The organism is Bradyrhizobium ganzhouense (assembly GCF_049949285.1).
Classification (GTDB): Bacteria; Pseudomonadota; Alphaproteobacteria; order Rhizobiales; family Xanthobacteraceae; genus Bradyrhizobium; species Bradyrhizobium ganzhouense.
In genome coordinates, this window is record NZ_CP181318.1 from 4,356,247 (window position 1) to 4,410,953 (window position 54,707).

Below are 54,707 nucleotides of genomic sequence, written 5' to 3' on the forward strand. Positions count from 1 at the left end.
CGCATGTAAATCTAGGCAGCCTATTCCCGGACCGCTAATGCGTTGTGTTCAAACCCGATATTCGAAAAACGCGTATTCACTTGCTTGATGAGTGCGCTTCCATTCGCAGCGCAATCGGCTAAAAGGTGACCGCCGCCGCGCGGGCACGCCGGCCGTATCTGTCGGATTTCAATGGAGATGATGGGAATGTCGAGCCGAGCGCTCAGCCTCGCCACGGTGCTGTTTTTCATTGGCTTCGGCGCCTCCGATGCCGTCCTGGCGCAGGCGACGAACCTCGAGGCCGGCAAGGCCCCATCCCAGCTTTTCGCGCAGACCTGCAACGCCTGCCACAAGAGCCCGCGAGGGCTGTTGAAGACCGTGTCGCCGGGCTCGCTGCCGGGCTTCCTGCGTCAGCACTACACCACCAGCCCGGACATGGCCGGCGTGCTGGCCTCCTATCTCGTCTCCAATGGCGCCACCGACGCGCGCTATCAGTCCAAGGATGGCGGCAAGGACGGCAAGGACAAGAGGGACGGTGCCAAGGAGAAGGACGCCAACACGAATCCTGGGCAGACGCCCGAGCATCAGGGCCGCCGCCCGCGCTCGCAGGAGGCCGCCAAGCCGGAGGGCGAGGGTGGCACTGCTAGCCCGGCACCTGAGGGCCGCCAGAAGCGCGCAGCCCGGCCGAGCGACGAGGGTGCCAAGGAAGGCGCAAAGGAAGGCGCAAAGCCCGAGGCCACCACCGAGCAACCGCCCGAGGGCCGCAAAGGCAGGCGCATGAGCAAGCGCGGCAAGCCGGGGACCGAAGACGCAGCCGCGCCGAAGGTTGAGCCCAAGGTCGATTCCAAAACTGAGCCCAAGAACGAGCCTAAGACTGAACCAAAGAGCGATAGCGCCAAGGTCGATTCCGACTCCAAGCCCGACAGCGCCAAGCCGGCCGAGAAGCCGGCGGAGGCCAAGCCGGAGAGTGCCAAGGTCGAGCCGCGCGCCAGCGAGACGCCGGCCCTGCGCCCCGATCCGGTGCCGCAGGTGACGCCGGCCCCGCCGGCGGCCGTAAAGCCCGCTGAACCGGCTGCGCCCAAGCCTGCGGAGGCGGCCGTGTCCAAACCGGCCGAGCCCGCGCCCAGCTCCGAACCGGCGGCCAAGCCGGCCGAGCCGGCACCATCAGCGCCCGCCGCGGCGTCGTCGCCTGTACCCGCCGAGTCCTCCGGTCCGCCGACGCCGCCGATCTCGCGCTAAGCCGATAATCCGTCGATCTGCGAAGGCCGCGCCCAGCGCGGCCTTCGTGTCGTCTTGACCATCTGTGGAGTAATACTCTAGAGTATCACTCTAGGAGGTGGCGATGTCATCCGGCGTTCGCGACGATCTATTGGCTGCGGGACTCGCGGTGTTCGACCGGTCGGGCTTCGAGGGCGCGACGGTCGCTGCGATCCGCGCCAAGGCCCGTGCCTCCAACGGCAGCTTCTTTCATATCTTCGGCTCCAAGAATGAGCTCGCTGGCGCGTTGTTCCTGGAGGTGCTGCGGCACTATCACGCCGCGATGCTCGCAGTGCTCGATCAGGTCGCTGACGCGGAGCAGGGCATCGATCGCCTGATCCGCGCCCATCTCGACTGGGTCGTGCTGAGCCGCCGCGAGGCGCGCTATCTCTTCGAGATATCGCGCAACGAGTGGGGCGAAGACATCCGCGACGCCCAGCGCGCGCAGAATGCGCGGCTCGCCGAAGGCATCGAGCGCTGGCGTGCGCCGCTGGTCGCAAGTGGCGAGCTTCTGCCGATGGCACCGGTGATGTTCGTCAGTCAGCTGATCGGCCCGGCACAGATCTTCTGCCGGGCCTTCCTCTCCGGGCGCGACCACGCCGATCCGCGCGGTGAAGCCGACACGCTGATCGCCTGCGCCATCCGTGCGCTGGTGCCATCGGGGCGCATCAACAACAGGGAAGGAGTGGCGACATGAGCGACGAAGCCGATCCCGAGTTTACTCCGATTGCCGAGCGCATCCACGCCAATGTCGGCCGGCAGGGCTTTATGAACCTGGTCGGTGCCGAGCTGTCGGAATTGTCGCGGGGCGCCTGTACGATTGCGGTCGAGCGCCGGCCGGAGCTGTTGCAGCAGCACGGCTTCTTCCACGGCGGCGTCACCGCCTTCCTGGTCGACAATGCCACGACCATTGCGGCGGCGACCTCGCGCGGCCAGCCGGCGCTGACGGCAGAATACAAGCTCAACCTGCTGTCGCCAGCGGTCGGCGACAAGCTGATCTGCCGGGCCAGGGTGATCAAGCCGGGCCGCCAGGTCTCGGTCGTCGCGGCCGACGTGTTCTGCCTGATCGACGGCGTCGAGAAGCACACGGCAACGGCGCTCGCCTCGATCGCCATGCTGAGCGAGGATGTTGCGCTCAAAACGAAAAGCCCGGCTGCCTGAGGCAGCCGGGCTTCGCAGCCTGCATAAAGGCTAGGCTTACTTCTCGGTCTCTTCCGCAGCCGGGGCCGGCTCGGCGTCGTCGTGCTGGGCTTCCGGATCGAAGAACTCGCCGGCGGCGGCAATCGCCTCGGCGGCCGCGTCGCGGTCCTCGTTGCGGGTGGAGATGTCCTCGCCGCGGTTGATGCGCTCGGCCTCGTCCTGGCTGCGCGCGACGGTGACGGTGACCTCGACCTCGACCTCGGGGTGAACCGCGACGGTGATCGAGTGCTTGCCGATGGTCTTGATCGGCGCGTCGAGCTGCACCTGCGGCCGGTCGAGCGAAACGCCATCGGCTTCGAACGCCGTGACGACGTCACGCACCGTGACCGAGCCGAACAGCTGGCCGGCTTCGGACGCCTGACGGATCACGATGATGTTCTTGCCCTGGATCTTCTCGGCGATCTTGGACGCCTCGCCCTTCGACGCGAGGTTGCGAGCTTCGAGATCGGCCTTCATGCCGTCGTACTTGGCACGGTTGTCGGCGGTGGCGCGCAGCGCCTTGCCGCGCTTGAGCAGGAAATTGCGGGCATAGCCGTCGCGAACCTTCACGACTTCGCCCATCTGGCCGAGCTTGCTCACGCGTTCCAGCAAAATGACTTCCATATTCGTTCTCCTTTGAAGTGCTCTGGGTTTTCAGTTTTCGGGTTGGACTTAAGTTGTCGGCAATGGCGGCGGTTGCCGGTTGCGCAGGAAGCGCTCGCGGAAGCCGAACACGGCGTCCGCAAGCCCAAGGGCGGTCAGCAGGATGAGGCTCACGCTGAACATGAAGACGATGGCGTAGGCGGCGGCGAGCCAGATTCCGCGATTGGCGAGGCCGCGCGTGACGGTGTGCAGAACAGCAAAGCCGACCAGCGCATAGGCCATCATCAGGACGGTCGTGACGACGACGGCGAGAATGCCGGTCATTCCACTGAAGAAGCTGAATGCGAGCGCGACGCAGAGTGCCACCAGCGTCATCGGCGGCAAGCTCGTGCCGCTGAGGTCGGGCCACGGCCGATGCAGCCGGCCTGAAACAGCCGCGACCTTGGCGGCAAGCCAGAGATTCAAGGTCAGCGTCGCCATCTGCGATGCGGCGACCAGAACCGGAATGACCGCGACCATCAGGCCGACGCGGGGATCACTCTCCGTAATGGTCGTCTCGCTCACCATTGAAAGAATCTTGGCGAAGCCGCGGCGCATCGCATCGCTGATGGCCGACGCATCGCTCCCCAGCGAATACAGCGATCCCGCGGTCAGGAGCGTTGCCAGCGCCGCAATCCAGAGCAGAATACGTCCAAGCGGATACCATTCGACCTGGGGCAAGGCCGCATCGGCACTCGCGATGCCGCCAGCCACGTGTCTTCCCAGCATGGCGAGATGGCCAAGCCACCAGGCCGGCAGCGCGAATGCGAGACCATAACCGAGAGCGAGGGATGGGCTGAGCGCGCCGGCAATGACGAGCGTCGCGACGAGGCCACCAAGTGCGCCGCAGAACGGTCCCCAGGCGATCGCGGCGAGCATGAGCGGCAGCGGAGCGAGGTAAACCAGGACAAGCGAAATCAGCGCGCCCGACATGATCGAGGCGAACATCAGGGCCGACGCAGCGCCGGCGATCAGGGCTATCAGTCCAAATACCATCATCAGCTGTCCCGCTCCCTTCGAGCGGTTAGAGGCGCTTTGCCCCAACCATCGGCGACCGGACGACCCGGAAGCCTTATGAGTTCAGAAAAGTCACGACCGGCGGCGTGAACGCCGCCGGTCGAATTCGTCTTAGCGAATGACGTAGGGTAGCAGGCCCAGGAACCGCGCGCGCTTGATGGCGCGGGCGAGCTCACGCTGCTTCTTCGCGGACACTGCGGTGATGCGGCTCGGCACGATCTTGCCGCGCTCGGAGACGTAACGCATCAGCAGCTTGGAGTCCTTGTAGTCGATCTTCGGCGCATTGGCTCCGGTGAACGGGCAGCTCTTGCGGCGACGGAAAAACGGGCGACGTGCACCAGCTTCAGCCATTGGTCTTACTCCCCATCCGTCGTGGTTTCAGCTTCGTCGCGCGGACGGCGCGGGCCGCGATCGCCGCGGAAGCCGCCACCATCACGATCGCCACCACGGAAACCGCCTTCGCGGTCGCCACGGAAGCCACCTTCACGTTCACCACGGAAGCCGCCGCCACGGTCGTCACGCTCGCGATCGCGGTCGGCCTTGCGCATCATCGCAGACGGACCTTCCTCGAGCTCCTCGACGCGAACGCTGAGATAGCGGATCACGTCCTCGCTGATGCGCTCCTGGCGCTCGATCTCGGCGATCGCCGCGGAGGGCGCGTCGATGTTGAGCAGCACGAAGTGCGCCTTGCGGTTCTTGTTCATGCGATAGGTGAGGGAGCGAACGCCCCAATTCTCGGTCTTGGTGACCTTGCCGCCGAGACCCTCGACGATTCCGGTCATCTGCGCAGTCAGCTCTTCGACCTGCTGCGTGCTCGCGTCTTGGCGCGCGAGAAAAACATGCTCATAGAGAGCCATTATCGTCCTTTCCTCGTGTTAGCGCATTGCCCGGCGTCAAGCCCTTAAGAGACCTTCGGAAAGGACTCTGGGATTAAGCTCAGAAGGCGGAAACACGGGACGACGGGCCGACTGGCCCTGCCACACCAAAATCACGAATGATTTGCTGAGACCGTCCGTTCAGCTCCCGGCCGGGGTCTGCGGATGCGCGCGTTATACGGATTTTGGCCGGCTTGGCAAGGTTTGCCGCCGTGTTTTCGGCCCGGACCGTCCCGGTGCGGGGCGGTGGCAACCGATCCCCCCATACCACATCCGGCTTGATCTGTTTGTTTGTATGCCATACAAATAAACCAGGGAGAGGATCCGATGGTGGAAAAGTCGGCCCAGGAGCCGTTTGAGGCGGCTGGCGACCCCAAACATGCCGCGCGGGCGACGCGCTCGGCCGGGCGCAAGATGCGGTCGCTGCTGCTGGATGCCGCCAGTCCGCTGTTTCGGGAGCGGGGGCTGTCGGGCACCGCAATCACCGATATCGCAGCCGCTGCGGACGCGTTTCCGAGCCAGATCACCTATTACTTCCGCACCAAGGAGGCGCTGTTCGTCGAATGCGCCTGCCGCGAGCTCCTGTATCTGGCGCGCGCGACCGAGCAGGCGGCGCTGAGGGCGCGCACACCGCGGGAATACACCCACGCGCTGGCCGAGACCGTGACGGCGAGCGATTCGATCGCCTTCTTCGCCGAGGCGTTGACGCTGACGCGGCGGCGGCAGGATCTGGCGCCGTTGGTCGAGCGCACCATCGAACGCCTGCACAGCGAAGGCGCACGCGCTTATGCAGGCCAAGTGGCCCGCCATGGCTGGCGCTCACTGCGCGCGCCCGACGAAAGCTCGCGACGCTTCTGGGCCGTCGCCATCGGCATCATTCTCGAGGGCTACGCCATGGGCCGCTCGCCCGAGGCACTCTGCGAAGAGATGCTGCGCGTGCTCGGCGAGCAGGCAAAATCCACAGCCGATGCTGCACGTCTGCGTCTTGTCGACGACCGCGACGCATCAACGAATTCGAATGAGGAGGGGTAGGTCATGACCGCGCTTCGCATGCGTGCCCGCGATTTCCTGACCGACGATCAATTGGCTGATGTGCGGCAGCGCGTGACCTGGAAGGGTGTCGCGATGATCGCCCACGCCTGGGCGCTGATCATTGGCGCGATCGCCATGGTCGCGTGGTGGCCCAATCCGATCACCTATGTTCTCGCCGTCGCCATCATCGGCTCGCGCCAGCTTGGGCTCGCGATCCTGATGCATGACGGCGCGCATGGTTGCCTGTCCGCCGACGAGAAAACCAATCTGGCCCTGAGCCAATGGCTCTGCGCCTATCCGCTCTTTGCGGAGACACGCAGCTATCGCCGCTATCACCTGCAGCATCATGCACGCACCCAGCAGGAGGATGACCCGGATCTCGTGCTGTCGGCGCCGTTTCCGATCACCAAGCTGAGCTATCGTCGCAAGTTCATTCGCGATATCACCGGACAGACCGGCTACCAGCAGCGCAAGGCGCAATTGCTCAACGCGCTCGGTCCGAAGGACTGGCCGTGGCGGCAGCGCGCCGCGCATTTCTGGGAGAAGCTCGGCCCGCAATGCCTCGTCAACGCCGCGATGTTCGCGGCGCTCACCGCGGCCGGCGTATGGTGGGCCTATCCGCTGCTATGGCTGGTGCCGCTATTGACCTGGATGATGGTCATCACCCGCATCCGCAACATCGCCGAGCATGCCGTCGTGCCCGACAGCAGCGATCCCTTGCGCAACACCCGCACCACGCATGCCAATATCCTCGAGCGCCTGTTCATCGCGCCGTACTACGTGAACTACCACCTCGAGCATCATCTGCTGTTCTACGTGCCCTGCTACAATCTGCCGAAGGTTCATCGTCTGTTGAGCGAGAGCCGGCATGCGGAGCGAATGGAGGTGCAGCCGGGTTACGCAGCCGTGCTGCGGCTTGCGACCGCGAAGCCTGATCGGGATGACCGTCCCGGCCAGCTGGTGAACAGCGCGCGCCGCGCGCAGGCAGGGGCGGCGGTCGATGCCAATCAGACCAACGGTGGATTTTAGGGGCCGCATCTCCAGTTGAACGCAGGCCGAAGTTCCTATCTCGGCTTGACATTCCAGCCCTGGACAGTGTCTACGGCCCCTTTCGGAGCATGGTCGGGAACCAAGGCTCGGGCCGGACGTCATCGGCTGCCGGGTTCTCGAAGCACGCGGTTCAAGCGATCCAGGGAGTGCCGATGACGGCAGCATTCACATTTCCGGGGCAGGGTTCCCAGGCGGTTGGTATGGGCAAGGCGTTGGCCGACGCCTTTCCGGTGGCGCGCGCCGTGTTCGACGAGGTCGATGCTGCGCTTGGGGAGAAGCTGACGGCCACGATCTGGGATGGCCCGGCCGAAACCCTTCAGCTCACCGAGAACGCCCAACCGGCCTTGATGGCGGTGTCTGTAGCCACTCTGCGCGTGCTGGAGGCTGAAGCCGGGTTTTCCGTGGGACGGGATGCGGCGTTCGTTGCCGGCCACTCGCTCGGCGAATATTCAGCGCTGGCCGCGGCCGGCAGTCTGACGATCTCGGACACTGCGCGCCTGCTTCGCACCCGCGGTCTCGCAATGCAAAAGGCTGTGCCGGTCGGTGCCGGCGCCATGGCCGCGCTGCTTGGCCTCGATTACGACGCGGCCATGGAGGTCGCCAAGGAGGCGGCTCAGGGCCAGGTCTGCCAGGCTGCAAATGACAATGGCGGTGGGCAGGTGGTCGTCTCCGGCGACAAGGCGGCGGTCGATCGCGCGGTCGAGATCGCCAAGACCAAGGGCGCCAAGCGCGCCATGCTGCTGCCGGTGTCCGCGCCATTCCATTGCAAGCTGATGCAGCCCGCCGCCGACGCGATGGCCGAGGCGCTGTCCAAGGTCACGATCAAGGCGCCGGCTGCGCCGCTGGTGTCGAACGTGCTGGCGAGCGCCATCACCGATCCCGACGAGATTCGCCGCCGCCTGGTCGAGCAGGTGACCGGCACTGTGCGCTGGCGCGAGTCGGTGGCCTATATGGCAGGGCAGGGCGTCACCCGTTTCTTCGAGATCGGCGCGGGCAAGGTGCTGACGGGCCTGGTCAAGCGCATCGCCGACGGCGCCATCGGCGTTGCCGTGGGCGGTCCGAACGACATTGCCGCCGCCAAGGATGCATTGGCCGCAGCGAAGCAGGGCTAGAGGAGTACTCGATGTTCGATCTGACTGGCAAAAAGGCGCTCGTCACCGGCGCGACGGGCGGCATCGGCGGCGCGATCGCGCAGGCCCTGCACGCACAGGGCGCCACCGTCGCCATTTCGGGAACGCGGAAGGAAGTGCTGGATGAGCTGGCCGGCAAGCTCGGCGAGCGTGCCCTCGTGCTGCCCTGCAATCTCTCCAAGGCCGACGAGGTCGAGGCGCTGGTCCCGGCCGCCGAAGCTGCGATGGGCCAGGTCGACATTCTCATCGCCAACGCCGGCATCACGCGTGACAATCTCTTTGTTCAGCTTCGTGATGAGGATTGGGACGAGGTCATCAACGTCAATCTGACCGCGACCTTCCGCTTGGCGCGTGCCGCCACCAAATTGATGATGCGCAAGCGCTTCGGCCGTATCATTGCGATCACCTCGGTGGTCGGCGTCACCGGCAATCCCGGGCAGGGCAATTACACTGCGTCGAAGGCCGGCCTGATCGGCATGATCAAGACGTTAGGTGCCGAATACGCCAAGCGCGGCGTGACGGCGAACTGCATCGCGCCCGGCTTCATCAAGACGCCGATGACGGATGCGCTCAACGACAAGCAGCGCGAGACGATTCTGACCAAGGTTCCGGCCAACCGCCTGGGGACGCCCGAGGACATTGCGGCTGCCGCGGTCTACCTGAGTTCGAACGAAGCGGCCTACGTCACCGGCCAGACCATCCATGTCAACGGCGGCATGGCCATGATCTGATACGTCGTTCCGCACTGCCCACATGGGCGGGGCAAGATGCGGCAAACGGCCGTTTCCGGAGCGAATTGAGGCTTATAGTCAAGGCAATTGAAGTATGATAACCGGACCTCCAACGGATGGGCAAAGAACGCCATTGCAGGTTTTTGAAACCCTGTATATTGGCGATGCGGAGCCTTGGCCGTCGTTCGCCGGGCCTCCATCGGTTAAGGTGGGGCCAAATCAAAGTTCGTAAGCGAAGGCAGTCAACGACCACGACGGCTCGTATCGTCCCGGGGGGTCGGGTCTACAGGGAACAACACGAGGTTATGCAATGAGTGACATTGGCGAGCGGGTTAAGAAGATCGTGGTCGAACACCTTGGTGTTGAACCCGAGAAGGTTGTCGACGCAGCGAGCTTCATCGATGACCTCGGCGCCGACAGTCTGGACACCGTCGAACTGGTGATGGCGTTCGAAGAAGAATTCGGGTGCGAGATTCCGGACGACGCCGCGGAAACGATTCTCACCGTCGGCGACGCTACGAAGTTTCTCGAGAAGAACGCGAAGAGCTAAGGCTCTTCATTTTCGCGGGGACAACATTGAAACCGGACGGGCCGCTTCCCAGCGGTCAGCCGGTTTCTTGTTATTGGCCGTGAATCTTTCGATGCGGAGTTTTCGGATATGAGGCGGGTTGTCGTCACTGGTCTCGGCATGGTGTCGCCACTCGGCTGTGGCGTCGAGCCGACCTGGAAACGCATCCTCAACGGCGAAAGCGGTGCGCGCAGGATCGAGAGCTTCGATGTCTCCGATCTGCAGACCAAATACGCCTGCACCGTCGTGCGCGGCGACGGCTCGAACGATACTTTCAATCCCGATATCTGGATGGAGCCGAAGGACCAGCGCAAGGTCGACGACTTCATCATCTTCGGCATGGCCGCGGCCGGCCAGGCGCTCGACGATGCCAACTGGCATCCTGAGACCGAAGAGGACAAATGCGCGACCGGCACCATGATCGGCTCGGGCATCGGCGGCCTGACCGGCATTGCCGACACCGCGATCCTGCTGAAGGAACGAGGCCCGCGCCGGGTGTCGCCGTTCTTCATTCCGGGCCGCCTGATCAATCTCGCTTCCGGCTACGTCTCGATCAAGCACGGGTTGAAGGGGCCGAACCATTCGGTGGTCACGGCCTGCTCGACCGGTGCACATGCCGTTGGCGATGCTGCCCGCCTGATCGCGCTCGGCGATGCCGACGTGATGGTCGCCGGTGGCGCCGAGTCGCCGATCAGCCGCATCGGCATTGCCGGATTCAACGCCGCGCGCGCGCTCTCGACCGGGTTCAACGAGACGCCGGAGAAGGCCTCGCGCCCCTACGACAAGGACCGCGACGGTTTCGTCATGGGGGAGGGCGCCGGCGTCCTCGTCCTGGAGGAGCTCGAGCACGCCCAGCGCCGCGGCGCCAGGATCTACGCCGAGGTGATCGGCTACGGTCTGTCGGGTGACGCCTATCACATTACGTCGCCGTCGCCCGATGGCGATGGCGGCTTCCGCAGCATGGCGGCCGCGCTCAAGCGCGCCGGCCTCACGGCATCCGACCTCGACTACATCAACGCACACGGCACCTCGACACCGCTCGGCGACGAGATCGAGCTCGGCGCGGTGGAGCGCCTGCTCGGCAATACCGCCTCCAAGGTTGCGATGTCCTCAACCAAATCGTCGACCGGCCATCTGCTCGGCGCGGCCGGCGCGATCGAGGCGATCTTCGCTATCCTCGCGATTCGCGATAATGTCGTTCCGCCGACCATCAATCTGGACAACCCGTCGGTGGAGACTGCGATCGATCTGGTGCCGCACAAGGCGAAGCAGCGCGAGGTGAATGTCGCGTTGTCGAATTCTTTTGGTTTCGGCGGTACCAATGCCTCGGTCATCTTCCGGCGCCTGACCCATTAGTTTGTGTTTGCGACGAATCCACCGTTTTGCCGTATTCGGCGATAGTCATGTCTGTGGGCGCGTGCATTTGGCTCGGCAAGCGATTGTCAGGCTGCGATTGAACCGGCAGGATTCAGGTTGCATCGATGAGTGAAAGGCCGCCCATTTCGCCCCGGAGTCCGCGGGCAGCGCTCGAGCCCGAGCAGGTCCCGCCGCCGCCGAAGCGTTCGGAGCGGGCTCGCAATCCCTTTGTCGTGGTCGGCAACGCCATCATCACCCTGCTGCTGATCGCCATGCTCGGCGCCGGCGGCGCATATTATTACGGCCGGCAGGTGCTCGAGGCGCCGGGGCCGCTGAAGGAAGACAAGATCGTCAACATCCCGCAGCGTGCGGGCAAGCGTGACATCGCCGACACCCTGAACAAGGAAAGCGTGACCGATGTCAATCCGTGGGTGTTCATCGCCGCGGTGGCTGCGCTGAAGGCGAGCTCGGACCTAAAGCCGGGGGAATATTCGTTCCAGAAGAATGCGTCCCTGCGCGATGTCATTGCCACCATCGTCGAGGGCAAGGTGGTGCAGCATTCCGTCACGATTCCGGAAGGCCTGACCTCCGAGCAGATCGTGGCGCGGTTGTCCGACAACGACATCTTCACCGGCAGCGTGCGCGAATTGCCACGCGAGGGCACGCTGCTGCCCGAGACCTACAAGTTCCCGCGCGGGACCCCGCGCGACCAGGTGATCCAGCGCATGCAGCAGGCGCACAAGCGCGTGCTCGCGGAGATCTGGGAGCGTCGCAGCCAGGACCTTCCGGTCAAGACTCCGGAGCAGCTGGTGACGCTCGCCTCGATCGTCGAGAAGGAGACCGGCAAGCCGGACGAGCGCAGCCGGGTCGCTGCCGTGTTCGTCAATCGGCTCAAGCAGAAGATCAAGCTGCAGTCCGACCCGACCATCATCTACGGCCTCGTCGGCGGCAAGGGCACGCTGGGACGTCCGATCAAGCGCAGCGAGATCACGCAGCCCTCGCCCTACAATACCTATGTGATCGAGGGCCTGCCGCCGGGCCCGATCGCCAACCCCGGCCGCGCCTCGCTGGAGGCGGCCGCCAACCCGGCCCGCACCCGCGACCTCTTCTTCGTCGCGGACGGCACCGGCGGGCACGCCTTCACCGAGACCTACGACGCGCACCAGAAGAACGTCGCCAAGCTGCGCGCGATGGAGAAGCAGATCCAGAACGACACGGTCGAGCCTGCCGACGACGCGCCGGCACCGGCCGCCGCGGCGCCTGCGGCTGCGGATACCGCGCCGACCGCGACCACGCCCAAGCCGACCCAGCAGAAGAAGCCGCCGGCGCGGCCCGCTAGTCCGGCGCCCGCGCGGCAGGGCGCGGTTCAGCCGTCGCCGCCGGTAATCCAGCGCTAGCGCAGGCCTGCCTACGGGACTTTGCGGATTCCACTTTCCTGCAAAATAGTCTTAAGATTCACATGGCCCGATGGCCTCGCGAATCCCATGTTTCCGGAGAATTTGACCTGATGGCGCTGTCGTCCATGACCGGCTTTGCCCGAAGCCACGGCGCTAGCGGGCCGTATACGTTCGAATGGGAATTGAAGTCGGTCAACGCCAAGGGCTTTGACTTGCGGGTGCGGCTGCCGCAGGGGTTCGACGAGCTCGAAGCCTACGCCAAGAAGCGCGCCGCCGAGCTTCTGTCGCGCGGTACGGTCTACGCCAATCTCACCGTCAAGCGCGCCAATGCCGCGGCCTCCGTCCGCGTCAATGAGGACGTGCTCAATGCCGTGCTGAAGGCCGCCTCCGTCATCGCCGGCAAGGTCGACGCGGTCGCGCCGAGTGTCGACGGACTTCTGGCCATCAAGGGTGTCGTCGAGGTCGCCGAGCCCGAGGGTGACGAGGAGGAGGACAAGGCCGCGCGGGCCGCGGCCGCGGATGCCTTCGACAAGGCGCTCGCCGAACTCGTCGAGATGCGCAAGCGCGAGGGCGCCTCGCTCGGGCAGATCCTGACCCAGCGGGTCGATGAGGTCGAGCAGCTCGCGAAGAAGGCGGAAGCCGCGCCGGGCCGCAAGCCTGAGGCGATCAAGGCGAGGCTTGCCGAGCAGATCGCCGCGCTGCTGGACACCTCCGACCGTTTCGATTCCGACCGCCTGATGCAGGAGGCGATCCTGATCGCGACCAGGGCGGACATCCGCGAGGAGCTCGACCGCATCACCTCCCACATCGCGCAGGCGCGCGAGCTGATCGGCAAGGGCGGTCCGGTCGGGCGCAAGCTCGATTTCCTGGCGCAGGAGTTTCACCGCGAGGTCAACACCTGCTGCTCGAAGTCGAACGATATCGAGCTGACCAATACCGGGCTCGCCATGAAGAACGTGGTCGAGCAATTCCGCGAGCAGGTCCAGAATCTGGAGTGATCGATGACGACGGGCGGTCACGGAACTGACGGTGTCGAGCGGCGCGGGCTGATGTTCGTGCTGTCCTCGCCATCGGGCGCGGGCAAGACGACGTTGTCGCGTCTCCTGATCGACCGCATGCCCGGCCTGCGCATGTCGGTGTCGGCGACCACGCGGTCGATGCGGCCCGGCGAGGTCGACGGCCGCGACTATCTGTTCGTCGACAAGCCCAGGTTCGACGCCATGGTGAAGGGCGACGAGCTGCTGGAATGGGCCACCGTGTTCGACAACAGCTACGGCACGCCGCGTGCGCCCGTCGAGGCCGCGCTGTCGGCGGGGCAGGACGTGCTGTTCGACATCGACTGGCAGGGTACCCAGCAGTTGCGCGAAAAAGCGCGTGCGGACGTCGTCAGCGTCTTCATCCTGCCGCCGTCGGCCAGCGATCTCGAGAAGCGGCTACATTCGCGCGCGCAGGATTCCGACGAGGTGATCCGCAAGCGGATGAGCCGCGCCAGCCACGAGATGAGCCACTGGGCCGAGTACGACTACATCGTCATCAACCACAATGTTGATGACGCCTTCGCCGAGGTGCAGTCGATACTGAAGGCCGAGCGGCTCAAGCGCGAGCGGCGGACTGGCCTCGTGGGCTTCGTGCGAGGGCTGCAAGGTCAGCTTCAAGGCTAGCAAGGTCAGCTTCAGGGCCACGCCGCGTCAGTCGCGGCCCTTCCGTCGCGAGCCGCTCCAGCATCGCCGTGATGATATCAATGTCGGCGGCGGTAGCCTCCTCGCGCGCATGTTCTTCATGCGCTTCAGCATCGTGCTCTGCCGGCTCTTCGCGGTGGATGTCGTCGGCGGCGAGGTGAGGCGCCGGGGCCTCGATCTCGAACTCGCCGTCGAAATGGTCAATCCGAGTCTCGTTAGGCTCTGCCTCGTCGGGCTCTGCTGTCGCAACCTCAACGGAACGGCCCTGCGCAGCGATCCGGCCGATAGCGGTGGAGAATGCGGCGATCTGCGGGGCTTCTACGCGCATCGCGTCGAAGTCCACCGGACGCGGCCGTTCCACGCGCGGCGCCGGCTCGGCATGCCAGGGCGCGCGGCTGTCCTCGTCATCCTGCCGATGGTCCCAGTTCACGCGGCGATCGGCCGTCTGGGCGCGCGCGCGTCCACCGGCGAAGCGATAAATCACGCTGGCGAGGACGCCGGCGAGCGCCAGCGCGCCGCCGATGACGACTAGCAGCATCTGCACCGATCCGGTCGGCTTGTCGGCGGGCGCATCTGCCGCGGCGAGCGTTACCGGGGCAGGGGATGCGGCCGGCTTCGCGCTCGGCTGTGCGGACGCCGCTGCAGGTGCGGCAGCGGATGGTTGCGGTGCGGGCGAAGCGGGTGCGGCATCGGGCCAGCGCGTGGCGACGGCGGGCTGCGCTGCATTGGCATCAGTGGTGCCGGGAGCCTGCGGCGTTACGGCTGCGGCCGGCGCGGGCGGGCTCGCTGCGGGGCCGGTCTGCGGCGCGACGTATTCAGCATGCGCATTCTGCACCGATGGCGGCGCGGCTGGAGCTGCATCCGGCGCATCGGCCGTCGCCTGCGCGCTTTGCGTCGCCTTAGCACCTTCCTTGGCGCCTTCGGCACGCAAATACCAGCATTGCCGCTTGGTCGAACGCTCGACGCGGTAGAACCAGTGCTGGCCCTGCGGCGCGACACCCTTCGGCGAGGCGAGACAGTCGCCTGCCGCATTCGCTGTGCTTGCGGTGCTGGGGGCGCTCGGCGCGTTCTGCGACACGGCCGCCAGCGGTGCGCCGGCAATGATGCTGCCAATCAGCGCGGATATGAACTTTGCGGTGCGGTTGCCCATCCTGGTCTCCCGATTACGCATGACGCAACTCGTTACCTTCCCTTTCTCAACAAAGAGTTAGGTGGCAATGAGCCGCAAATCCGGAGAGGATGTGGCTTGAATTGGGCCTGCGCGGTGTCCGTTCCACCGCGAATTCAGGCTTTTTGCCGGCGCTATTGCTTGCTCGCGGTCCAGGTTCCCGAGCAGCCGTCGGAGCGGCGGAAAGTACCGGAACCGCTGCGCCCCGAAAGGCGGCCGGCGCCGGTATAGGTGATGCCGCCTTCACCATGCCCGAACGTGTGCACCGAGCCATTCGGGCTGACGGTCCCGCTGACGCCTTCGGCGATCACACGACCCGAGGTCACGACCGTCGCGCCGCTGGTCGTGCCGCCGCAACCGACACTGGTGACGGCCCAGGCGCCGTCAAAGCTGCCGCCGCCGCCACTACCGCCTCCACCGCTGCGCCGCGACGACGAGCGTTGTTCGTCAGCGGCCGGCTTGCTCCGGCGCTCGGATGGCGCGGGTTCCGCGGAGCGGCCTGAAGAACTATCCTGGCGCGAGCCGGACAGCGATTTTTCGTCATTGCCGATCGAGCCGCCGGCGCTGCCGGATTGCGCGAAGGCCGAAGGAGCGGCGAGGGCGAGCAGAAATGCGGCGAGGGCAAAATGGCGGCTTGCGGTGTTCGACATGAGCGCGAAATCCATCATGATGAAAACTCAACGGCCGGAGCCGTCGGCACAAACGCTTCCAATAATGCGGCAAGCTTTGCCAGCCTTGCCGCATTCGTCAAGCGCGGCGTCCTTCGCGCGCTGCACGCTATCGCGCTGGACCAGCGACCACGACTTGTCCGAGATCGCGAAGGCGCCGCAGCTTTTGCCGTAGAAGGAGAGTTCGATCGGACATTTCGAGCCGGCGCAATTGCCGCGCGCATCCGCCACCGCCGCGCGCCGTGAGGCATGGTTCCACGAGATGCCCCATTTGTTGCCATCTGGGCCATAGACGATCGAGCCCCACGGCTTGAGATCCTCCATCTTGCGCATTCGCAGCAGCAGGCCTTCGGTCGCTTCACCCGTCGGTGCCATCGAAATCCGCTGCTGCAGCTTCGTGATCGCGCGCGTCAGTCCGTCGGGCGTATCGGGGTCGAAATTGAGCTCGTAGAGCCGCTCGTTCAATTCGCTGAGCAGCGCGGCGTCGCGCAACGGCACGCGGTCGGGATCGGCGCGCAGGCGGTCCGCCGGCAGTGGGTCGGGCTGCATCGCCGCGACCGGGGGCGGCGCGACTTGCGTCGCTGGTACGAAGTAGAAGGTGCCGTCGATTGGCGAGGACGACACCCAGGGCTGCTGCGCGCCTGATGTAGCGCGCTTCACGGCGAGGCCGACCTGGTTGAAGGTCTGGAATACGTCGAGACCTGCGGTCCGGACCGTCGCGGCCAGCGCCTTGGTGTAGGGGCTGTGACCGTCGGTGCCGTCCTGGGCAACATTGCCGGGCTGCGTGGCGTAGGAGATCAGCGTGCCCTCCGGCGCGCGCATCTGCGCAAGACCGCCATCGGAGGAACGCAGGCCGCGCGAGCCAAACGGGTTGTTGCGGCAGGCATCGAGGATGACGAGATTGAGCCGCGTGCCGGAGCCCTGCATCTGCCGCAGCACCAGATTGACGTCGGTCATCTGGAAGTCGACATCGGCCTCGCGCGTCGGATTGGCGCCGACCGGCACGAGATAATTCGAGCCCGCGACCTGGACGCCGTGACCGGCATAATAGAACAGCGCGACGTCGGCGCCCTGCACCTGCCGGCCAAAGCTCTGCACGGCGATGTCCATCGCAGCCTTGTCGAGGTCGAGCTGGGCATGGCCGCCGACCAGCGTGAAGCCGAGTGTGCCGAGCGTCTCCGCCATCAGGCTTGCATCCTTCGACGGATTGTCGAGCGGCGTGATGTTCTTGTAGGCGGAGTTGCCGACCACCAGCGCGATGCGCTTCTCGGCTGATGCCGGTTGGAGCGCGACGGCAAGCGTGGCCGCGACGAGCGCTGCCAGCACCAGAACGCGATTGAAAATCCTCGCGTGCATCAAAAACCCCTAAAGCAATGCCGGCAATCTACCAGCCCGGCTGGCTTGCGAAAAGCGGTGCGGCAGTCTGTGCTGCGGCTTCCTGTGCGCATTGTGGCCGGGAAGGAAACGTGGCCTGTCATTCTCGCGGCAGGTTTTGCCCGAGCTGTTCGGTCGTCACGCCGCCGACTCTGGATTGCTTTGCTGCGCTCGTAATGACGAAGTGGAGACTGCGGCAACGCGCGGGTGGTTCGCGGCGTTCCAACTTTTAGGGCGAAGTGATTGGGGGCTTCAGTGCTTCGAGGTGTCGCGCTCGCCCGATGACGATCCGCCGGCTGACGTCTGATTCGCGTGGAGGTCTTTCAGGGCCGTCTCCAGGGATCGCTCGTCGCCTTCCGCTCCGGTGAGCTGCCGCGGCTTGCGGTATTTGCCGATCAGCTGCTTGATGTCGTCGACGGCTTGCAGCAGCGGCGGCGTCAGGGAGAACAGCGCACCCATCGCGATGGCGATGATCGTGTGGCGCAGCGAGACCTTTTCGTCCTCATCGTAGGCGTAGGCATTTTGGCCGATCGGGACAGGCGCGAGCCCGCTCGACGATCGCGACTGGCCAGATTTCCGCGGCTTGCGCGGCGGGATCATGATCACGACGAAGAGGACGTTGATCAGGAGCCAGATGCCCAGAATGACAAGAAGGGTCCGCATTCCACTCAAACCACAGGTGATGCAATGTGCTGTCGGCTTATGCCGGCATTGAACGGCCGTTCGCATCTCAATGCAAGTTGTGCTTTGGTTTTGGGCAAGTTTTCGGGGAAACAGACGGTTATCGGAATTCGGCAAATCCGGGCGGGAGCGCCCGGATCCATCCGCGGAACCGGGGCGGCGGCACGCGTTTTGGTCACTGCAGATGCTGCGGCCGCCGCGTTAACTAAATTCGTTCTTGGGCCGGCCGGTCACCCGGAAGAGCCGCCCGCGTTGCACGCGGGCCACGCCTCGAACTCTGTTCACGGCCGGAGAACTACGGAATTTCGAAATTGCGCGCACCCTCTGTTCAGGAGTGAACACAGGACGCGGCCAAAATTCCGAAATGGGATGGATGGTGAGGACCACAGTCCGCAGGTCGCGGTTCCCTTATGCGGAACCGGGCCTTGCGTGAATTCCGAGTTAATTGCGCAAACGAGTGCGGCGGCGAGACGCGTATCCCGCCGCTGATCGAAACTCAGTTCTTCAGCACGATACGGCCGACCACGTGGCCTGCGCGCAGCTCGTCGATCCATTTCTGGACATCGCCCATTGGCTCTTCGCGCATCGGAGTCGGCTTGATCTTGCCGGCGCGGGCGAGCGCCATCAGCTCATGCGCCTCGGCAAGCGTGCCGACCATGAAGCCTTCGACGGTGAGGCGCTTGTAGACCCATTGCACCATGGGCAGCGTGAACTGGCCGCCCATCAGGCCGGAGACCACGACCTTGCCGCCGCGCGCCGCAACCGCGACCGCGAACGCCATTGATTTTTCGTTGCCGGCGAAATCAACGACCTCGTCGAAGCCGCCGTCGGTCTCCTTCAGGATGCGCTTGATCACGTCGGGCTCGGACGGATCGTAGGCGTTGGCCGCGCCGTTCTTCAGCGCGGTCTCGCGCGCGGCCGGCGAGAGATCGGCGACCGTGATCGGCTGCTTGAACATCGCCTGGGCGAACGACAGGCCCATCATGCCGACGCCGCCGAGACCGATCAGCAGGAGGTTGCGCTGGCGCGGACGGTCGACCAGGCGCTTGAGTGCGCCATAGGCGGTGACGCCGGAGCACATCAGGGTCGCGGCCTGGTTGACGGGCAGCGGGTCGTAGTCGAGCAGATATTTTGCGTCGGGCACCAGCACGTGGGTGGCGAAGCCGCCGTCAATGGAGACGCCGAGGAAGCGCTGCCTGGCGCAGAGGTTCTCGTCGCCGTTCTTGCAGTCGCGGCACTGGCCGCAGCCGATCCAGGGAAACACCGCCTTCTTGCTGCCGACGAGACCCGCCGGCACGTCGGGGCCGACTTCGTCGACAACGCCGGCGATCTCGTGGCCGAGCGTGAAGGGCAGTGTCATGCCGCGCGTGGTGTCGAGCTTCTTGCCGCCGCCGAGATCGGCATAGCCGTCCTGGATATGCAGGTCGGAATGGCAGAGGCCGCAGCGCTCGATGCGCACCAGCACCTCGCGGCCTTGCGGCTTGGGCGTATCGACGATGGTCTCGCACAAGGGCGCATCGAACTTGACCAGCGATTGCCGACGCATCAACGCCATATTCCTTCCTCCGAAATTCCGATTATTGAGCCTCGCTGCGTATATCTGCCAATTCACGCGCCATGGCAACAAAGCCGGAGATCGGTATGGTCTCGGCACGCCGCGTCGCATCGACGCCTGCGGCAGTCGCAAGTCGCGCCGGATCGACGCCGAGCGATTTCAGGCTCTGGCGCAGCATTTTCCTGCGCTGGCCGAAGGCTGCGGCCGCGACCTGTTCGAGCATCTTGCGATCGCAGGGCAGAGGCTCCGCGCGCGGCACCAGGCGCACGACGGATGACGTAACCTTTGGCGGCGGCACGAAGGCGGACGGTGAGATGTCGAACAGGATTTTCGTCTCGCAGCGCCAGTTGGCGAGCACGCCGAGCCGGCCATAGGCCTCCTCGTCCTCGCGCGCGACGATGCGCTCGCCGACCTCGCGCTGAAACATCAGCACCATCATGTCGTACCAGGGCGGCCAGGGCTCGTTGGTGAGCCAGTTGATCAGAAGCTGGGTCGCGATGTTGTAGGGCAGATTGGCGACGATCTTGGCGCGCTCGCCGCCAAGCAGCGAACGCGGATCGAACGTCATGGCATCGCCATGCACGATCTCGAGCCGGCCGGGGTAGCGCGTGGAAATATCATTCAGAGCCGGGATCGCGCGCTCGTCATGCTCGATCGCGATGACGCGTTTGGCGCCGAGCGCGAGCAGCGCGCGTGTCAGTCCGCCCGGGCCCGGGCCGATCTCGACGATGGTGCTGTTGTCCAGCGGCGCTGCGGCGCGCGCGATGCGCGCGGTGAGATTGAGATCGAGCAGAAAGTTCTGGCCCAGCGATTTACGGGCCGACAGGGCGTGCTGGCGAATGACCTCGCGGAGCGGCGGGAGGTCGTCGATCGCGCTCATCAGCTGTTTGCAGCCGCCATGCGGCTGGCAAGCTTGAGCGCCGCGATCAGGCTCGCCGGATTGGCCTTGCCGGTGCCGGCGATATCGAAGGCGGTGCCGTGATCGGGCGAGGTGCGGATGAAGGGCAGGCCGAGCGTGACATTGACGGCGTCGTCGAACGCCACCGTCTTGATCGGGATCAGCGCCTGGTCGTGATACATGCAGACCGCGCAGTCATAGGTGTTTCGCGCGGCTTCGTGGAACATGGTGTCGGCGGGCAGCGGTCCCCTGGCGTCGATGCCGTCATTGCGCAGGACTTTGAGCGCCGGGGCGATCACGGTCTGCTCCTCATGCCCGAGCGAGCCGTCCTCGCCGGCATGCGGATTGAGGCCGGAGATCGCGATCCGCGGCCGCGCAATGCCGAAGCGGGATGTGAGCTCGCTCGCGACGATGCGCACGGTCGAGACGATGAGCTCGCTCGTGAGCTGGGTGAGGGCCTCCCGCAAGGAAACGTGGATCGTCACCGGCACCACAGCGAGCCGCGGCGACCACAGCATCATCACCGGCTGCGGCACGCGGCCGTCGAGGCTCGCGAGCTCGGCGAGGAATTCGGTGTGGCCGGGATGACGGAAGCCCGCGCGGTAGAGCACGCTCTTGGCGATCGGGTTGGTGACGACGGCGCTGGCGCGGCCGGCGCGGACGTCGCTGACCGCCTGGCGGATCGACGCCAGCGCGGCCGGTGCACTCGAGGCGTCGGGCTTGCCGGGCGCAGCGGTCGCACGCTCGCCGGTCGCAACCACGGGCAGGGCGTCGGCAAAGGCGCTCTCGGCTTCGCCCGGGCTCACCGCGGCGATCCTGATCTCGGCACCGAGTGCTTTGGCGCGCTGCGCGATCAGCGCCTCGTCGCCGAGCAGATAGAAGGCGGGAAGGCCGAGCTCGCGGCGCCTGAGCCAGGCCGCGATGGTGATGTCGGGGCCGATGCCGGCGGGCTCTCCGAGCGTCAGTGCAAGGGGCTTTGCGGGAGCGGCCATCAGCGGTTGCGATATTCGATCATCGCCGCCTTGCGGAGCTCGTCGAGATAGGCCTTCTGGGTCTTCTCGTACTTGTCCGTATACATCTTCTCGCGGATCTCGCGCTTCTTCGGCGTATCGATCGTGGTCGGCTTGCGCGAGCAAAGCACGACCATCTCGATGCCGGACTTGGTCACTTCGGGTGCCGTGAGGTGGCCGATCGCGGTGTCGTCGAGAACCTTGCGGAGCGCCTCCGGCAGGTCGGCGGTGGTCTTGGTGACGCTGTCGCGGATGGTCGCGTTCGGCGTCGAACGGAACAGCGAATTGGCTTCCTCGCAGCTTCCGACACGCGAGCGATATTGCTCGGCTTCCTTCATCCGCGTCTCCTGGAAAGCGGCGGACGAGCCGCGCGGCACGATCAGCACGATCGGCTGCATCTTGTATTCGGTGCCCTCGATCTGCAGCTTCTCCTCGCCGCCTTCGCGCACCTTGTCGGCGACGTCCTTCTCGCTGATCAGCAGCTTTTCCTTGAAGCGGCCGCGCACGAGGCTGGTCCAGACCATCTCGGACCTCATGCGGTTCTTGAGCGTTTCGGGGCGCACGCCCTTGACCTCAAGCGACTTGGTGAGCTGGTCGGGCGAGATGCGCATACGCTGCGCCATGCCCTCGTAGGACTGGTTGATGTCGGAAGCGGTGGGATCGACGCCGTATTTCTTGCCTTCCTTCAGCTTGATCTTGTCGTCGATCAGTATGTTGATGACGTCCTGCCGGCCCGGGACCTTCTGCGTCGTCAGCTGATCGAGCTTGGAGCGCTGCTCGATGTCGAAATCGGTGATCGGATCGCCGTTGACCATGACGACGATGTTCTGCGCACGCGCAGGTGCGCCGGCGATAACCAGTACGGCGGCCAGCACGAGGAGGGGGAGGCGGAAGAAGACAGGCAATCGGGTCGTCATGGTTGTCGCTCGCATGTCAGCCGCAATGATCCCGCGATAGGGAACAGGCGGCCGGCATTTTGGACGGGTTCACTGGTAGCCGGCGGAACTGCTGGACCCGGTCGAGGTCGCCAGCGTGCGCAGGCCGATCTGGAACATGAACGCGTGGCTCAGCACGGGCGGCGTGGTGCCCGCAGAATAGCTATACGAAGTTACATAGTTCGCCGCCAGCACGAAGCAATCGTCGACATAGCCGGCGCCGAGCACATATTGGTTGATCTTGTTGGCCTCGAGGTCCCAGCGCGCCGAACCCGTCACCACCCAATTGGTCGCGACTTTGATCGAGCCTGATGTCAGGATGCCCTCGCGGCGGGTCAGATAGCCGAGTTCCGGCTGCGGCGCGTAATTGCCGTACAGCACGCTGACCGACCAGCGATTGAAGTTGGCGCGGCCTTCCGCCTCGAAGCGCTGGATGTTCCAGGTCTGCTCGTCCATGCGGGAGCGGACGCTGAACGTATAGGTGCTGTTCGGCGAGTAGGCGGCGCTCGCCACGTAGTCCGAGCGCGGCTTGTCGAGGCCGGAATTGATACCGGTATTGATTGAGTCCTGCACCGCGTAGGAGTTCATGCCGAACAGCTGGTAGGACTGGCCGAACAGCACCTTGACGGCGCCGCCCTTGTCGAACTGCGTGGTCGCCTGCATGCCGACGTTGGCGCGGCCGCCGCCCTCGACGCGGTCGTAGCCGGAGAACTTGTCCACGCTGAACAGGTTCGAGGCGTCGAACACCATGCTCTGTGCATCCTCGTTCGGGAGCTTGCCGGCATAGGTCTCGTTCGGGCGGATGATGATCTGCGCGATCGGCTCGATGGTGGTCGAGCCCCAGGGCTGAACGTTGATGAAGGGATAGCGATATTCGAGGCCGACGGTCGGCATCAGGCGGAACGCCTGGGTGTTGCCGACGGGCAGGTAGTTCGACACGCCCGGCTGGTTGGAGACGTCGGAGTTGATCGCGTCGGCGCGCAGGATCGCGAACGGCGTCCAGATCTCGCCGAACGGATCGGTGAAGGACTTGCGCCACTGCGCCTCCGCCGTCAGGCGGGTGTAGGTGCCGGGGAAGCCGCGCAGCAGGCACTGCGACGGCGTGCGCGCGAGCGGATCGGCCGAGGTCGTCGTGCACAGGCCGTTGGTGTTGGCCGCCGTCGTGATCGGATCGAACACCGCGTCGTTACGCGTCAGATTGACGAAGTTGGTCTTGTAGGAGACCTCGCCGCCGAAGATCGGATAGTTGAGCACGTTCGAGTAGTCGATCACGGGATAGACGACCGGGACCTGCTGCTGGTTGCCCGAGAAGCTCGTCCAGTACATCGTGCGCGCGTCGAAGAAGCTGCGATTGCCGACGCCGGTCAGATAGAGCTGCGACAGCGCATCCGTCGGCAGGTTCAGGAACGAGCCGAGCGGATCGCGATAGGCCGACAGGCGGTAGTCCGACATGAAATAGTAGTCGGAGAGCAGGACGCCGTCCCAGCCCCAGACCCATTTGTCGTTCAACGCGAACTGGCCCTTGGTCTCGATGCCGCCGCGGAACTGGCGGTCGCCCGGCTGGCCGGCGAAATTGCCGGGGTTGAGCTGGTCGATGCCGTAGACGCGGACCTGGTAGGCGCCGTCCATCAGGCGCTGACGGAACTCGGCCTGGAACAGCACGCCCTGCTTGGAGGTGATGCGCGGGCTGAAGGTCGCGTCCATGTCGGGCGCGATCGCCCAGTAGAACGGGACTTCGACGCCGTAGCCGAACGCCGTGTAGGAGGTGAAGCCCGGCATCAGGAAGCCGGTCTTGCGCTTCACGGTCGGATCGGGCGTCGAGAAATAGGGCATGTAGGCGAGCGGCACGCCGAAGAATTCGAGCTGCGCTGTCTCGAAATACAGCATCTTCTCCTGCTGGTCGTGGATGATGCGGGCACCCTTGACCTGCCAGAGCGGGGGCTTCTTCGGATCGTCCTTACAGGGCGCGCAGGCCGTGTAGACGCCGTTCTCGAACACCGTGTAGTTGCCGCTTGAGCGGTCGGCGCGGGTTGCGGCCATGCGGGTCTGGTCGGCGGTGTCCACCCGCAGCGAATCGACGAAGCCGTCGCGGTAGTCGTCGGAGAGATCCAGGATCTCAGCATAGGTGATCTTGCCGTCGGCATCCGTCATGCGGATGTTGCCTTCGGCATGGAGCCGCTTGGTCTTCTGGTCGTAGATGACCCGGTCGGCCTCGACACTGGTGCCGTTGTAGAACAGCTGGACGTTGCCGACCGCGGAGACGCGCGAATTGTTGTAGTCGTAATCGACCTCGGTCGCCTGCACGAGCATCTGCCCGTCATTGGCGGCCTTCGGCGGAGTCGGACGTGGCGGCCGCGGATTGTAGGTGTAGCTCTGGGCAGCAGCCGGCGTCACCGCGGCAAGATCGATCATGCCGGCGAGCGATACGGTCGCGATCAGGGCGAGCAGGAGCCTGCGGACAGACAAGCCATATCCGTTCGCGCGCACGGGGGTGCGCAGCGCCAAACCAGATACGTGTCCTCGGCGGACGGCCGTCACTATCCGTCCTCCTGATACAGCAAGGCCAAAAAGCCGGTGAGGCCGCCCACCACCACGGGCAACCACGCCGCAGCGATCGGATGCATCAACTCAGCCTTGCTCAAGTCTTCAGTCACTTTCGACAGAACGTAGAGCAGAAAGCCTGCGCCCACGCCACTCAAAACCATCTTCTGTACGCCGCCCATCCGGAAGAAGCGCAGCGACACGGAAGCCGCGAGCATCACCATGGCGGCTAGCAAAAACGGCTGTGCCAGCAGCTTGTGATACTGGAGTCGATATCCGGCTGTCGCGAACCCCGAGCTCTCCGATGAGCGGATGTAGCTCGGTAGTTGCCAAAAGGACACAGTCTCGGGTGTGGAAAAGCTGTTGCGGACCTGCGCTTCGGTCAATGTCGTTGGAATCTCCAGGCTGGCCTGGTCGACCGGCGGCGAGTCGAGTGTGAAACGGCGTACGCCCTTGAACAGCCAGTGGCCTGATTCGAGTGTCGCCTCGCGCGCCTCGACCCGCTCCTTGAAGTGCTGCTCTGTGTCAAACCGGAACAGCGTGAGCCCCGTCAGCCGGACGCCCTGCTGCTCGCTGCGCGCGGCGTTGATGATGGTCTGGCCGTCGCTGGTCACCTGGTTGAGCCAGAAGCCCGAGGCATCCTGGATGCCGCCGCCGGGCGCCGAGCCGAACAGCTCGGCTTCCATGCGTTTGGAGAGCTCGCGCAGGTTGGCCGACATCGGATTGTAGGCGACGGTGGCGATCACGCCGATCAGGAGCGCGCTGCCGAGCGCGGGCGAGATGAACTGCCAGGCCGAGATGCCGGCGGCACGCGCCACCACGAGCTCGAGCCGGCGGGAGAGCGCGAGATAGCAGGTCATCGCGCCGATCAGCATGCAGAACGGCGTCAGCTTCTCCAAGAGCTGCGGCACCCGGAACAGCGAGGTCTCGGCCACCATGATTGCGGACGCCGACGCGAGGCCTGAGGTCTTGCGCACCATCTCGATGTAATCGACCAGCACCAGCAGCAGGAAAATGCTCGCGAACACGCCGAGTGCGGCGACCACGAAGCGGCCGGCGAAATAGCGCCCGAGCGTGTTGGTGAGCATGCTCATGCGGCGGCCGGGCGTCCGAATAGCCGTGCGATCCGCGCGTTCGATCTGTTGATGGCCTCCATCAGGCCGGCAGGCGGCTCGACCACGACGCCGCCGACGATCATCCACATGCCGGCGCCGATCGCGGTCGCCAGCATCGCGTATTGCACGGCGGCGGCGAGCGGCGCCTTCACCGCCATCACCGAGCAGGCAAACCCGGCCATGCGCAGCCCGAACACCGCGAGCACCGAGCCGCCGATGGAGAAGTTGCGGCTCTGGCGCGTCGTGCGCGGCGCGCCGAGGAAGGCGAAGGTCAGCGCCGCAAACGCGAAGGGGTAGAGCGGCGCCATCAGGCGGTCATGCAGCTCGGACCAGAACTGGCCGGGCACCGCCTTGTAGACGGGATCGTCCTCGGACGGCGAGAACAGCTCCCAGAGATAGCGTTCGCGAATGCCGAGGGTCACGTCGTGGCCCTGGTTGGAGAACTTCGACATGTCGAAGCCGTAGCGGCCGAACGCCACCAGCGCCGGGTCGCGCTTGCCGGCCTCGAAGCGCTGGAGGTTGCCGTCCTTGAGCACCAGGAACGATCCGTTGTCGTTCTTCACGACCTCGCCGTGCTCGGCCACGATCGAGACGCGCTCATTGGGATCGCGGCGGTCGTCGATGAAGATGCCGGCGAGAATGCCGCCGGGCTGCCGCTCGCGGATGCGGATCGTGAGATTCTTGTCGAGCTGGGCGAAGCGGCCGGGCTGCAGGATGTTGGTGAGCACGTCGGCGGTGATCTCGGCGTCCCATTGTTTGATCCGCCGCATGCCGTCGGGGGCGAGATAGGCCGAGATGAAGGCGACCAGCAGTGCCACCACGCAGGTGGCGTAGAAGAACGGATAGAACAGCCGGAACGGCGAGAAGCCGGCGGCATTCATCACGATGATCTCGGAATCGGTCGCGAGCTTGTTCAGCGTGTGCGAGATCGCAATCATCAGGGCGATCGGCGAGATGATCAGCACCAGCGCCGGGATCACGAGGCTGGTGATGCCGAGGAAGGTCAGGATGGTCTGACCCTGGCTCGTCATCAGGTCGATGCCGCGCAACGCCTGCGTAATCCAGATCACGCCGGTGAGGCTGACCAGGACGAGCGCAAACGACGCCAGCGTCGTGCGGAAAATATACCTGTCGATCGACCCCATGCGCTACCGCACGAATCCCACTAAAGCCCCAACGCGCGCACCGGAATTCCCTCTATCCAACCAATCCCCTGACAGGGGATCCCCAAGGTCGGCCAGGCTCTTCCGGAGGCTCACTTTCTCACTACCATCCCTTTGATCCGTCAACAAAATGGCTGACCCATGGCGCCCTCAATACATGGTTAATATTTCCGCCGTTGTGGCGTCGCTGCCACGGGCGGTGCTTGGCATCCACCGCGCTTCTCGCCCATAGTGGGGACAGACGAGTGAATCGCCATTCAGGTCCGGCTTTTGGCCGGTTCCCCTAATTGGCAAAAGCCCCATGTTTTCGAGGAGTTACCCATGTCAGATGCCATCAAGGTCGGCTTCGTCCCATTGGCCAGTGCCGCCCGTGGCATCCTGATTGTGTTCTGTGACGACGCTCTGAAGGTCGGCCCCGCGACGGCCAAGGCGCTCGGCGCGGCACTCGAACTCGTGAAGCGGGCGGCAGCCGCTGCCTCATTCAAGGGCAAAACCGGCGCCGCCCTGGACATCCTGGCGCCTGAGGGTCTGAAGGCCGAACGCCTGATCGTGATCGGGACCGGCAAGGCATCGAGCCTGAAGGGCAACGACTTCCTGAAATTCGGCGGCATGGCCGCCAGCAAGCTCAAGGCGGGAACCGCGGCCATGACCATCATGGCGGAACTGACGACCGGTGCCATGACCAGTGAGCAGGCGGTTGCGATCGCCTCGGGCCTGCGGCTGCGCGCCTACAAGTTCGACCGCTACAAGACCAAAAAGAAGGACGGCGAGGAGGGCGCTCTGAGCGCCGACGTCTCGCTGGCGGTCGACGATGCACCCGCGGCGAAGAAGGCCTTTGCCTCGGCCGTTGCGGTCGTCGACGGCGTCATCATCGCGCGCGATCTCGTCAACGAGCCGCCGAACGTGCTCTTCCCCGAGGAGTTCGCGCGCCGCGCCGGCCTGCTGCGCAAGCTCGGCGTCAAGATCGAGGTGCTCGACGTCAAGGCGATGCAGAAGCTCGGGATGGGCGCGCTGCTCGGCGTCGGCCAGGGCTCGGCGCGGCCGAGCCGCACCGTGATCATGCGCTGGGACGGCGGCAAGAAAGGCGAGGCGCCGGTCGCCTTCGTCGGCAAGGGCGTCTGCTTCGACACCGGCGGCATCTCGATCAAGCCGGCCGGCAGCATGGAGGATATGAAGGGCGACATGGGTGGTGCGGCCTGCGTCGTCGGCTTGATGCATGCTCTGGCGGCGCGCAAAGCCAAGGTCAATGCGGTTGGCGCCATCGGCCTTGTCGAGAACATGCCCGACGGCAACGCGCAGCGGCCGGGCGACATCGTCACCTCGATGTCGGGCCAGACCATCGAGATCATCAACACCGACGCGGAAGGCCGTCTCGTGCTGGCCGATGTGCTCTGGTACGTGGCCAAGAAGACCAAGCCGAAATTCATGGTGGATCTGGCGACGCTGACCGGCGCGATCGTGGTCGCGCTCGGCACCGATCATGCCGGCATGTTCTCCAACAATGACGAGCTCGCCGAGCGCCTGCTCGCAGCCGGCATCGAGAGCGGCGAGAAGGTCTGGCGCCTGCCGCTCGGCCCCGAATACGACAAGCTGATCGATTCCCAGTTCGCCGACATGAAGAACACCGGCGGTCGGCACGGCGGCTCGATCACCGCAGCGCAGTTCCTGCAGCGCTTTGTCGACGGCACGCCTTGGGCGCATCTCGACATCGCCGGCACCGCGATGGGCGCGCCGAAGACCGACATCAACCAGAGCTGGGGTTCGGGCTACGGCGTCCGGCTGCTCGATCGTCTGGTGGCGGATCATTACGAGCGCAAATGACGCAAGATGACAGAAGTACTTTTCTACCATCTGCAAAACATGACGGTTGAGAACGTGTTGCCGCCGCTTCTCGAGAAATCGCTCGAGCGCGGCTGGCGTGTCGTGGTGCAGTCGACCTCGCCGGAACGCGCCGATGCGCTCGACGCGCATCTATGGACCTATCGCGACGATTCCTTCCTGCCGCACGCGACATGGCGCGTCAACGATGTGGCCGAGCAGCCAATCGTGCTGGCGATCGAGGCGGACAATCCGAACGGCGCCAATGTCCGCTTCCTGCTCGACAACGCCGCCTTGCCGCAGGACGCGGAGGCCTATGAGCGCATGGTGCTGCTGTTCAACGGCGACGATCCGGACGCGCTTGCGGCGGCCCGCAGCACCTGGACGGATTGCAAGACGCGCGGATTTGAGGTCACCTATTGGCAGGCGGACGAACGGGGCCGGTGGCAGCGACGGAATTAGCGGCCTTTCGCAATTAATGATAATTTGGACTTTCTCCGGCAAACTGGTTTCGGCCACCTTCGTGCCGCAAAGTGATGTTGGGACAATCGCTTAGAGCCGCTCCTTGACGTGGGGAATTTAGTTTATCGTGCGACATCAAAAGCTTCCAAAGTCGCTCATAATTGCGTTGGCCGCCGTCGCGCCGCTGCTTGCGGGCTGCTCGGGCGCAACCGATATGCTGGCGTCTGCTAAGGACGCCGAATGGTTCAACAAGCCGAGCCGCCTGTTCATCAAGAACATCTCGATCGAATCGCCGCCGCTGACCCCCGACAAGCCGGTCGGGCCGGAGGATTACGTCAGCGCCGATGGCGCTTGCCCCGGCATGGCACCGCCCCCTGGACCCGCTGACGCCAATGCCTCGACCACGGCGCCTGCGCCGATGGGCGGCACGGTCGCGCTCGGCCACACCGAATGCGACGTGGTGCGCGGCATCGGCGCGCCCTCGACCGTCAATCTCTCGAGTGATGCCGCTGGTCGTCGCGTCGCAGTGGTCACCTGGACCACAGGCCCGCGCGCAGGCATCTACACGTTTACGTCCGGGCGCCTGTCCTCGATCGAGGGCACGCCGGAGGCGCCGGTTGTTCCGAAGCCGGTGAAGCCGAAGGCGAAGAAGAAGGCGGCGACGTAACACGTTCGCACCTCGGCTTCTCGTTCTGGCTAGATTTCGCGCGTGGCGACAGTCAGGCCGAACTGGGGAGCCGCTTCCGCCAAGCGATCCAGCCGACGACTATTGATAATGTCGCCACGACAAGCGGCGGCACCCCATGCCCGTATTCGCCGTGGAGGGCGACGGTCGCGAGCGCCGCCAACATCACAGTGCAGCCGAGCGCCGAGCCCCACAGCCGCGTCCGTGCCTGTGCCAACAGAAGGGCAGCCGTGAGTTCCAGCGATCCGGTCAGGAAATGGAACCAGTGCGGGTATCCCCAACGCAGATATTCCTCGTAGATGGACCCAGGGGCGAGGATGTTGCTGAGCGATCCCACGACGAAGAAAGCTGCAAGCGCCAAGGCTGAGACTTGCAAGGCCGAGACTTGCAAGGCCGAGACTTGGCGCCAGGAAATCTTTGACATTTGTCCATCCTTTTCTGATGAGGGCGCCGCGGAGGACCTGTGTGGTCGCGCCAAGAGACGGCCGGCCGCGGCGCATTCGTTCCGAAGGAGACGCGAATTTCCGAAGCAAGGTCCGAAAGCCGCATCTGATTGGCGATCCGCGGACCTACGCCGTGGCGGCCTTCTGAGCTGACGCGAAGACATCGCGGGGAAGCGTTGTGCCGGCGACGTGCTCCGTGCCCGCGACGCCGAGATCCATCCAGCCTGCGTTGACGGCCTCGAACATCACTTCAGCCGGTCCGGTTTGGCCTTTCGGGATGCCGAACTGCTCGAACGCTGCCGGCCACTCGGCCCGCGGGACAGCGAAGGCCTTCACGTCGCGCTGCATGACATCGCCCAGTTGCGCTGCGACTTCATCCGCGCTGACCATCGAACCAAGTTCGATGACGCGATGTCCCGACCACGCCGGCCCGGTCAGCAGCGTCGCCACCTCGGCACCGATGTCGTTTGTCGCGACCATGGTCGATTTCCGGTTGGTCGGGTTGTAGTAGACGGGGAGCGTGCCGCCCTGCGCAACATGCAGGCCATAAAGGAAGTTTTCGAAAAAGCCGCCGGCGCGCACGAACGCGGTCGGCGATGTCAGTTTGCGAAAGCCTTGCTCCAGCAGCGCCAGGGCGGTGATCATTCCCAGCCCGGTGGTTCTGTTCGCCCCCATCGACGATAGCCCGACGACCCGCGGCGGCGCGGCCTTGGTCAGCGCCTCGACATAGTTCGCGATCACGCCCTTTGCTTCCTTGAAGTCCGGCGAGGGCGCCCAGACGGCCGGCAACATGACAAACGCGCCGTCGACGCCCTCGAGCGCCCGCTCGATGGAGGCCGCATTGTTCCAGTCGCCGTCGACCAGTTCCACGCCCTGGTCCGTCCAGCTTGCCGCCTTCGCGCGGTCGCGAACCAGCGCGCGCACTTTCTGACCTTGCGCCAACAGATGCCTGGCCGTTGCGCCGCCGACTTTTCCTGTGATTCCAGTGACTAGAAACATGCGTGTTCTCCCGGTGCTAAATGGCCTATATCCTAGGGTAGGTCTCACATAGAGACCTTCGACCTGCGCCGTAAGGAGGCAGTTTTTAGTAACCAGGAGAGAAAGTGGGGACCGGCATGAGCGACGCATTGAGCGCGATCGAGCGATTCAGCCGATACCAAACGGACGACGCTCAGTCAGCGGAACCCGTACATTGCCCGGTGCGCGACGTGCTCGACTGCATTGGCGACAAATGGAGCATACTCTTGATCATGACCCTCGCGACGCGACCGCAGCGCTTCAGCGAGCTTCGCCGAGCCGTCCGCGACATCTCGAAGCGCATGCTCACCCAGACGCTGCGCGACTTGGAGCGCGACGGACTTATCACGCGCCAGGTCTTTCCGACCAAGCCGCCGAGCGTTGAATATCGCCTTTCCCCGTTAGGTCAGTCGCTGCTGGACCCGATGGCGAGCCTCATCGATTGGGCCGACCGTCGTTATTCCGATATCCATGCCGCGCGCGTCCGCTTTGACGGAGCGTCCTGTGATGTCCCGCGCCTGTGAGGTTTTCAGGCGGCCTTTTGTCCCTTGATCGCAGTCGCGCTCGAATGAACCGTGATCTCGCCGGTCGCGCTCGCCGGCAGTCGCGCCTGCAATCGGCGCCTTAGCTCCGCGCTCTCCGCATCAGACAGCTTTCCCACGATTCCGCTCGGGCTGCTCACGACCATGGACAGCCAGTAGTCATCGAAGTCGGCGAATGTCCGCTCGACGACCAGCTCGCGGGTTTCGATGTCGCGCAGACCAAGCTCCGCCCACAGCGCCTTCAGCGCTTCGAAGCGCGAGATGTCCGCACTCGGCGGACGCGCCGCCGGTTTGCCCATGGCGTCCATCTCTTCCCACAGGGGTTGGGTGGGCGTGCCGCCGCGCAAGACGTCCCAGGTGTAGGACGCGACCATGCCGCCGGGCTTGGTGACGCGGACCATTTCCGAGGCACCTTTGCGCGGATCGGGGACGAAGAACAGCACCAGCGCCATCACCGTGACGTCGAAGCGGTTGGCGTCGTAGGGAAGTGCCATCGCATCGCCGATCGAAAGCTCGACCTGCTTGGCCGATATTTTCTGGCGCGCAGTTGCGATCTGCGCGTCGGAGGGATCGATCGCACAAACGGACGAAGGGGCGGACTTCGCAAGCAGAAGCTCAGTGAACGCGCCGTTGCCCGCGCCGACATCCGCCCAGGCCAGTCCAGGGCGTGGCGCCAGCCAGTCGAGGAACAGAGTCCCGGCCGACCGGCTCCAGGGTGCCATGAAGCGCTCGTAAGCCGCGCCGTCGGTGAACTTGATCGGTTCGGGTGACGACATCTGCGATCTCCCTCAAATATTCCTTGTTTGGATATCCATTCGGCCGGAAATGCGGGGCGCTCTCGACTCTGGAGCAGGATCGTCTGCGATGTGCCGACGCCAAATCCGTCGTCGAGCTTAATACCAAATGCATCGAGACCACACGGGCAATTTCGTTCGGCCCGGCGCGTTCGCCGCAAACTAGCCCGTCGCCTCGTCGAACTGCGCGCTCGCCTCCAGCCATTGCTCTTCCGCGCGCGCCAGCGCGTCGGCTGCATTGGCGCGAGCCTTTGAGAGCTGCGCGGCCTGCTTGGGATCGCGCGTAAAAATGTCGGGCAGGGCGAGCGCGGTATCGATCTTGGCGATGATGTCGGTGACGCGGGCGATCTCGGACTCGGCTTCCGCGATGCGCTTCTTCAGCGAGCCGCGATTGTCCGATTTCGGGCGCTGCGGCTTCTCGCTTGGGGCACTGCGCTCGCGCGGGGCTGGCTCGCCGTTGCGCGAGGACAGCACCAGGCGGCGGTACTCGTCGAGGTCGCCGTCGTAATTGGTCACGGTGCGGTCGGCGACGATCCAGAGCTGGTCGGCGCAAGCCTCGATCAGATAGCGGTCGTGCGAGACCATGATGATCGCGCCGGGAAACTCGTTGATCGCCTCGGCAAGGGCTGCGCGGCTGTCGATGTCGAGATGGTTGGTCGGCTCGTCCAGGATGATCATGTTGGGGCCGTAGAAGGTCGCAAGCCCCAGCAGAAGCCGCGCCTTTTCGCCGCCGGAGAGTTTGCCGGCCTTGGTGTCGGCCGCCTTGCCTGAGAAGCCGATGGCGCCGGCGCGGGCCCGCACCTTTGCCTCGGGCGCATCGCCCATCAGCTTGCGGACGTGGTCGTAGGCCGAGGCGTCCTCGTTCAGCTCGTCGAGCTGATGCTGCGCGAAATAGGCGATCGACAGCTTGTCGGCGCGCGTCACCTTGCCGGAGAAGGGCGCGAGACGCGCGGCGAGCAGCTTGACGAGGGTCGACTTGCCGTTGCCGTTGGCCCCCAGCAGCGCAATGCGGTCGTCGTTGTCGATGCGCAAGGTCACGCGGCTCAGCACCGGCGTCGCCGGATCGTATCCAACGGACGCGTTGTCGACGGCGATGATCGGCGGCGACAGGATTTTCTCCGGTGCCGGGAAGGTGATCTCGCGCACGTCCTCCGTCACCAGCGCCGTGATCGGCTTCAGCCGCTCCAGCATTTTCACGCGGGATTGTGCCTGGCGCGCCTTCGAGGCCTTGGCCTTGAAACGGTCGACGAAGGCCTGCAGGCGGGCGCGCTCGGCCTCCTGGCGCTTAACCGCCTTGGCGTCGAGCAGCTCGCGCGCGGCACGCTGCTCCTCGAAGGAGGAGTAGGTGCCCTTGTAGAGCGTGAGCTTGCCGCGCTCCAGATGCAGGATCTGGTCGACCGAGCTCTCCAGCAGGTCGCGGTCATGGCTGATCACGATCACCGTGCGCGGATAATGCGCGAGGTGATCCTCGAGCCACAGCGTGCCTTCGAGGTCGAGATAGTTGGTGGGCTCGTCGAGCAGCAAGAGATCAGGGGCCGCAAACAGTGTCGCGGCCAGCGCGACGCGCATGCGCCAGCCGCCGGAGAATTCGGCGCAGGGGCGCAGCTGGTCGGCGGCGGAAAAGCCGAGGCCGGAGAGGATCGCGGCGGCACGGCTCGGGGCCGAATGGGCATCGATGTCGACGAGCCGGGTCTGGATCTCGGCGATTCGGTGCGGGTCGGTGGCGCTCTCGGCTTCGTGAAGCAGCGCATCGCGCTCGAGGTCGGCCTTGAGCACGACCGAGATCAGGCTTTCGGGGCCGTTCGGCGCTTCCTGGGCCAGGCTTCCGACCCGCCAGCGCGGCGGCAGCGTCACTGAGCCGTGTTCGGCTGCGAGCTCACCGCGGATCACCTTGAACAGCGTCGATTTGCCGGTGCCGTTGCGTCCGACCAAACCGACGCGCGAGCCGGGCGTGATCTGCACGGAGCTGCTGTCGATCAGAAGGCGTCCGGCCAGGCGGATGGAGAGGTCGGTGATGGAGAGCATGCGGCCTTGTCACCGCAGGCGAGATCAAACGCAACCCGATTTTTCGCAAACCAATTTTGCAGAACCAATTTTGCGTCAGTGCGAGTCGCGCTCGCGCTGCTTCAACTCGTTGAGGAGCTGCTCGAGATGCGTCGGGAGCCGGGGTTCGGGAGGAAGCCTCTGCTGAAGCCGCTCGCCCACGGCATCGCAAATCGAGCGGCTGGTGCGCCGGTCGATCTGTTCGCTGTCATTGGCAAAAAGGCCAGCCATCGCAGGTTCCGTGTTTTCAAGGTAACGACACGGTACCAAGTCATTGGCCCCCAAAATGGTTTCGCCGGGAGTTGGGCATGCCTGGCATTTCAGTAAAAATAGTATGAATTCGTCGTACCTGCCCAAAGACAAGGCCCCGGCGGGGGGAACGCCGGGGCCTCTCTTGCAAGGTACCGCAGGGGGAACGGCACCTCAGGAAGGCATCTTAGGAAGGTGCTTCAGGAACGTACTTGCGCGCTCAGTAGCAGCGGTTGACCAGTTGCCAGCGGGGTCCCCAGGGGGTCGGGACCAGCCGGCGCACATAGCAGCCGCCGTAACCGTAGGAGACGGGGGCGGCGTAGAAGCGCGGTCCGCCCCAGCCCCAACCGCCGTGATGCCAGCCGCCACCGCCGTGCCAGCCCCAGCCGCCATGCCAGTGAGCGGAGGCGGAGGTGGGAGCCAGCGCGGCACCCAGCGCGACCGCGGCGACTGCAGCGAGCGAAAGTTTCCTCAACATGATGATCTCCTCAAAACTGCCGGCGCGGGGCTATCGCGTCGATGGAAGGCCGCCGAAACGGTTCGCCTCGGGAGGAGGCTTTGGTTTCGATGGACCTGACGCTACGCCAGCGAGGCTGAACCAAACCCTGATAGAGCCTTCAGACTGGGTTCATCTGGGTGAAATCGTTGTAATCCATGTTGGAATCCGGCCCTTAGCCTGCGGCGAAGCGTCCGTGGGCTGTTCCGGCAGTCGCTTGCCGGATCGCGAAGGCGCCGATATAAGCCCCGCAACTCCAAACCACCCTTTTTCTCTTCAAGGACAAGATCATGGCCATCGAACGCACTTTCTCGATCATCAAGCCCGACGCGACCGCGCGTAACCTGACCGGCGCGGTGAACGCCGTGATCGAGAAGGCGGGCCTGCGCATCGTCGCGCAGAAGCGCATCCGCATGACCAAGGAACAGGCCGAGACGTTCTACGCCGTCCACAAGGCCCGCCCGTTCTTCGGCGAGCTCGTCGAGTTCATGACCTCGGGCCCGGTCGTGGTCCAGGTGCTGGAAGCCGAGGGCGCCATCGCCAAGTACCGCGACGCGATGGGCGCGACCGATCCGTCCAAGGCGGCCGACGGCACCATCCGCAAGCTCTACGCAAAGTCGATCGGCGAGAACTCCGCCCACGGCTCGGACGCCCCGGAGACCGCGGCGATCGAGATCGCGCAGTTCTTCTCGGGCAACGAGATCGTCGGCTGAGTTTTCAGCCGATAAGCTAAGACGACGGGGCGAAAGGACTTATTGTGAACTGGCTCGGGCAGATCTTCGATCCCGCCACGATCGGGGCATTCTTCACCCAGTTCCGCAATGAGATGGCCGAGCCGACCTTCTGGGTTGCGGTGGGCAAGATCATCTGGATCAACATCCTTTTGTCCGGCGACAACGCGCTGGTGATTGCGCTTGCCTGCCGCGGCCTGAAGCCGCGGCACCGGCTGTGGGGCATGGTGCTCGGCGCGGGCGCTGCGGTGCTGCTGCGGATCATCTTCACCGGCATCGTCGCGAGCCTGATGGCGCTGCCGTACCTCAAGCTGGTCGGCGGCCTCGCGCTGATCGTGATCGCGGCAAAGCTGCTGGTGCCGGAAAACGAGGACGAGGACGGCGTCGAGTCGGCCTCGCATCTGTGGCAGGCGGTGCAGATCGTCGTCGTCGCCGACATCGTCATGAGCCTGGACAACGTCATTGCGGTCGCGGCTGCCGCCAATGGCAGCGTGCCGCTTTTGGTGCTCGGCCTTGCCATCAGCGTGCCCCTGATCGTCGCGGGCGCAGCGCTGATCATGGCGCTGCTGTCGAAGCTGCCGATCCTGGTCTGGGCCGGTGCGGCGCTGCTCGGCTGGATCGCGGGCGAGGTGATCGCGACGGATCCCGGCATCGCGCCGAAGCTGCATACGCTGTCCGAAGGTCCGTTCGGCGCCTCGTTGGACAAGCTGCTCGGCAGCATGCACATCCCGCCGCAATTCGCCCATGGTGGCGGTGGCGCCGAATATCTCTGCGCCGCCCTCGGTGTCGTCGTCGTGCTGCTGGTCGGCTCGATCTGGCGCCGGCGCAGGCTAAGCCACGCCGCGCTTGAGCACGCCAAAGCCTCGGCTGAATAAGCCTACCGCCGCACGATCGAGCCGCTGCGCCCGATCAGGCGGGCGAGCTGCTTGAAGCGGCTGCCGACCCGGTCGGCGACGAGGTCGCCGAGCCTGTGCTCGAACACCAGCATCAGACTGCGCCCCTGGCTGCGGAAATGCGTGGCAGGCAGGACGCCCGGGCGCGCCGCCGAGATCAGATGCGCGACACGGAACGCTGCCCCAAGGAGGCGGGCGCGTTCGAGCTGCGCCGGCGTCAGCAGTTCCTGCATCGTCAGCGGCGGCTGGTTCTCTTCGCTCAAGCCGGCATAGCGATAAAACACCGACAGTCCGACGAAGGCGCGCTCGCGGTGGTCGATCGCGCCGAAATTGGCGTTGACCACGAGGCTCAGCGTCTGTTCGCCGCGATGGTCGGGATGGACGCGCCAGCCGATGTCGGACAGAAGACAGGCGGTGTGGCGCAGGCGGCGATCTTCCTCGGTCTCGCGCAGCTTCACCACGCGCGCCAGACGATCGGTCCAGGCGATCAGCTCGCGGGCGTGCTTTGCCGAGCGTGACAAGAGCTGGTTCAGCTCTTCGGCGGCGCAGATCAGGCCGTCCTTGTTGCGTTCGGCCTCGGGCAGCTTCTCGTGCAGCAGGCCCTCACGCACGCCGAAGGTCGAGAATACGATGGTCTTCGGTTTCGCCACGCGGATGATGTGCTCGAGCACCAGTGCGGCGTAGGTGAGGAGCGGGCGCCGCGCATCCGCGACGACCTCGATATCGGCGAGCATGTTGGCGGCGACAAGGCGACGGAGACGACGCGAAAAGTCGAGCGCCTCGGCAGCCGAAATCGAATAGCCGTGCATCACCTGGAGCGGGTAGCCGCTCTGGATGATGTGGATGCGCGCGAGCGCGCGCCAGGTGCCGCCGACGGCGTAGAAGGTGCGGCCGCTGCCCGCCTTGAGTTGCGGCACCTCGTCGAGCGCCTCGCGCACGATGCGGTCGGCGCGCTTGAGCGATTTGTGGGCGAGGTCCTGGAGCGCGAGGCCGCCGAGCGGCAGCGTCACGCCGCTGCGCACGCTGTTCCTGCGCACGTCGATCAGTTCGAGCGAGCCGCCGCCGAGGTCGCCGACGATGCCGTCGGGGCGGTGAATGCCCGAGATCACCCCGAGCGCCGACAGTTTCGCTTCGCGCGGTCCGGACAGGATCTCGATCTTCACGGCGCAGATGCGCTCGGCTTTCGCGATGAAGTCGGGGCCGTTGGAGGCATCGCGGCAGGCCGCGGTCGCGATCGCGAATACGCGGCCGACCTGCATGACGCGGCACAGCGCGCGAAAGCGCTTCAGCGAGGTCAGCGCCTTGTCGACGGCATCGGGTGCAAGCAGGCCCGTGCTCTGCACCTCGCGCCCGAGGCCGCACAGCGTCTTCTCGTTGAAGATCGGAATCAGGCTCCGCGCCAGAGCCTCGTAGACGACGAGACGAACCGAGTTCGAGCCGATGTCGATGACCGCGACGCTAGCGCCACGCTTGCGCGGCCGTTTCACTGCAAGCATCTCCGGTCAGGACTGATGGCGTTCGTTCCGGCGCGTGAGACGGCGCGGCGAGGATTCCTTGAGCGACTTTCCACGGCCGGACAGACTCGGATTTGTCATGAAGTAGTTGTGGACGTTGAAAGGCTCCTCGCCCTTCGCGGTCTTCATACGCGTTGAGGACCCGTCCGGCAACAATTGCCAGCTCTGCTCATTGTCCTTCAGATTCGCGACCATGATCTGTTCGAGAACCTGCTGATGCACCGTGGGATTTTGCAGCGGACACAGCACCTCGACGCGGCGGTCGAGGTTGCGCGGCATCATATCGGCCGACGAGATATACACAGCTGCTTTCGCGCTCGGCAGGCCCTGGCCCATGCCGAAGCAGTAGATTCGGCCGTGTTCCAGGAAGCGTCCGATGATCGACTTGACGCGGATGTTCTCCGACAGGCCGGGAATGCCCGGGCGCAGGCAGCAGATACCGCGCACCACGAGCTCAACCTGCACGCCGGCCTGTGATGCTTCATAGAGCGCGTCGATGATATCGGGGTCGACCAGCGCGTTCATCTTCATCCAGACCGCGCCGGGCTTGCCGTGACGCGCGTGCTCGGTCTCGCCCTGGATGTGCTCGATGATGCGCTTGCGCAGGGTCAGCGGCGACACTGCCATCTTTTCCAGATCGCTCGGCGCGGCGTAGCCCGTGATGAAGTTGAACACGCGCGCGGCGTCACGGCCGATGGTCGGTTCCGAAGTGAAGTAAGAGAGATCTGTGTAAATACGCGCGGTGACCGGGTGATAATTTCCGGTGCCGGTATGGACGTAAGTGGTGAGGCTGCCGCCCTCGCGGCGCACCACCATCGAGAGTTTTGCGTGCGTCTTCAGCTCGAGGAATCCGTAGACGACCTGCACACCGGCGCGTTCGAGGTCGCGCGCCCAGCGGATGTTGGCCTCTTCGTCGAAGCGCGCCTTCAACTCGATCAACGCGGTGACGGACTTGCCGGCTTCGGCCGCTTCCGCCAGCGCGCGCACAATCGGCGAGTTGTTGGAGGTGCGATAGAGCGTCTGCTTGATCGCGACGACGTCAGGATCGCGCGCGGCCTGTTGCAGGAACTGCACGACCACGTCGAAGGATTCGTAGGGGTGATGGACGACGAGGTCCTTCTGCCGGATCGCGGCAAAGATGTCGCCGCCATGCTCGCGCACGCGCTCGGGATGGCGCGGCACGTAGGGGGTGAATTCGAGGTCGGGCCGGTCGAGCCGCGTCAGCTGCGAGAGCTCGTTCATGGCGAGCACACCATCGACCAGGAACACTTCGTCGTCGGCGGCCGACAGGGCGTGCTGCACGAAGCTGCGCAGTTGCTCCGGCATCTTGGCGTCGATCTCGAGCCGGATCACCGATCCGCGTCGGCGGCGCTTCAGCGCGGTCTCGAACAGGCGGACGAGGTCTTCGGCCTCTTCCTCGATTTCGAGCTCGGAGTCGCGGATGATGCGGAAGGCGCCCTGGCCGTGGAGATTGTAGCCGGGGAAAAGGCGATTGATGAAAAGGCCGGTGACCTGCTCCAGCGAGATCAGGCGGACCACCTTGCCGTCGCCCGGCAGGCGGATGAAGCGGTCGATCTTGCCGGGCATGCGGATCAGCGCGTTCATCTGCTTGCCGTCGATGGCGCGCGTGAGCTGGAGCGCGATGGTGAAGCCGAGGCTCGGGATGAACGGGAAGGGGTGGGCCGGATCGATCGCCAGCGGCGTCAGCAGCGGGAACACGTTGTTGAGGAAATAATCCTCGAGCCAGGTCCGCTCCGCCTTGGTGACCTCCTTGCCGTCGAGCAGCACGATGCCGACCTCGGCGAGGGTGCCGCGCAAAGCGGCCCAGATCGCCTGCTGGTCGGACGCAAGCTGCGAAACGGTGCGGTTGATCAGCGCGAGTTGCTCGGACGGGGTCAGGCCGTCGGGCGCGCGCTCGGCGATGCCCTCGCGCACCTGCGCCTTGATGCCGGCGACGCGGACCATGAAGAATTCGTCGAGGTTATTCGCGGAAATCGACAGGAATCGTACCCGCTCCAGCACAGGGTGGCTGGCGTTGACCGATTCCTCCAGGACGCGGCGATTGAAATGCAGCCAGGAGAGCTCGCGATTGATGAATCGCTCAGGGCTCGATGCGATCGCCGGCAGGCCCTCGGTTTCCGTGACTTTCTCTTTTGTTTCAACAGCTTGCGCGGAATCCATGAGAAGTCGGTCCATCCAGTTCGCCCCAATTTGCGACTTGTGCGCAAAACCGGCCGGAGCATGTGTTAGCGCGATGACGTTTCAATGACATTGACGTTCCGCAGGCCGGCCGCGTCAAGCGGACCCAACGGGACCCATGGGATCTGGCGGTCAGGCGTCCCGGAGCAGCTCGGCGGCAAGCGCCCGGGTGACGGGCCGGCCGAGCCGGAGCGCCTCGCTGTCGAGCAGTTCAACGGCGCGCCGGGCGGCGGCCGACGACCGCTCAAGCCGGGTTGCGAGGTAGCTCACCACGCTTTCGTCCACGGAGAGCTGGCGATCGGCACAGAACTTGATGATCAGGCCGCGGAACAGCTGGTCGTCCGGCGGCGCCAGCGAAATCACGGGGATCGTCCGAAGCCGGGAGCGGAGGTCGCGGAGCTCGACCTCGATCGCCGCCGGCGCTTCGCGGCCGGTGAAGAGCACATAGGCGCCGTCCTCGCGGGCGAGGTTCATCAGATGGAAGAGCGCGCGCTCGTCGAAATCCCTGGCCTTGAGATCCTCGACCACCAGTGCGCCGGTCGCGAGCGCGCCGGGGACGCTGGCCGCGGTCAGCGCGTTAGCCGTGGTCGAACGTGCGCCGGCCTCCTCGGCCCAGATCGCGGCGAGATGGCTCTTGCCTGAGCCTTCCGGCCCGGCGAGCCACATGATCCGGTTCGGCCATTCCGGCCAGCCGTCGATCAGAGCGAGGCCGGCGGCATTGGCAGGGCCCTCGAGGAAATTGTCCCGGCTGAGGCTCTCCGCATGTGGAAGCGAAAACGCCAATTGTCGGGGATGAACGCGGCCTGCCACGCTTGCTTTGCTCCGTGCCGGCGCGCCGGCTTTGTCTGAAGAGGATAGACTTGTTCGATCGGGAGTTGGCCTTTTGCGGGGCCGCCTCCCGGCTCATTTGGCCTCAATAGTACTCATGTGCCGCAGCCACTCGACGAGATACAGCGACACCGAGGACAGTGTGAACACCGTAACGAGGCCCATCAGGATCATATCATAGGGCCCCGGCTTGAAGCCGAATGCGAGCGAGGCCAGCACCAGCGCCGCATAGGCCACCTGGGCCGTGGTGTTGAGCTTGGAGACCATCGAGGGCTTCATCTCGACCGGCTTGTCGAACAGCCATGACACGATCACAGCCGTGACGATCATGATGTCGCGCGACACCACCAGGATCACGATCCAGCGCGGAATGTCGCCCCAGATGCCGAGCGCGAGGTAGATCGACACCAGCAGCGCCTTGTCCGCCAGGGGGTCGAGCAGGGCGCCGAGCTCGCTGGTCATGTTGAAGCGCTTGGCCAGGAAGCCGTCGACGGCGTCGCTGATGCCGGCGACCAGGAAGACGGCGAACGCCACCTCCATTTGGCTCGACACGATGGCCCAGACGATGATCGGGACCAGCATGATGCGGCCCAGGGTTATGATGTTTGGAATACTCACGCGGCGCTTCCCGGCACCCGGCCTGACCTCGAAATCCGGCCTCTAAGAGGCTGAACCGGTTGATATCTCTACATAGTATAGGGCGGGGCGCCACGCTTGCCATTGCGCGTCCCCGGAATTCGACGTAACCAGCCGCAAACCCACTGGAAATCGGGCATGACCGACCGCAAAAACGGCCTCACTTACGCCGATTCAGGCGTCGATATCGACGCGGGCAACCGCCTGGTCGACCTGATCAAGCCGATGGTGCGCGCCACCGCACGGCCCGGCGCCGACGCCGAGATCGGCGGATTCGGCGGCTTGTTCGATCTCAAGGCGGCCGGCTTCAAGGACCCCATCCTGGTCGCGGCCACCGACGGCGTCGGCACCAAGGTCAAGATCGCGATCGAGACCGGCCTGCATGGCGGGATCGGCATTGATCTCGTCGCCATGAGCGTCAACGACCTCGTGGTGCAGGGCGCCGAGCCGCTGTTCTTCCTCGACTATTTCGCCTGTGGCAAGCTCGACCCGGAGGCGACCGCCTCGATCGTCGCCGGTGTCGCCGAAGGCTGCCGCGAATCCGGCTGCGCCCTGATCGGCGGCGAGACCGCCGAAATGCCCGGCCTCTACAAGGACGGCGACTATGATCTCGGCGGCTTTGCCGTCGGCGCCGCCGAGCGGGGCACGCTGTTGCCGCGCAAGGACATTGCGGCGGGCGACGCCGTGATCGGCCTCGCTTCCTCGGGCGTGCACTCCAACGGCTTCTCGCTGGTGCGCAAGATCGTGGAACAGTCAGGCCTCGGCTTCGAGGCGCAGGCGCCGTTCGCGCCGGTGATGACGCTCGGCGGGGCGCTGCTGACGCCGACGCGGCTCTACGTCAAATCCTGCCTGCGCGCGATCCGCGAAACGGCTGCGGTGAAGGGCCTCGCCCACATCACCGGCGGCGGTTTCACCGACAACATTCCGCGCGTGCTGCCCGCACATCTGGGCGTCGGCATCGATCTGGCGCGTCTGCCGGTGCTGCCGGTGTTCAAATGGCTGGCGGCGCAAGCCGGCATCGCCGAGCTCGAAATGCTGCGCACCTTCAACTGCGGCATTGGCATGATCGCGATCGTCGAGCCTGAGAAGGTCGACGACGTCGTGCGGGTCTTCACCGACGCCGGCGAGACCGTGGCGCAGCTCGGCACCGTGATCCCGGCCGAGGGCGAGCACCGCGTCGTCTATAACGGCCATCTCGACATGGCATTGTGATGACTGGCGCTGTGATGAAGCGCCGCGTCGCCATCCTGATTTCCGGCCGCGGCTCCAACATGTCCGCGCTGATCAAGGCAACGGCTGCTGCGGATTTCCCGGCGGAGATTTCGCTCGTCATCTCCAACAAGGCCGACGCGCTCGGGCTCGAACGGGCGAAGGCGGCCGGCGTGAAAACGCAGGTGATCGAGAGCAAGCCGTTCGGCAAGGACCGCGCCGGCTTCGAGAAAGTACTGCAGGCAGCCCTCGACCAGCACGGTATCGAGCTGATCTGTCTCGGCGGCTTCATGCGCCTGTTCACCGCCGAATTCGCCAGGGCCTGGTACGGACGGATGCTCAACATCCATCCCTCGCTGCTGCCGTCCTTCCCCGGCCTCGACCCGCACGGGCAGGCTTTGCGCGCCGGCGTCAAACTGTCTGGCGCGACGGTGCACTTCGTCATCCCCGAGACCGACGCCGGCCCGATCGTGATGCAGGGCGCAGTTCCCGTCAGCGATCACGACACCGCAGAGACGCTGTCGGAGCGCATTCTCGAAGTCGAGCACCGCATCTATCCCGCAGCGCTGAGCCTGCTCGCGACCGGCAAGGTCAAGATCGAGGGCGACGTCTGCAAGACCGCGGGCAGTTCGGCGTCGGAGAATTTTCTGGTTGCGCCGGTGGCGAGCTGAAGCGCGGTCGCGTTTCGTTGGCCTCAAACAAAATCCCCCGGCAGAGCCGGGGGCAACGTCATGATCTCTCGCGCTTTGGCTTTGAGAGAAATCAGGAGACCTTGAGGTTTTCCGCGGATGCTTTGCCGCGGTTCTCCACGAGGTCGTATTCAACCACCTGGTTTTCATTGAGGGTGGAGAGTCCGGCGCGCTCGACGGCGGAGATGTGGACGAACACGTCCTTATCGCTGCCGTTCGGCTTGATGAACCCATAGCCCTTGGTCGGGTTGAACCATTTGACGGTGCCCTTTTGTGGCATCGTTAGTCTCCTCCGCTAGATACAAAAAGGACGCGGCCGCTTTTCGCGTGCCACGTCACAAACGGGCTTCCGGAAGTCTGTTCGAGTCTTGAGTCTGTCGCGAAACGCACAGCCGAGCGGCCAATTCCGATTGTGTGCAGTATTCCAACACGAAAACCGCGCGCTAGCAAGCCGCGCGCGAATTTCAAGACCGTGCCGGAGATGTCCCGCGTGCTATTTGCGACGTGTGGCAGCAGAACCACAATCAGAGGCAATCGCCCCGGCTAAGGCGTACCAGCCGGTTGACCCTCCGTGGCAGTTCAGCACAAATCGCCGCATGCGCTTTAGCTCGTGTTGTATTTTTGCGCGCCGCCATTCGCTCCAGGATTTGTCATCATGAGCTGCCCCTCGCAGCCCTCCGGAACACGGCAGACGATCGGGCTGGACCGCGTCCGCCGGGTGGCGGCCGCGATTGCGATGGCCTTGGCATTCGTCGTGATGATGTCGACGGCGACGCCGGCTTTTGCGCAGAGCCCGACGCCTACTCCTCCGACGCCAACGCCCGCGCCGTCTCCGACCCCGGTCCCGGTCCCGACGTCGATCAATTACGACCAGTCTGCCGGCAATGCCACGCTCGATCTTGGTTCGGGATTTCTGGAGCGGCTCGGCAACCAGGCGTCGAACGGTTTCAACCGGTCGTTACGCACCAATTCCGGCGGCGGCGGCGCGTCCGAGAGCACGGAGGGTCCGCGCTACCGCACCTGGTATGAGGGCTACGGTGTTTCGGTCCGGACCGATCCGCAGGGCGATTTCGTCGGCGACAAGCGCAAGACGTTCGGCGGCGTCGCCGGTTTCGGTGCGCGGGTCGCGCCGGGCGTCAATCTCGGCTTCTCCGTCGATCAGAGCCATACCGACATCGATGTGCCGCTCGCGTTGCAGTCGGCGACGCTCGACCTGACCCAGATCGGTTTCAACGGCTCCGTCGACAAGGGACCGTGGACCTGGGCCTTTGCGGTCGTGCACGGTTTCGGCAAGGTCCATTCCAGCCGGGACACCGGCTTTGGTTTTGCGACGGCAGGCTATCGTGCGGCCGTCGACGGCGCGCTGACCGAGATCAGCTATTACTGGACCAAGGACCAGATGCGCATCGTGCCCAAGGGCGCACTCGAATATGTGCGGGCCACCGGCGCGGCGTTCCAGGAGGCGGGCGGGCTCGATCCGCTCAACGTCGGCTCAAGCGCGATTGCGCGCGCGCGCGTCATGATCGGCGCCGAGATCGGGCGCTACTTCATCTTCGACCAGAAGATCCTGGATCTTTCGGCCTACGGCAAGTTCGTCGACAATTTCTATCAGGATCTGGGCTCGGTCCAGGTCAGCCTCGGCACCCAGAACATCATCGTCCCCGGCATCGGCGAGAGCCGATACGGCATGGACGCCGGCGCCTCGGCATCACTCAGCCTGACCAACACCGTGCGGCTCTACGTCAATTACGACGGCAAGTTCCGCAACGAGCTAACGTCGCACCAGGGCACGATTGGCTTCGAATATCGGTGGTGAGGCGCTTACTTCGGTGTCGCTGCAACGTATCCGGACAATCCAAAGCCTTCGCGCGCGGCCGTCATCATCGGCACCAGCGCGTTCGGATGGATGAACTCGTCGCGGAAGCAGGGATGGGTCTTGGGGTCGAAGATCTTCTTCAGCCAGTCGACCACGATCTTGTGCCGTTCGGAGGCCCGGAACTCCTTGTGATAAGTGAGCCAGAGGTCAGCGTGGTGGCTGACGCCGAGGTCGACGGCGACAAGCGGCGCACCGAGCGCGATCGACACCGTCGGCAGGAAGCCGATGCCGGCGCCGCGCTCGACCGCGTAGAGCACGCCGATGGACGAATTGGTCTTGATTCCGACGATGCCTTCCAGCGATTTCAACCCGAGCACGCGGGCATAGGCGCCGTCGTCGACCTGCGGCGCGCTCTGCTTGATGATGCGGTGGCTCGGCAAGTCGGCGAGAGTGGCCGGCACGCCGTAGAGGTTGGCATAGTCCCTGGAGACGAAGGGATAGATGTGCAGCCGGCCGAGCTTGGCGACGATGAGGTCGGGATTGGTCGGCGGCTCGAGCTGGATCGCAATGTCCGATTCCAGCCGCGCGACGTCGGCCTGCTCCATCGCACAACGCAGGTCGACGGTGATCTTGCGATAGGTCTTCTGGAAATCGATCAGCCGCGGCAGGATCCAGAAATTGCCGGGGCCTTCCGTCACCGCGACGCGCACCGTGCCCGACGTATCGTTCGAGGATCGCGAGGCGCGGCGGAAGACGTTGAAGGCGTGACGCTCCATATGCGCGACGTCGGCAATCATCGCGGCGCCTTCATCGCTGAGCGTGAGCCCGCTCTGGTCGCGCAGGAAAAGCTTGCAGCCGATGCTCTCTTCGAGCCGGTCGATCCGGCGCATCAATGTGGTGGAGGTGAGCCCGAGCTCTTCGGCCGCATTCCGGAAACTTTTAAATTTCGCGCAAGCTAAAAACAGTTTCAAATCGTCCCAGGACGCATTTAGCGCTTCTTCATGGTGCTGCATCAATGCAGCACCCCGGTGCAATACTTGCTGCATACTCCGGATCTCCAGCCGCTAAGCTTCTCCTCATAGCGGCGTACAAAACTCCTGAACGATAGAGGGACGACATGAGTATGGAAAGGGGCTCGTTTGCCGCAAGGCATGATTTCGATGCCTTGCCGCTGAGCCCTGACGTGGATGTCCGTTGCGCGCAATTCGATGAAATTGCCGCGCTTTCGGAAATGGCGCACCGGCTGGTGCCGGGCGTGCAGATCGGGGCGATGGAGCTTGCGAAGTATTTCGCCTTCGATCCCCAGAGCATCCTGACGTTCACCCGGAACGGCAATCTGCTTGGCGGCATGGCCTTCCTGTTTCTCAACGACCGCGGGCATGATGCATTGCTGCTCGACGATATCTGTCTGACGGCGCCCGAGACACACTACCTCGCTTCCGCGAATGAGGATGTTTCGGCGATCTACATCTGGGCGATCGCGGCCACCGGCCGTGGCATCGCCGGTCTCGGCAAGGCCGCGGCTCATCTGCGACAGATAAGGTTTCGCGGCGCGGACTGCTATGCGCAGCCGTCAACCGTGGCCGGACGTGAAATCATGAAGGCGACGGGCTTCGCGCCCATTTCGAGCTTTCAGCCCGACCTCTGGTGTTACGAGCGCCCCTGGCACCGGCAGCCCATGCTCATGCCGGGCGCGATCATCCAAGCAAGGAGCTTTTCAGATGCACGGCACTAGGATTCCTCTCGCCAAGCCTGACTCCCGCGCGATCACGGTTCGCCTTGCGCGCGATCCGAGCGACCTCATGCTGGTCACGGCCATTCGCTCCGCGGTCTATCTCGCCGAGCAGGATTGTCCGTTCGAAGAGGAGTTCGACGGCAACGACATGGTTGCTGCACATTTCATCGGCTACATCGGCAACGAGCCGGCGGGCTGTCTGCGGGTGCGCTTCTTCGGCGACTTCGCCAAGGTCGAGCGGCTTGCGGTGCGTCACCAATATCGGCGCTCGCGTATCTCGTTCAAGCTGGTGCAGGCCAGCGTCGACTATGTGAAGCGCAAGGGGTTCCGCAAGATCTACGGTCAGGCCCAGGACCGGCTGGTCGATTTCTGGGCTCATTTCGGCGCCAAGCCGCTCGGACATAATCGCAAGATCACCTTCTCGGATTTCTCCTACACGGAAATGCTGCTGGAGATCGAGCCGGGGCCGGACGCCATCACGCTGGACAGCGATCCCTACGTGATCATCCGCCCCGAGGGCGACTGGGACCGGCCGGGCGTGCTCGACGCATCTGCGGGGCGGGCGGTGACATCGCCGCTGCGAGACCTCGCGCTCGCCGACCATTGAAACTGGTGCAGCTCGGCGCAAGACGATGCCGGTCTCTATCCACGACGATCCGCTGGTCCTGGTCTGCGCGGATCTCCAGGTCGAGTATCTGACCCCCGGGCGTCGCCACGTTATTCTCGATGGCGACGCCGCTACATTGCACTGCCTGGAATTGCTGACGCTGTGGCGCCGCAACCTCTGGCCGGTGATGCATTTGAAGCGCATCGCGCAGGCGGCGTGGTTCAATCCGTCATCCAAGCTGACCGATTGGATCGCGGAGACGAGGCCGCGTCCGGGCGAGATGACGTTCGAGCACCCGTTGCCGTCGGCCTACAGCTCGGCGCGTTTTGTGGATTACATGTCCAGCATCCGCAATGTGCGCTGCGTGGTCACGGGCTTTTCTCTCGACGAGACCATCCTGGCCACCGTCGTTGAGGGATTTCACCGCAGCCACCGCTACCAGGTGGTCGTCGATGCCGTCGCCTGCCGGCAGCCGGGAACAGGCGAGGCGGCCGTCTACAAACAGTCGGTGGTGAATGTCATCGCCAACTTTGCTACACTCCAGTCCAGCGCCGAACTGATCAGAACCAGCGGCGCCGTCGCAGTCTGAGAGAGACGCGATCGGCGGGTGGATGGGGTGGACATTGTCTCGGGAGGACGAGCTCAAGGAGCTGGCGAGCGATCTGTCGCGTGCCGTCGAGGCGGCGCGCCGGGTCGGCCTGTCCACGACCGTCTATCTGCTGTCGATGGCGCTGGTCGAGGTTCGGGAAGCCGCAGCCGACGACGCGGGACATGACGACGGCGCGACCTGAGCGCTGTCTTGTGTGCGGCTTTGTGCATCGCTGCTGAGCGCTTGCTGCCGACGAATTGGCGTTGCAAGTTTTCCCTCGCCGCAATAGCCAAGTAATCTGATAACCGACTGATGGCGTTGGCCGTGCCGGCGACGTGATGACTTAAGGGATCCCTGCAAATGTCCATGCTGCCAAATTCGCAAGAAGCCCGCGATGTGGCCTACCAGCTCCATGCCTACACCAATGCGCGCGCCCATCAGCAGGCAGGTCCCCTGGTGATTGAGCGCGGCGAGGGGCCTTACGTGTTCGATGCGTCGGGCAAGCGCTATTTCGAGGCGATGGCAGGCCTGTGGAGCGTCGGGCTCGGCTTCAACGAGAAGCGGCTGGTCGAGGCCGCGCACAAGCAGATGCTGGCGCTGCCGTTCTATCACACCTTCTCGGCCAAATCGCACGGGCCCTCGATCGACCTCGCCGAGAAGCTGGTCGCACTCGCGCCGGTGCCGATGAGCAAGGTGTTCTTCACCAATTCGGGCTCGGAGGCGAACGACACCGTCCTGAAGCTGATCGCCTACCGCTCCAACGCGCTCGGCCAGCCCCAGCGCAAGAAGATCCTCAGCCGCATGCGCGCCTATCACGGCGTCACCATTGCGTCGGCGAGCCTCACCGGCCTGCCCAACAACCACCGTTCGTTCGATCTGCCGCTGCCGAACATCCTGCACACGGGCTCGCCGCATTTCTACAAGGACGGCGCGCCCGGCGAGAGCGAGGAAGCCTTTGCGACGCGCCGGGCCGAGGAGCTCGACGCGCTGATCCAGAAGGAAGGGCCTGATACGATCGCGGCCTTCTTCGGCGAGCCGGTGATGGGGGCGGGCGGCGTCATCGTGCCGCCGGCGACCTATTGGGACAAGATCCAGAAGGTCTTGAACAAGTACGACATCCTGTTGATCGCCGACGAGGTGATCTGCGGCTTCGGCCGCACCGGCAAGATGTTCGGCTGCGAAACCTTCGGCATCAAGCCCGATGCGATCGTGGTCTCCAAGCAGATCACCTCGAGCTACTTCCCGCTGTCGGCGATCATCATGAACGACCGCATGTTCGAGCCGATCGCGGACGAGAGCAACAAGATCGGCGTGCTCGGCCACGGCTTCACCGCGGGCGGTCATCCGGTCGGCTCGGCGATTGCGCTGGAAAACCTCAAGATCATCGAGGAGCGCGGCCTGGTCGCGCATGCCGCCGAGCTCGGCGGTTACATGCAAGGCAAGCTGCGCGAGCTTACCAGCCATCCGCTGGTCGGCGAGGCCCGTGGCGTCGGCATGATCGCAGCGCTCGAGCTCGTGCTCGACAAGGGCCGCAAGACCGCGGCGGCGACGCCCGGCGCGGTCGGCGGCATGGCGAGCCGCATGCTCCAGGAACGCGGCGTGATCTCGCGCAACATGCTGGACGCCATCGCTATCTGCCCGCCGCTGATCGTCACCAAGGCCCAGATCGACGAGCTGATCGCGGCGATCACTGGCGTGCTCGATGACATGAAGCCGGAAGTGGCGAAGCTACCGCAGGCGTAGGGGCAGGCGTAAGAGGAGCGTGTCAGTGTGGCCGGAGCAGCCGGTCACACCCTCAGTGTCGTCCTGGCGAACGCCAGGACCTGTACCGCGTGATCTGTCGATGTGGTCGGTAGGAGTACCGAGCGGCGAGTGTTCGCCAAACTCTTCCCTGGGGTAATGGGTCATGGCGTTCGCCAGGACGACATTGAGGGACTGGGGCCGCTAAGCCCGCGTCACCCCAATCACGCGGCCCTTCTCGATTGCCAGCGCCAGCTCGCCGCGCTTCAGCTTCAGCGCGTTGTCGCCGAACAGCTCGCGGCGCCAGCCGCGGAGCGCCGGCACGTCGGCCTCGTCATCGGCTGCGATCTCCTCGAGATCGTCGACGGTTGCGATCACCTTGCTGGCGACGGCATGGCGCTCGGCGGTCATCCGCAGCAGCACCTTCAACAGCTCGACGGTGGCGGCGCCATTGTTGTTGTTGCGCGGCTTTTCCAGCTTCGGCAGCGTGGAATGATCCCGCGCCAGCCCGCGCTCGACCGCGGCGACGATATCCGCGCCCCATTTGGATTTCTCAAAGCCCTTCGGCACCGAGCGCAGATGGGCGAGCTTCTCCAGCGTGTTCGGCGCGTGGGTGGCGATGTCGCTGATCGCCTCGTCACGCAGCACGCGGCCGCGCGGCACGTCGCGGCTCTGGGCTTCCTGCTCGCGCCAGGCGGCGACCTCCATCAGCACGGCGAGGTCCTTCGGCTTGCGCACCCGCGTCTTCAGCCGTTCCCAGGCGCGTTCGGGGTGGAAGTCGTAGGTCTTGGGCGAGGTCAGAACCTCCATCTCGATGGAGACCCATTCGCTGCGGCGGCGCTTCTTCAGATCGGCGTCGAGCGCGGCGAAGACGTCGCGCAGATGCGTGACGTCGGAGACCGCGTAATGCATCTGCTCCTTGGTCAGCGGCCGGCGCGACCAGTCCGTGAAGCGATGGGTCTTGTCCGGACGGTGGCCCGTGACTTTCTCGACCAGCTGGTCGTAGGCGATGCTGTCGCCATAGCCGAGCACCATCGCGGCGACCTGGGTGTCGAACACCGGATGCGGAATGATGTTGGCCTGGTGCCAGATGATCTCGATGTCCTGGCGCGCGGCGTGGAACACCTTCAGCACGCTCTCATTGGCCATCAGCTCGAAGAACGGCTTGAGGTCGATGCCCTCGGCCAGGGTGTCGACAACGATCGCTTCCTCGGCGCTGGCCATCTGCACCACGCACAACAGCGGGTAATAGGTGGTCTCGCGCAGGAACTCGGTATCGACGGTAATGACGGGGTGCTTGGCCAGCCGGCTGCAGGCAGCCGCGAGGTCAGCGGTGGTGGTAATCAAATCCATGAACGGCCCATGACACTTGGTATCAGCCGTTCTGCCGAAAGCGCTGTGATGTCAAGGGGCTCTAAGCGAATTCGAGCCTTGCATTCGGACTGGAATTGCTCTTTCCGCCGAAATTCCTATTCGTAACGGATCCGGTTCGAGGATTTACGGGCGCAGGGCCACGCCACCACGACCAGGCACATGCCAACCAGCGCCAACCCCAGGAACTCGAAAACCAGCAAATCCACGGCGGAAATCTCCAGAAACACCGTTAGATTTGTCGGCTGTGCGTTGAGGGTCTGTTAATTCAAATGGTTACCGGCGGTGGGCCGACCCGGATGGTGGATGGGGGGTTAACGCGGCCTTCGGGCCCGTCGTCATGTCATCAGCTTCGGCAGGCCGGCGGCGAGGGTGTCCACAGCGGCACGGACCTTTGGCGGCAAGCGGGGCGAGCGTGGCCACAGCGCGTGGCAGTCGTAGAGGAATTCTGGCTGCTCCGCGAACAGACCGACCAGTGCACCGGTGTTGAGGCGCTCGCGGACCAGCCAGTAGGGCAGCCAGGCCAGCCCCATGCCCTGCGCGGCGGCATCGGCGATCGCCTCCATATCGTCGAGCCGCAACCTGCCTGAAGGCACGATCTCGCGTGGAGGCTGGTCTGCTTGCGGAAACAGCCATGGCCGAACGCGCCCGGAGCGGCGATAGATGATCGCCTGATGCGCGGCGAGATCGTCGAGCGATTTCGGCTTGCCGTTGACGCGCAGATACGAGCGCGCGCCGCACACCACCATGCGCTGGCTTGCGATGCGCCGCGTGATCAGGCCGGACTGGTCGTCGAGATCGCCGGTCCGGATCGCAAGGTCATAGCCGGCCTCGATGATGTCGGCGATCGGGTCGCCGAACGACAGGTCGAGTTCGAGATGCGGATATTTTCGCGCGAGCTTCATCAGCAGGGGAGCGATGCAGTGCCGTCCCAGCAAGGCGGGCATGGTCACGCGCAGCCTGCCGCGCGGCTCGGAGAGTTCGTCGGCGACGACGGCGTCGGCGGCTTCGGCCTCGATGAGGACGGCACGACAGCGCTCGTAATAGGCTTGCCCCGCGTCCGTCAGGCTCTGGCGGCGCGTGGTGCGGTTGAGGAGGCGGACGCCAAGGCGCTCTTCGAGGAAGCGCACATGCTTGCCGACCATCGGCCCTGACATCTCGAAGGTGTCGGCCGCGGCCGCGAACGAGCCGAGATCGACGGCCTTGACGAACACGGCCATGCTGGTCAGGCGGTCCATGATTAAAAACTGCAGGTTTCGACTGTTCGTTTCTTTCTGCGATTTATCCGCTTCCGCGAGCGCGGCATAGCTCCATTCAGTTCAATTGTTTTGGAGTGGATCCCATGGCTCGCGTCGTTCGCTTTCACCAGCATGGCGGCCCCGAAGTGCTGCGCATCGAGACGGTCGATGTCGTACCGCCGGCACGGGGCGAGGTGCAGATCAGGGTCAAGGCGCTCGGCCTCAACCGTGCGGAAGCCTTATTGCGGAGAGGGACCTATATCGAGACCGCGACGTTCCCGTCCGGCCTTGGGCTGGAGGCAGCGGGCATCGTCGAGGCTGTCGGAGAGGATGTTGCCGGCTTCGCGCCAGGCGATGCCGTCAGCATCGTGCCGCCGCTGTCGATGGTGCGGTGGCCAGCCTATGCCGAGCTCGCGGCGTTTCCCGCCCAGCTCGTCGTGAAGCATCCGCCCGAGCTGGATTTCGAGACGGCGGCTGCGGTGTGGATGCAATATCTCACGGCCTACGGCGCGCTGGTCGACATCGCTGGCCTTGGGCGAGGGGACGTCGTCGCCATCACGGCGGCGTCGAGCAGCGTTGGGCTGGCGGCCATTCAGATCGCCAACCGGATCGGGGCCGTTCCGGTCGCCCTGACGCGGACCTCGGCCAAGCGGTGCGCCCTGCGCGATGCCGGTGCCGCGCATGTGATCGCCTCGGACGAGGAGGATATTGGAGCGCGGCTTGCGGAGATCGCCAGTGCAGGCGGCGTCCGCGTGGTGCTTGATGCGGTCGGCGGACCCGCGTTCGGTCCGCTGACCGCGGCGATGTCGCCGGGCGGTATTCTGATCGAATATGGCGGGTTGAGCCCCGAGCCGACGCCGTTCCCGCTCTTCAACGTGCTGACCAGGAGCCTGGCCCTGCGCGGCTACCTCGTGCACGAGATCACCCGCGATCCCGCACGCCTTGCGGAGGCAAAGGCCTTCATCCTCGATGGGCTGGCGGACGGCACGTTGAAGCCGATCATCGCCCGGACGTTCCGGTTCGAGGACATCGTCGCGGCGCATCGCTTCCTGGAGTCGAACGCGCAGTTCGGCAAGATCGTCGTGACGATCTAAGGTTCGTGCTATCCAAAACGCATTCGGCGCTCCGCAGGACGGAGCGCCGATGGTCGTTTGCCGCTGCTCCTGGCCTTACGGCAGCTTCAGCGACGTCTCCGCGTTGTACGGCTTGAGCGTTTCATCCGCGGCCTTCTGGGCGGCGACGAGAGCCTCCTTCGGCTGCTTCTTGCCGTTGAGGACCAGCATCACCTCGTCCTCGAGGTTCTTGCGCACCGGCACGGTCTTGTAGGTCGCAAACCAGGGTTTTGCGACGTCGAGCTGCTCGA

Annotated in this window: 57 protein-coding genes (1 of these 57 running past the window's edge); 27 read left to right on the plus strand and 30 right to left on the minus strand. The window is 64.8% G+C overall.

Annotated features, from left to right (window positions below; all coding sequences use genetic code 11):
- The first annotated feature begins 186 nt into the window (after positions 1-186).
- The 3 genes from ACLFLU_RS19760 to ACLFLU_RS19770 all read left to right on the plus strand — a co-directional run bounded on the left by ACLFLU_RS19760 (position 187) and on the right by ACLFLU_RS19770 (position 2,397).
- Complete coding sequence (locus ACLFLU_RS19760) at positions 187-1,218, plus strand: hypothetical protein (RefSeq protein WP_426413820.1); 1,032 nt, start codon at positions 187-189, stop codon at positions 1,216-1,218.
- Positions 1,219-1,321: 103 nt separating this feature from the next.
- Positions 1,322-1,933, plus strand: a complete 612-nt coding sequence (locus ACLFLU_RS19765) for a TetR/AcrR family transcriptional regulator (protein WP_426413821.1) — start codon at positions 1,322-1,324, stop codon at positions 1,931-1,933.
- Entirely contained in the window at positions 1,930-2,397 is a 468-nt protein-coding gene (locus tag ACLFLU_RS19770; protein ID WP_426413822.1) for a PaaI family thioesterase, read from the plus strand. Before ACLFLU_RS19765 ends, ACLFLU_RS19770 begins: the two co-directional genes overlap by 4 nt.
- Positions 2,398-2,433: 36 nt before the next feature.
- Here the strand turns inward: ACLFLU_RS19770 and rplI are convergent, their stop codons facing one another.
- From rplI to rpsF, 4 genes are all read right to left on the minus strand, one after another.
- Entirely contained in the window at positions 2,434-3,039 is a 606-nt protein-coding gene (gene rplI, locus ACLFLU_RS19775) for a 50S ribosomal protein L9 (RefSeq protein ID WP_426413823.1), read from the minus strand.
- 48 nt (positions 3,040-3,087) lie between these two features.
- Complete coding sequence (locus ACLFLU_RS19780; protein ID WP_426413824.1) at positions 3,088-4,056, minus strand: DUF2232 domain-containing protein; 969 nt, start codon at positions 4,054-4,056, stop codon at positions 3,088-3,090.
- A 129-nt stretch (positions 4,057-4,185) separates the two neighbouring features.
- Entirely contained in the window at positions 4,186-4,425 is a 240-nt protein-coding gene (gene rpsR, locus ACLFLU_RS19785; RefSeq protein WP_007592020.1) for a 30S ribosomal protein S18, read from the minus strand.
- Positions 4,426-4,430: 5 nt separating this feature from the next.
- Positions 4,431-4,931 (minus strand): 30S ribosomal protein S6, encoded by a 501-nt coding sequence (gene rpsF, locus ACLFLU_RS19790; RefSeq protein ID WP_148770971.1) that lies wholly within the window; start codon positions 4,929-4,931, stop codon positions 4,431-4,433.
- Positions 4,932-5,276: 345 nt separating this feature from the next.
- Between rpsF and ACLFLU_RS19795 the strand changes: the two genes are divergently transcribed.
- The 9 genes from ACLFLU_RS19795 to gmk all read left to right on the plus strand — a co-directional run bounded on the left by ACLFLU_RS19795 (position 5,277) and on the right by gmk (position 13,874).
- On the plus strand, positions 5,277-5,981 hold the full coding sequence (locus ACLFLU_RS19795) for a TetR/AcrR family transcriptional regulator C-terminal domain-containing protein (RefSeq protein WP_426413825.1): 705 nt from the start codon (positions 5,277-5,279) through the stop codon (positions 5,979-5,981).
- A 3-nt stretch (positions 5,982-5,984) separates the two neighbouring features.
- Positions 5,985-7,010 (plus strand): fatty acid desaturase family protein, encoded by a 1,026-nt coding sequence (locus ACLFLU_RS19800; protein ID WP_426413826.1) that lies wholly within the window; start codon positions 5,985-5,987, stop codon positions 7,008-7,010.
- A 173-nt stretch (positions 7,011-7,183) separates the two neighbouring features.
- The gene (fabD, locus tag ACLFLU_RS19805; RefSeq protein WP_426413827.1) at positions 7,184-8,143 is read left to right on the plus strand and encodes an ACP S-malonyltransferase; all 960 of its coding nucleotides are present in this window, start codon (positions 7,184-7,186) and stop codon (positions 8,141-8,143) included.
- Between the two features lie 11 nt (positions 8,144-8,154).
- Positions 8,155-8,892, plus strand: a complete 738-nt coding sequence (gene fabG / locus ACLFLU_RS19810) for a 3-oxoacyl-[acyl-carrier-protein] reductase (RefSeq protein WP_027535227.1) — start codon at positions 8,155-8,157, stop codon at positions 8,890-8,892.
- 310 nt (positions 8,893-9,202) lie between these two features.
- Positions 9,203-9,442: an acyl carrier protein gene (locus tag ACLFLU_RS19815; protein ID WP_008130699.1), complete on the plus strand. Its 240-nt coding sequence runs from the start codon at positions 9,203-9,205 to the stop codon at positions 9,440-9,442.
- A 108-nt stretch (positions 9,443-9,550) separates the two neighbouring features.
- On the plus strand, positions 9,551-10,816 hold the full coding sequence (fabF, locus tag ACLFLU_RS19820; protein ID WP_426413828.1) for a beta-ketoacyl-ACP synthase II: 1,266 nt from the start codon (positions 9,551-9,553) through the stop codon (positions 10,814-10,816).
- Positions 10,817-10,941: 125 nt separating this feature from the next.
- Positions 10,942-12,213: an endolytic transglycosylase MltG gene (mltG, locus tag ACLFLU_RS19825; protein ID WP_426413829.1), complete on the plus strand. Its 1,272-nt coding sequence runs from the start codon at positions 10,942-10,944 to the stop codon at positions 12,211-12,213.
- 110 nt (positions 12,214-12,323) lie between these two features.
- Positions 12,324-13,211: a YicC/YloC family endoribonuclease gene (locus ACLFLU_RS19830; protein WP_426413830.1), complete on the plus strand. Its 888-nt coding sequence runs from the start codon at positions 12,324-12,326 to the stop codon at positions 13,209-13,211.
- A 3-nt stretch (positions 13,212-13,214) separates the two neighbouring features.
- A complete protein-coding gene (gene gmk / locus ACLFLU_RS19835) occupies positions 13,215-13,874 on the plus strand; it encodes a guanylate kinase (RefSeq protein ID WP_426413831.1) in 660 nt (219 codons plus the stop codon).
- Here the strand turns inward: gmk and ACLFLU_RS19840 are convergent.
- The 11 genes from ACLFLU_RS19840 to lptF all read right to left on the minus strand — a co-directional run bounded on the left by ACLFLU_RS19840 (position 13,807) and on the right by lptF (position 26,982).
- Positions 13,807-15,042 carry a hypothetical protein gene (locus ACLFLU_RS19840; RefSeq protein WP_426413832.1) on the minus strand — a complete coding sequence of 412 codons (1,236 nt, stop codon included), beginning with the start codon at positions 15,040-15,042 and terminating at the stop codon, positions 13,807-13,809. The two genes, gmk and ACLFLU_RS19840, sit on opposite strands and share 68 nt — an antisense overlap.
- A 152-nt stretch (positions 15,043-15,194) precedes the next feature.
- A complete protein-coding gene (locus ACLFLU_RS19845; protein WP_426413833.1) occupies positions 15,195-15,710 on the minus strand; it encodes a hypothetical protein in 516 nt (171 codons plus the stop codon).
- Between the two features lie 27 nt (positions 15,711-15,737).
- On the minus strand, positions 15,738-17,084 hold the full coding sequence (locus tag ACLFLU_RS19850) for a caspase family protein (RefSeq protein WP_426413834.1): 1,347 nt from the start codon (positions 17,082-17,084) through the stop codon (positions 15,738-15,740).
- A 270-nt stretch (positions 17,085-17,354) separates the two neighbouring features.
- Complete coding sequence (locus ACLFLU_RS19855; RefSeq protein ID WP_426413835.1) at positions 17,355-17,765, minus strand: phosphonate metabolism protein PhnM; 411 nt, start codon at positions 17,763-17,765, stop codon at positions 17,355-17,357.
- 514 nt (positions 17,766-18,279) lie between these two features.
- A complete protein-coding gene (locus ACLFLU_RS19860; RefSeq protein ID WP_426413836.1) occupies positions 18,280-19,338 on the minus strand; it encodes an alcohol dehydrogenase in 1,059 nt (352 codons plus the stop codon).
- A 22-nt stretch (positions 19,339-19,360) separates the two neighbouring features.
- Entirely contained in the window at positions 19,361-20,218 is an 858-nt protein-coding gene (gene rsmA, locus ACLFLU_RS19865; protein ID WP_426413837.1) for a 16S rRNA (adenine(1518)-N(6)/adenine(1519)-N(6))-dimethyltransferase RsmA, read from the minus strand.
- Entirely contained in the window at positions 20,218-21,228 is a 1,011-nt protein-coding gene (gene pdxA / locus ACLFLU_RS19870) for a 4-hydroxythreonine-4-phosphate dehydrogenase PdxA (protein ID WP_426413838.1), read from the minus strand. Before pdxA ends, rsmA begins: the two co-directional genes overlap by 1 nt.
- Positions 21,228-22,163, minus strand: coding sequence for a peptidylprolyl isomerase (locus ACLFLU_RS19875; RefSeq protein ID WP_426413839.1), 936 nt, complete (start codon positions 22,161-22,163; stop codon positions 21,228-21,230). Before ACLFLU_RS19875 ends, pdxA begins: the two co-directional genes overlap by 1 nt.
- 69 nt (positions 22,164-22,232) lie before the next feature.
- Positions 22,233-24,719, minus strand: a complete 2,487-nt coding sequence (locus ACLFLU_RS19880; protein ID WP_426413840.1) for an LPS-assembly protein LptD — start codon at positions 24,717-24,719, stop codon at positions 22,233-22,235.
- The gene (lptG, locus tag ACLFLU_RS19885) at positions 24,719-25,816 is read right to left on the minus strand and encodes an LPS export ABC transporter permease LptG (RefSeq protein WP_426413841.1); all 1,098 of its coding nucleotides are present in this window, start codon (positions 25,814-25,816) and stop codon (positions 24,719-24,721) included. Before lptG ends, ACLFLU_RS19880 begins: the two co-directional genes overlap by 1 nt.
- Positions 25,813-26,982: an LPS export ABC transporter permease LptF gene (gene lptF, locus ACLFLU_RS19890; protein WP_426413842.1), complete on the minus strand. Its 1,170-nt coding sequence runs from the start codon at positions 26,980-26,982 to the stop codon at positions 25,813-25,815. Before lptF ends, lptG begins: the two co-directional genes overlap by 4 nt.
- A 339-nt stretch (positions 26,983-27,321) precedes the next feature.
- Here lptF and ACLFLU_RS19895 point away from each other — a divergent pair, with 339 nt between their 5' ends.
- The 3 genes from ACLFLU_RS19895 to ACLFLU_RS19905 all read left to right on the plus strand — a co-directional run bounded on the left by ACLFLU_RS19895 (position 27,322) and on the right by ACLFLU_RS19905 (position 29,947).
- Positions 27,322-28,821: a leucyl aminopeptidase gene (locus ACLFLU_RS19895; protein WP_426413843.1), complete on the plus strand. Its 1,500-nt coding sequence runs from the start codon at positions 27,322-27,324 to the stop codon at positions 28,819-28,821.
- 6 nt (positions 28,822-28,827) lie between these two features.
- A complete protein-coding gene (locus ACLFLU_RS19900) occupies positions 28,828-29,280 on the plus strand; it encodes a DNA polymerase III subunit chi (protein ID WP_426413844.1) in 453 nt (150 codons plus the stop codon).
- Between the two features lie 166 nt (positions 29,281-29,446).
- Entirely contained in the window at positions 29,447-29,947 is a 501-nt protein-coding gene (locus ACLFLU_RS19905; protein WP_426414031.1) for a hypothetical protein, read from the plus strand.
- A gap of 52 nt (positions 29,948-29,999) precedes the next feature.
- On the opposite strand, the gene ACLFLU_RS19910 is transcribed toward ACLFLU_RS19905, so the two are convergent.
- A complete protein-coding gene (locus tag ACLFLU_RS19910) occupies positions 30,000-30,389 on the minus strand; it encodes a DoxX family protein (protein ID WP_426413845.1) in 390 nt (129 codons plus the stop codon).
- A gap of 145 nt (positions 30,390-30,534) precedes the next feature.
- Positions 30,535-31,407: an NmrA family NAD(P)-binding protein gene (locus tag ACLFLU_RS19915; protein ID WP_426413846.1), complete on the minus strand. Its 873-nt coding sequence runs from the start codon at positions 31,405-31,407 to the stop codon at positions 30,535-30,537.
- A 116-nt stretch (positions 31,408-31,523) separates the two neighbouring features.
- On the opposite strand from ACLFLU_RS19915, the gene ACLFLU_RS19920 reads away from it, so the two are divergent.
- Complete coding sequence (locus ACLFLU_RS19920; protein ID WP_426413847.1) at positions 31,524-31,949, plus strand: winged helix-turn-helix transcriptional regulator; 426 nt, start codon at positions 31,524-31,526, stop codon at positions 31,947-31,949.
- 5 nt (positions 31,950-31,954) lie between these two features.
- On the opposite strand, the gene ACLFLU_RS19925 is transcribed toward ACLFLU_RS19920, so the two are convergent.
- The 4 genes from ACLFLU_RS19925 to ACLFLU_RS19940 form a co-directional block, all read right to left on the minus strand.
- A complete protein-coding gene (locus ACLFLU_RS19925; RefSeq protein ID WP_426413848.1) occupies positions 31,955-32,743 on the minus strand; it encodes a class I SAM-dependent methyltransferase in 789 nt (262 codons plus the stop codon).
- 180 nt (positions 32,744-32,923) lie between these two features.
- On the minus strand, positions 32,924-34,786 hold the full coding sequence (locus ACLFLU_RS19930; RefSeq protein ID WP_426413849.1) for an ABC-F family ATP-binding cassette domain-containing protein: 1,863 nt from the start codon (positions 34,784-34,786) through the stop codon (positions 32,924-32,926).
- Between the two features lie 75 nt (positions 34,787-34,861).
- Positions 34,862-35,035 (minus strand): hypothetical protein, encoded by a 174-nt coding sequence (locus tag ACLFLU_RS19935; protein ID WP_426413850.1) that lies wholly within the window; start codon positions 35,033-35,035, stop codon positions 34,862-34,864.
- Positions 35,036-35,273: 238 nt separating this feature from the next.
- Entirely contained in the window at positions 35,274-35,531 is a 258-nt protein-coding gene (locus tag ACLFLU_RS19940) for a sulfur globule protein precursor (protein WP_426413851.1), read from the minus strand.
- Positions 35,532-35,839: 308 nt separating this feature from the next.
- On the opposite strand from ACLFLU_RS19940, the gene ndk reads away from it, so the two are divergent.
- Both ndk and ACLFLU_RS19950 read left to right on the plus strand, forming a co-directional pair.
- Complete coding sequence (gene ndk / locus ACLFLU_RS19945; protein WP_027535388.1) at positions 35,840-36,262, plus strand: nucleoside-diphosphate kinase; 423 nt, start codon at positions 35,840-35,842, stop codon at positions 36,260-36,262.
- 44 nt (positions 36,263-36,306) lie between these two features.
- On the plus strand, positions 36,307-37,155 hold the full coding sequence (locus tag ACLFLU_RS19950) for a TerC family protein (RefSeq protein ID WP_426413852.1): 849 nt from the start codon (positions 36,307-36,309) through the stop codon (positions 37,153-37,155).
- A gap of 2 nt (positions 37,156-37,157) precedes the next feature.
- On the opposite strand, the gene ppx is transcribed toward ACLFLU_RS19950, so the two are convergent.
- The 4 genes from ppx to ACLFLU_RS19970 all read right to left on the minus strand — a co-directional run bounded on the left by ppx (position 37,158) and on the right by ACLFLU_RS19970 (position 42,332).
- On the minus strand, positions 37,158-38,660 hold the full coding sequence (ppx, locus tag ACLFLU_RS19955; RefSeq protein WP_426413853.1) for an exopolyphosphatase: 1,503 nt from the start codon (positions 38,658-38,660) through the stop codon (positions 37,158-37,160).
- 15 nt (positions 38,661-38,675) lie between these two features.
- Positions 38,676-40,868, minus strand: a complete 2,193-nt coding sequence (locus ACLFLU_RS19960) for an RNA degradosome polyphosphate kinase (RefSeq protein WP_426414032.1) — start codon at positions 40,866-40,868, stop codon at positions 38,676-38,678.
- Positions 40,869-41,018: 150 nt separating this feature from the next.
- Positions 41,019-41,696, minus strand: coding sequence for a chromosomal replication initiator DnaA (locus tag ACLFLU_RS19965; protein WP_426413854.1), 678 nt, complete (start codon positions 41,694-41,696; stop codon positions 41,019-41,021).
- Between the two features lie 93 nt (positions 41,697-41,789).
- Positions 41,790-42,332 carry a CDP-alcohol phosphatidyltransferase family protein gene (locus tag ACLFLU_RS19970; RefSeq protein ID WP_426413855.1) on the minus strand — a complete coding sequence of 181 codons (543 nt, stop codon included), beginning with the start codon at positions 42,330-42,332 and terminating at the stop codon, positions 41,790-41,792.
- Between the two features lie 156 nt (positions 42,333-42,488).
- Between ACLFLU_RS19970 and purM the strand changes: the two genes are divergently transcribed.
- Positions 42,489-43,562: a phosphoribosylformylglycinamidine cyclo-ligase gene (gene purM, locus ACLFLU_RS19975; RefSeq protein ID WP_426413856.1), complete on the plus strand. Its 1,074-nt coding sequence runs from the start codon at positions 42,489-42,491 to the stop codon at positions 43,560-43,562.
- 14 nt (positions 43,563-43,576) lie between these two features.
- A complete protein-coding gene (purN, locus tag ACLFLU_RS19980) occupies positions 43,577-44,230 on the plus strand; it encodes a phosphoribosylglycinamide formyltransferase (protein WP_426414033.1) in 654 nt (217 codons plus the stop codon).
- A gap of 91 nt (positions 44,231-44,321) precedes the next feature.
- Here purN and ACLFLU_RS19985 read toward each other — a convergent pair whose 3' ends face one another.
- Positions 44,322-44,528, minus strand: a complete 207-nt coding sequence (locus ACLFLU_RS19985) for a cold-shock protein (protein ID WP_007591938.1) — start codon at positions 44,526-44,528, stop codon at positions 44,322-44,324.
- 375 nt (positions 44,529-44,903) lie between these two features.
- Between ACLFLU_RS19985 and ACLFLU_RS19990 the strand changes: the two genes are divergently transcribed.
- Positions 44,904-46,064, plus strand: coding sequence for an autotransporter outer membrane beta-barrel domain-containing protein (locus ACLFLU_RS19990; protein ID WP_426413857.1), 1,161 nt, complete (start codon positions 44,904-44,906; stop codon positions 46,062-46,064).
- Between the two features lie 5 nt (positions 46,065-46,069).
- Here the strand turns inward: ACLFLU_RS19990 and ACLFLU_RS19995 are convergent, their stop codons facing one another.
- Positions 46,070-47,110 carry a LysR family transcriptional regulator gene (locus tag ACLFLU_RS19995; RefSeq protein WP_426413858.1) on the minus strand — a complete coding sequence of 347 codons (1,041 nt, stop codon included), beginning with the start codon at positions 47,108-47,110 and terminating at the stop codon, positions 46,070-46,072.
- 71 nt (positions 47,111-47,181) lie between these two features.
- Here ACLFLU_RS19995 and ACLFLU_RS20000 point away from each other — a divergent pair, with 71 nt between their 5' ends.
- The 5 genes from ACLFLU_RS20000 to ACLFLU_RS20020 all read left to right on the plus strand — a co-directional run bounded on the left by ACLFLU_RS20000 (position 47,182) and on the right by ACLFLU_RS20020 (position 50,738).
- A complete protein-coding gene (locus ACLFLU_RS20000) occupies positions 47,182-47,799 on the plus strand; it encodes a hypothetical protein (protein ID WP_426413859.1) in 618 nt (205 codons plus the stop codon).
- Positions 47,786-48,406, plus strand: a complete 621-nt coding sequence (locus ACLFLU_RS20005) for a GNAT family N-acetyltransferase (RefSeq protein ID WP_426413860.1) — start codon at positions 47,786-47,788, stop codon at positions 48,404-48,406. Before ACLFLU_RS20000 ends, ACLFLU_RS20005 begins: the two co-directional genes overlap by 14 nt.
- A gap of 25 nt (positions 48,407-48,431) precedes the next feature.
- Entirely contained in the window at positions 48,432-48,995 is a 564-nt protein-coding gene (locus ACLFLU_RS20010; protein ID WP_426413861.1) for an isochorismatase family protein, read from the plus strand.
- A gap of 34 nt (positions 48,996-49,029) precedes the next feature.
- On the plus strand, positions 49,030-49,197 hold the full coding sequence (locus ACLFLU_RS20015; protein ID WP_426413862.1) for a hypothetical protein: 168 nt from the start codon (positions 49,030-49,032) through the stop codon (positions 49,195-49,197).
- A gap of 158 nt (positions 49,198-49,355) precedes the next feature.
- Entirely contained in the window at positions 49,356-50,738 is a 1,383-nt protein-coding gene (locus ACLFLU_RS20020) for an aspartate aminotransferase family protein (RefSeq protein WP_426413863.1), read from the plus strand.
- A 201-nt stretch (positions 50,739-50,939) separates the two neighbouring features.
- On the opposite strand, the gene rnd is transcribed toward ACLFLU_RS20020, so the two are convergent.
- Both rnd and ACLFLU_RS20030 read right to left on the minus strand, forming a co-directional pair.
- Positions 50,940-52,088 (minus strand): ribonuclease D, encoded by a 1,149-nt coding sequence (gene rnd, locus ACLFLU_RS20025; protein WP_426413864.1) that lies wholly within the window; start codon positions 52,086-52,088, stop codon positions 50,940-50,942.
- 356 nt (positions 52,089-52,444) lie between these two features.
- Entirely contained in the window at positions 52,445-53,344 is a 900-nt protein-coding gene (locus ACLFLU_RS20030) for a LysR family transcriptional regulator (protein ID WP_426413865.1), read from the minus strand.
- A gap of 104 nt (positions 53,345-53,448) precedes the next feature.
- Between ACLFLU_RS20030 and ACLFLU_RS20035 the strand changes: the two genes are divergently transcribed.
- Positions 53,449-54,438 (plus strand): zinc-dependent alcohol dehydrogenase family protein, encoded by a 990-nt coding sequence (locus ACLFLU_RS20035; RefSeq protein WP_426413866.1) that lies wholly within the window; start codon positions 53,449-53,451, stop codon positions 54,436-54,438.
- Positions 54,439-54,513: 75 nt separating this feature from the next.
- On the opposite strand, the gene ACLFLU_RS20040 is transcribed toward ACLFLU_RS20035, so the two are convergent.
- On the minus strand, positions 54,514-54,707 hold the end of the coding sequence (locus ACLFLU_RS20040) for an ABC transporter substrate-binding protein (protein ID WP_426413867.1). 1,126 nt of this gene lie beyond the right edge of the window; 194 of the gene's 1,320 nt are visible here — the last part of the coding sequence; the start codon falls outside the window, past its right edge — the gene reads right to left on this strand; its stop codon occupies positions 54,514-54,516.

What these genes read in the sequence shown, in the direction of transcription:
- ACLFLU_RS19800 (WP_426413826.1), top strand. Translation starts at nt 5,985, where the DNA reads ATGACCGCGCTTCGCATGCGTGCCCGCGATTTCCTGACCGACGATCAA.
- ACLFLU_RS19925 (WP_426413848.1), bottom strand. Translation starts at nt 32,743, where the DNA reads ATGTCGTCACCCGAACCGATCAAGTTCACCGACGGCGCGGCTTACGAG.
- ACLFLU_RS19915 (WP_426413846.1), bottom strand. Translation starts at nt 31,407, where the DNA reads ATGTTTCTAGTCACTGGAATCACAGGAAAAGTCGGCGGCGCAACGGCC.
- rpsR (WP_007592020.1), bottom strand. Translation starts at nt 4,425, where the DNA reads ATGGCTGAAGCTGGTGCACGTCGCCCGTTTTTCCGTCGCCGCAAGAGC.
- ACLFLU_RS19850 (WP_426413834.1), bottom strand. Translation starts at nt 17,084, where the DNA reads ATGCACGCGAGGATTTTCAATCGCGTTCTGGTGCTGGCAGCGCTCGTC.
- fabD (WP_426413827.1), top strand. Translation starts at nt 7,184, where the DNA reads ATGACGGCAGCATTCACATTTCCGGGGCAGGGTTCCCAGGCGGTTGGT.
- ACLFLU_RS20000 (WP_426413859.1), top strand. Translation starts at nt 47,182, where the DNA reads ATGAGTATGGAAAGGGGCTCGTTTGCCGCAAGGCATGATTTCGATGCC.
- ACLFLU_RS20030 (WP_426413865.1), bottom strand. Translation starts at nt 53,344, where the DNA reads ATGGACCGCCTGACCAGCATGGCCGTGTTCGTCAAGGCCGTCGATCTC.
- pdxA (WP_426413838.1), bottom strand. Translation starts at nt 21,228, where the DNA reads ATGGCCGCTCCCGCAAAGCCCCTTGCACTGACGCTCGGAGAGCCCGCC.
- ACLFLU_RS19895 (WP_426413843.1), top strand. Translation starts at nt 27,322, where the DNA reads ATGTCAGATGCCATCAAGGTCGGCTTCGTCCCATTGGCCAGTGCCGCC.
- ACLFLU_RS19920 (WP_426413847.1), top strand. Translation starts at nt 31,524, where the DNA reads ATGAGCGACGCATTGAGCGCGATCGAGCGATTCAGCCGATACCAAACG.
- rpsF (WP_148770971.1), bottom strand. Translation starts at nt 4,931, where the DNA reads ATGGCTCTCTATGAGCATGTTTTTCTCGCGCGCCAAGACGCGAGCACG.
- fabG (WP_027535227.1), top strand. Translation starts at nt 8,155, where the DNA reads ATGTTCGATCTGACTGGCAAAAAGGCGCTCGTCACCGGCGCGACGGGC.
- ndk (WP_027535388.1), top strand. Translation starts at nt 35,840, where the DNA reads ATGGCCATCGAACGCACTTTCTCGATCATCAAGCCCGACGCGACCGCG.
- ACLFLU_RS19860 (WP_426413836.1), bottom strand. Translation starts at nt 19,338, where the DNA reads ATGGCGTTGATGCGTCGGCAATCGCTGGTCAAGTTCGATGCGCCCTTG.
- ACLFLU_RS19910 (WP_426413845.1), bottom strand. Translation starts at nt 30,389, where the DNA reads ATGTCAAAGATTTCCTGGCGCCAAGTCTCGGCCTTGCAAGTCTCGGCC.
- rsmA (WP_426413837.1), bottom strand. Translation starts at nt 20,218, where the DNA reads ATGAGCGCGATCGACGACCTCCCGCCGCTCCGCGAGGTCATTCGCCAG.
- ACLFLU_RS19845 (WP_426413833.1), bottom strand. Translation starts at nt 15,710, where the DNA reads ATGTCGAACACCGCAAGCCGCCATTTTGCCCTCGCCGCATTTCTGCTC.
- ACLFLU_RS19830 (WP_426413830.1), top strand. Translation starts at nt 12,324, where the DNA reads ATGGCGCTGTCGTCCATGACCGGCTTTGCCCGAAGCCACGGCGCTAGC.
- gmk (WP_426413831.1), top strand. Translation starts at nt 13,215, where the DNA reads ATGACGACGGGCGGTCACGGAACTGACGGTGTCGAGCGGCGCGGGCTG.
- ACLFLU_RS19780 (WP_426413824.1), bottom strand. Translation starts at nt 4,056, where the DNA reads ATGATGGTATTTGGACTGATAGCCCTGATCGCCGGCGCTGCGTCGGCC.
- lptF (WP_426413842.1), bottom strand. Translation starts at nt 26,982, where the DNA reads ATGGGGTCGATCGACAGGTATATTTTCCGCACGACGCTGGCGTCGTTT.
- ACLFLU_RS19770 (WP_426413822.1), top strand. Translation starts at nt 1,930, where the DNA reads ATGAGCGACGAAGCCGATCCCGAGTTTACTCCGATTGCCGAGCGCATC.
- ACLFLU_RS19875 (WP_426413839.1), bottom strand. Translation starts at nt 22,163, where the DNA reads ATGACGACCCGATTGCCTGTCTTCTTCCGCCTCCCCCTCCTCGTGCTG.
- ACLFLU_RS19940 (WP_426413851.1), bottom strand. Translation starts at nt 35,531, where the DNA reads ATGTTGAGGAAACTTTCGCTCGCTGCAGTCGCCGCGGTCGCGCTGGGT.
- ACLFLU_RS19985 (WP_007591938.1), bottom strand. Translation starts at nt 44,528, where the DNA reads ATGCCACAAAAGGGCACCGTCAAATGGTTCAACCCGACCAAGGGCTAT.
- ACLFLU_RS19930 (WP_426413849.1), bottom strand. Translation starts at nt 34,786, where the DNA reads ATGCTCTCCATCACCGACCTCTCCATCCGCCTGGCCGGACGCCTTCTG.
- ACLFLU_RS19995 (WP_426413858.1), bottom strand. Translation starts at nt 47,110, where the DNA reads ATGCAGCAAGTATTGCACCGGGGTGCTGCATTGATGCAGCACCATGAA.
- ACLFLU_RS19840 (WP_426413832.1), bottom strand. Translation starts at nt 15,042, where the DNA reads ATGGGCAACCGCACCGCAAAGTTCATATCCGCGCTGATTGGCAGCATC.
- ACLFLU_RS19855 (WP_426413835.1), bottom strand. Translation starts at nt 17,765, where the DNA reads ATGCGGACCCTTCTTGTCATTCTGGGCATCTGGCTCCTGATCAACGTC.
- ACLFLU_RS20035 (WP_426413866.1), top strand. Translation starts at nt 53,449, where the DNA reads ATGGCTCGCGTCGTTCGCTTTCACCAGCATGGCGGCCCCGAAGTGCTG.
- ACLFLU_RS19935 (WP_426413850.1), bottom strand. Translation starts at nt 35,035, where the DNA reads ATGGCTGGCCTTTTTGCCAATGACAGCGAACAGATCGACCGGCGCACC.
- ACLFLU_RS19815 (WP_008130699.1), top strand. Translation starts at nt 9,203, where the DNA reads ATGAGTGACATTGGCGAGCGGGTTAAGAAGATCGTGGTCGAACACCTT.
- ACLFLU_RS19765 (WP_426413821.1), top strand. Translation starts at nt 1,322, where the DNA reads ATGTCATCCGGCGTTCGCGACGATCTATTGGCTGCGGGACTCGCGGTG.
- ACLFLU_RS20005 (WP_426413860.1), top strand. Translation starts at nt 47,786, where the DNA reads ATGCACGGCACTAGGATTCCTCTCGCCAAGCCTGACTCCCGCGCGATC.
- fabF (WP_426413828.1), top strand. Translation starts at nt 9,551, where the DNA reads ATGAGGCGGGTTGTCGTCACTGGTCTCGGCATGGTGTCGCCACTCGGC.
- ACLFLU_RS19900 (WP_426413844.1), top strand. Translation starts at nt 28,828, where the DNA reads ATGACAGAAGTACTTTTCTACCATCTGCAAAACATGACGGTTGAGAAC.
- lptG (WP_426413841.1), bottom strand. Translation starts at nt 25,816, where the DNA reads ATGAGCATGCTCACCAACACGCTCGGGCGCTATTTCGCCGGCCGCTTC.
- rplI (WP_426413823.1), bottom strand. Translation starts at nt 3,039, where the DNA reads ATGGAAGTCATTTTGCTGGAACGCGTGAGCAAGCTCGGCCAGATGGGC.
- ACLFLU_RS19795 (WP_426413825.1), top strand. Translation starts at nt 5,277, where the DNA reads ATGGTGGAAAAGTCGGCCCAGGAGCCGTTTGAGGCGGCTGGCGACCCC.
- mltG (WP_426413829.1), top strand. Translation starts at nt 10,942, where the DNA reads ATGAGTGAAAGGCCGCCCATTTCGCCCCGGAGTCCGCGGGCAGCGCTC.
- ACLFLU_RS20020 (WP_426413863.1), top strand. Translation starts at nt 49,356, where the DNA reads ATGTCCATGCTGCCAAATTCGCAAGAAGCCCGCGATGTGGCCTACCAG.
- purM (WP_426413856.1), top strand. Translation starts at nt 42,489, where the DNA reads ATGACCGACCGCAAAAACGGCCTCACTTACGCCGATTCAGGCGTCGAT.
- ACLFLU_RS19990 (WP_426413857.1), top strand. Translation starts at nt 44,904, where the DNA reads ATGAGCTGCCCCTCGCAGCCCTCCGGAACACGGCAGACGATCGGGCTG.
- ACLFLU_RS19960 (WP_426414032.1), bottom strand. Translation starts at nt 40,868, where the DNA reads ATGGATTCCGCGCAAGCTGTTGAAACAAAAGAGAAAGTCACGGAAACC.
- purN (WP_426414033.1), top strand. Translation starts at nt 43,577, where the DNA reads ATGAAGCGCCGCGTCGCCATCCTGATTTCCGGCCGCGGCTCCAACATG.
- rnd (WP_426413864.1), bottom strand. Translation starts at nt 52,088, where the DNA reads ATGGATTTGATTACCACCACCGCTGACCTCGCGGCTGCCTGCAGCCGG.
- ACLFLU_RS19760 (WP_426413820.1), top strand. Translation starts at nt 187, where the DNA reads ATGTCGAGCCGAGCGCTCAGCCTCGCCACGGTGCTGTTTTTCATTGGC.
- ACLFLU_RS20010 (WP_426413861.1), top strand. Translation starts at nt 48,432, where the DNA reads ATGCCGGTCTCTATCCACGACGATCCGCTGGTCCTGGTCTGCGCGGAT.